Raw genomic sequence first — 57,671 nt, 5'->3', positions numbered from 1 at the left:
TGAAGGGCGTCGGTGAATCGCTTCGACCACCACATCACGTCCTGCTCTTCCACGCCGTTCATGAGCGCTCGCCAGCGGCGGATCCTTTCCTCGCGCGGCATCCTGATGGCGCGGCCCAAGGCGTCCGATATCTCTTCGGCGCTATGCGGATTGACCAGCAGAGCCTCGGGCATCTGCTCGGCGGCACCGGCAAAGCGTGACAGGATCAGCACGCCCGGATCATCGGGGTCCTGCGCGGCGACATATTCCTTGGCGACAAGGTTCATGCCATCGCGCAAGGGCGTGACGAGGCCCACCTTGCTGGCGCGATAGACCCCGGCGAGCATGTCGCGTGTGTAGCCCTGATTGACGTAACGGATCGGCACCCAGTCAAGCCCGGCATGCGCCCCATTGATGCGCCCGGCCAGCCCTTCAAGATTGCTGCGGATGCGCTGGTAGCTGTCGACCGTCCCGCGCGATGGCGGTGCGATCTGCAGGAGGGTCACCTCCTTGCGCTCCTCCGGGTGCTCGGTAAGGAACCGCTCATAGCCGAGGAAGCGCTCCTCGAGGCCCTTGGAATAATCGAGCCGGTCCACACCGACGATCAGCGTGCGGCCAACGGCGCTGACGCGGACACGTTCGTAAGTTTCCCTCGCCTTCTCGCTCGCGGCAAGGGCGGCGAATTCCTTCGCATCGATGCCGACCGGGCAGGCGATAAGGCGCAGGCGACGCTCGCCCACTGTCAGCCAGCCATCGTCATCGATCGTGCCGCCCAGCTCATGTGACACGTAATCGCCGAAAGATTGCAGCCATTCATCGGTGTGGAAGCCGATGAGGTTGTATGCCAGCAGGCTTTCGGTCAGCGCACGCGCCTCGGGCAATGTCGCCAGCAGACGACGAGGCGGCCAGGGAATGTGCAGGAAGAAGCCGATGCGGTTCTCAACGCCACGCGCCCGCAGTTCCCTGCCCAGTGGAAACATGTGGTAATCCTGCACCCAGACCAGATCGTTCGGCTCGATCAGCGGCAGCGCCGTCTCGGCAAAGCGTTCGTTGGCGCGCCGGTAGCCATCGGCAAAGCTGCGTTCGTATTCGGCCAAGTCTATCCGGTAGTGGAACAGCGGCCACAGCGTGCGGTTGGCGTAGCCGTCGTAGTACTCCTCGATGTCCTGCTCTTCGAGATCGATCGTGGCCGTGGTGACGCCGTCAATGCGCTCCATGTTGATATGGCCGGTGAACTCGCTGGTCTCGTTGCCTGACCAGCCGAACCAGATGCCGCCATGTTCGCGCAAAGCTGCCGAGAGCGCCACGGCGAGCCCGCCCTGCGCACCGCCACCGGCGCTGACACGGTTCGAAATGACTATCAGCCTGCTCATCGTACGGTGTTCCAGGGTTTGCTCAGCAGGACGGCGCAATTGATGAGCCCGACCAGAGAGTAGGTTTGGGGGTAGTTGCCCCAGAGTTCGCCCGTTGCCGGATCGATATCCTCGGAAAGGAGGCCAGATTGGGTGCGGCGGCTCAGCATCTCTTCGTAAAGCGCCCGCGCCTCGGCGGTGCGTCCGGTCAGGTGCAGGGCCTCGATCAGCCAGAACGTGCAGACGTTGAAGGCTGTTTCCGGCAAACCGAAATCGTCCTCGGTGGCATAGCGCAGCATGTGCGATTCCCGTCGAAGGCCCTCTTCGATGGCCGCCAGTGTCGAGACAAAGCGCGGATCATCCGGCGCAAGGAACCGCAGATCGAGCAACTGGATCACGCTGGCATCGAGATCGTCGCCCGAGAACGTGGCCGACATCCGCTCGGTGTCGGGCCGCCATGCGGCGCGCTCTATCCGCTCGCGGATCGTGGCCGCGCGCTCGCTCCAGAAAGCGGCCCGGTCATCAAGGCCGATGGCCTGCGCCGCGTTGCCCAGCCTGTCGCAGGCTGCCCAGCACATCGCCGCTGAATAGGTGTGGACCGACTGGCGCGTGCGCAGTTCCCACAGACCTGCATCGGGCTTGTCGAACAGGTCCCATGCCCTCTCACCCACTTTCTCCAGCGCTTCGAAATCGGCAAGGCCCGACATGCGCAACAGGCGCTGGTCGAGGAACGCCTGCGTGTTCGACAGGACGATTTGACCATAGGCGTCGTGCTGGACCTGGGAATAGGCAGCGTTACCCACCCGTACCGGACCCATGCCGCGATATCCGGGGAGCTTTTCGGCCACCCCCTCGTCTATCCGCGCCTCGCCCAGCACGCCGTACAGCGGCTGGATATGGCCACCGCGGGCATTGTCGACGATGTTGCGCAAGTAGGCGAGATAACCTTCGAGCACGTCCAGCGCGCCAAGCCGGTTGAGCGCCTGCACGGTGTAATAGGCATCGCGGATCCAGCAGTAGCGATAGTCCCAGTTGCGTTGCGATCCCGCATGTTCGGGGACCGAAGTGGTCAGCGCGGCGACGATGGCGCCGGTCTCTTCGTGCTGGCACAGCTTGAGCGTAATGGCCGAGCGGATGACCACGTCCTGCCATTCGACCGGCGTGGCCAGCCCGCGTACCCAGTGGCGCCACTCGGTAACGGTCGCATCCAGCATCTGTTCGAGCGTTTCGGCGAGATTGCCGGAGAAGCTCTCGTCCGGTCCCAGAAAGAAGTACTGTGCCTGCTCGACCCGGAAGACACGTTCCTCCGCCACAAGGCCGACCGGTGCAGAAGTGGTCAAGCGCATCGTCATGGCTTGCGAAAGGAAGCGGATGTGGTTCGATCCGCCGATGGTCACGGCGCAGGCGTTACCCCAGTTACAGGTCGGCCGAAGGTGCATGCGGATGCGCGGGCTGCCGGCCACCGGACGCACGATCCGCGCATAGGCGACCGGACGATAGGTGCGGCCATTGCGCCGGAAATAGGGGCAGAAGTCGATGACCTCTATCTCGCCGCCATTCGCATCGCGGTGGCGCGTGACGAGCACCGGCGTATTGCGCAGATAGCGCTGGGTGATTTCCACACGATCTTCAAGATCGATGGACCACAGGCCTGTTTCCGGCTCTGCCCCACCCACCAGCGCAGAAAAGAACGGATCGCCATCGACTCGCGGAATGCAACCCCAGACAAATGCGCCGGAGGTATCGATCAGCGCCGAGACCTGGCAGTTTCCGATTGGCCAGAGATCGAGCGATGCCGTCATGCCAGCGCCTCCCACAGCCATTCGCGCAAGTCGCCCGGAGACCGCAGGCCATAGGTTGCAGCAGTAGGTCGCGGCTCGCCCACAAGGATGGCGTGTCCGCCAAGGTCTCGAACCGCTGCAAAGCCCGGTTCGTCAGTCAGGTCGTCGCCTGCGAAAACCGGCGTCGTGCCTGCGAGGTCAGGATGCGCCATCATCACCCGGATGGCACTGCCCTTGTCCGAACCTGCATCGCGCAGTTCCGCCATCATCTTCCCTTGCTGAAGAAACAGACCGTGGCTTTCGGCCAGTTCATGAGCGAGGGCGACAGCGTCCGCCTCGGCCTGCGGCATCATGCGATAATGCAGGGCAACGCCAAGGCTCTTCTCCTCGACAAGCACGCCGGGGTGTTCGTCTGCGAATGCACAGAACCGCGCTGCCACGTCATCCAGCTGGCCGGGCCGTGGAGGACTTATCGTCACGCCACCCCAGCGATGCTCGCCACCGTGGCTGCCTGAAATCCAGATGTCCCGGCTGACTGCACCCAGCATCCCGTCGATCTGTGCCAGGGAGCGCCCACTCACCACCGCAAGCCTGCCGTCCAATCGGTCGAGCAGTGTATCAAGCAGAAGCCGGGTCTGCGCGTCGGCACAAACAGCTCCGGGACAGTCATCAAGCTCGAACAGCGTTCCGTCGAGATCCAGGAAAAGCGTGCTGTCTTCAAAAGCCAAGCCGGCCGGAGGCGATAGGGGCATTGCCGCAAGCTTGATTGGGTCTCTCCTGAAAAAGTCCCGGCCGCAAAGGGCTGCGCCCGCCTCTTCCGAACCCGGGCACAGCAGGTTTTGTTCCTGCGATCAGCCAATTAGAACGGGAAGTAGTGGGGTATCGCCATAACCGCCACGGCCCATGTCAGCAGATTGAGCGGCAGGCCCACCTTCACGAAATCCATGTAGCGGTAACCACCCATCTGGTAGACGAGGACGTTGGTCTGGTAGCCGAAGGGCGTGGCGAATGCGGCGCTTGCCGCCATCATGATCGTAACCAGAAACGGGCGCGGGCTGACCGAAAGGCTCTCGGCCAGTGCCACGGCCACCGGCGTCAGCAGGACCGCAACAGTCGCATTCGACAGAAGTTCGGTAAGCAGCAGCGTCGCGCCATACAGCAGGATCAACGCCGTCAGCGGTCCGACCCCGTTGACCGAGCCGATCATCCACTGCGTGACTTCGGCGGCGAGGCCGGTCTGTTCCATGGCAATGCCGATGACCACCATCCCTGCGATCAGCAGCAGGATCTCCGGCCGCAATCCGGCATAGGCCTGATCGGGCGAAATCACGCGCAGCACTATGAGCAGGACCGCGCCGGCAAAGGCCGCTGCGGCAATCGGCACGAGGTTGATCGCCGCCACGGCAATCACCCCGATGAACACCGCCACGGAAATGAGCGCCATCCTCGGCTGGAACTCGTGGGCCTCGGCATAGACCCTCGTGTCTTCGAGCGAGTCTCCCGTGAGATCCACATGGCTGACGGAATGGCGCTCGAAATCGGCCCGGGACGATGTCCCTTCAGGCTCCTCGATGGGTGCCGGCGCGCCTTTGACGAGCTTGCCGGTAAACAGCACGAGATAAAGGCCTCCCACTGCCGCCATGGCCAGCCCGACCGGGGTGATCTCGAATATGCCGAACGGCGCTTGTCCGGACGACCGTGCCATGTCGTCGACCAGCAGGTTGGTGGATGTGCCGATCAGCGTGCAACTGCCCCCCAACACCGCGACATAGGACAGGGGCATCAGGAAGCGTCGCGGATCGAGCCCGATGGATTTCGCCACATCCCTGATGACAGGCGCCGCAACCACCACGATCGGCGTGTTGTTGAGGAAGGCCGACCCGAAGCCGGACATGCCGATAAGCCCCCACAAACCCGCCGCGCCGGTCCTGCGGCAAAGCACGACGGCTTTCTCGATGGCCTTGTCGAGCAGCCCCGAAAGCTCCATCGCATAGGCAATCACGAACAGCGATGCGAGCGTGAGAATGGCGGGGCTGGCAAAAGCTCCCTGGACTTCGCTGGGGCGCACGGCGCCTGTCACCAGCAGGATGGCAGCGCCGCTCAGGGCAATGACATCGGCCCGCATTCGATCGGCAACCAGCGCGACGACCACGCTGACAAGGACCACAAGGGTCAGAATTTGCTCGATCGTCATGATTATCGAACTCTTACAGACACATGACCTTTCCGACAATCGGTGCTAGGTCTTGGCGATGATAAGGGCATGTCGCAGTACGGAATGGTCGGCCAGTCGATCAGCCAACTGGTCGTTGGGCCGAATGTTGGTGCTGACAGCCTTGTTCGCCACCACCCTCTTCGCCCTCGCCGGTTGCCAGCAATCCGATCCGGAACCGCAGGCATCCTCTGCCCCAAAGGTCGCCATCGAGGCTTTGCCGACCACGACGCCCAAGGCGCTCTCGGCATTGGGCCGTGCCGATATCCTGGCCGCGGTTGCCGCGGCAGCAGACGAGGTCGCCGCTGGCAACCCCCTGCCGCAATCGAACCTCGAACTCGCGAACAGAAGCTTCGAACTGACCATGCCGATCGCCTGCGCGGACGGCGTGACCGGCGCCTGGGGTTCCTGGCGCCTGGATCCTTCATCGCGTGTCCTGCGGGTTAGCTTCAGTCGGCAAAACTGGGCCGCCGAGCCGCTATTTGCGGACCTTGCAAACGGCCAGCCGTTCGAGGCGGCCGAGGGCTTCTGGGTCGAACGCCCCTGGACACGCTCGGAACAGTGCCCGCGGCCGGTTGTCAGTGCGGCCGCGCCGGGAATTCCTGAGAAGGCGCCGCCGAAGATCGCTGAAGCTGCGCCACGGGACCAAGCCGCGCCGGACAACAGGCTCGCGCTCGTGCAGTATTTCTCGTCCGACGCGCCGCGTACGCTACTTCGGGGCAAACGGCCTTATGCCTATACGGCGAAGGTGCAAAAAGATGCAGAGCCAACGGTGCGTGCTTTCGGGGTCAGGATCGAAGGACGGATCTCCGCCTTTGGCGATGGCCAGCCGGTGCATTGCGTGAATCGGCAGACAAGCAAACCGCCAGTTTGCGCGGTGGCGGTCGAATTCGGCAAGATAACCCTTGAGGATGCCGCGACCGGCGAGACATTGGCAGACTGGGACAGCTAGGCCCTCGCACCAGGCGGGGTGTATCTGTAGGCAATCGGGCGTTGCATCACCATCGCGGGTCGCCCGGCGCTCAGGATTGGGGAATATCACGGCATCGGCATTGCCGGCATGGGGCATCGAGACAATCATGCGCTTGATCGGCCTCTAGAGCGATGCATGGCAGCACCAATCGGCCTTACCCCGGCAATGTACGAAGCAGCGATCCCATCCTCATCGAACGGCACCAGCGTCTACGGCGCAATGACCTCGACGGACATGCCCTTTCTCCTCAATGCTTCAAACGCTCGTGATTAACATAGGGACTGCACATCCACTGCGTTGAAATCGGAACCGCCTTTGTCATCGTCGCTGGCCGTGTGCCGAACGTAGTTGACGAAAGTCACGCTCAAGTTCCATCGACCGACGTTTCGACGAAGAATCGAAGCGTTGGGCAGTTCAGTGGAAACTTTCAGGCTAATGGCTGGCGGAGAGGGTGGGATTCGAATATGGCTCGTAGAACCCTGTACATACTCGCATACCCAGACCAAATTTGCCAAGTGTGCCCCCTGCTCTGCCCCCAAAAAGATTGGACGCATCCGCATCGTCTCGGACGAGGCGCCTCAATCCGAGGCTGTACCATCAACCATGCGCAAAATCGCGATCTGTCTCTTAATCAGCGGGTCCTTGGTTCGAGCCCAAGTGCGTCCACCATCCTGTCCTTACGAAGCCTCGTGGGGACGCATAGCTCAGTTGGTAGAGCAGCTGACTCTTAATCAGCAGGTCCTAGGTTCGAGCCCTAGTGCGTCCACCACTTTCTCCTTATTATTCAATATCTTACTAGCGGCTACAAAGGCGGCTCTTCAGTCGATTTGGACGCTAGGTAGCTCTCTAGGTAGCACCCATCGCTGCGATATTTGTGAGCAGGTTTTTTGAGTGCGACGCGTCACGGCATCCGGTTGATCACTGCGACACTGCTCGGCGAACCCGAACTGGGTACGAAAGGGCTCTTCTTGAGCCAAACTTCATCCGGGAAGCGATTTGAACACTTCCCGAGCGTTGATCCGCAGGGTCAGCTAGGTCCACCCATCGGCGAAAGGGCCTCGATGATGCGGCAATCGGCAATCGTGGGACCCTTGCAGCTGTCGAGCTGGCGGACCAGTTCGCCGCGCAGGGCAGCGAGATCGGCGAGCTTGCGGTCGATCTCGGCCACATGCCGGGCGGCAATGACATCGACCCCTGCGCAGGAGTTGCCAGGATCGTCAGCAAGCCGCAGCAGTTCGCGGACCTGATCGAGCGTGAAGCCCAGATCGCGCGAGCGTTTGATAAACGATAGCCGTTCGAGGTGCGCCAGCTCGTAGACGCGGTAGTTGGCAGCGTTGCGCGCCGGGGCGGGCAGCAGGCCTTCAGCCTCGTAGAAGCGGATAGTCTCCACCTTGGTGCCGGTCGCACGTCCAAGATCGCCGATCTTCATCCTTGACCCTATAGTGACTTCAGGGTGCATAGGTCGAGTCCGGTCAACAAGACAGGGCGGACACAATGGCTGACGACTGCTGCGCAAATAAGAGCGAAACCATCGCCGTGCTGGCACGCAAGTCGGACCAGCGGCGCGTGCTCGTCATTGTCATGGTCATCAATTTTGCGATGTTCTTCGCCGAGTTTGGCGGCGGTCTTGCGGCGCGATCCACTGCGCTCATGGCGGATTCGGTCGACATGTTCGGAGACGGGGTCGTCTATGCGCTCAGCCTCTATGCGCTGAATCGCGGACCGCGCTGGGAAGCCGGTGCAGCCCTCGCCAAGGGCGGCATCATTCTGGTCTTCGGCATCGCAGTGATCGTCGAGATCGCCGACAAGCTCGTCAACGGCGTGCCGCCGTCCTCCTCGCTGATGCTGGCTTTCGGCACCGTGGCGCTCGCGGCCAACCTCACATGCCTCGCGCTGCTGTGGCGCTTCCGCAGCGAGAACATCAACATGGCCAGCACATTCGAATGTTCGCGCAATGATGTCGTCTCCAACCTTGGCGTACTGATCGCCGCGGGCTTGGTGGGAATGACCGAGCAGGCATGGCCGGATATCGCTGTGGGCGCGATCATTGCCGTCATCTTCATCCGTTCGGCCTGGCGGGTGCTGTGGTCTGGTGGAACAGCCTGGCGCGATGCCCACCTCGGCAGGCCATGAGCATCCATACCTGACCCACGCATTTCTTCCGCAATATCCCAATCCGCGCGGCCTTGGCCGCGATAGTCGTATTTCATTTCCCGGAGCCCGAGTTCATGCGTCTTATTTCCCGCCTTGCCCTACTCTCGGCGGCATCACTGACACCTTTGCAGGCCTATGCGCAGCAGACACCAACAGGCTCGCCGCAACCGACTGAAAGTGCCGGCGAGGAATCGGGCGACGAGATTATCGTCCAGGCCACGCGCTCGGGCCGCCGAGTGCAGGACGAGCCGGTCCGCGTCGAAGTGATCGACAGGGAGGAGATCGAGGAAAAGCTCATGATGCGGCCCGGCAATGTCGCCATGATCCTGAGCGAAACCGGCGGCCTCAGGGTTCAGGTCACCTCGCCCGCCCTCGGCGCGGCCAATATCCGGGTCCAAGGTATGGATGGGCGCTACACCCTCCTGCTGGCCGATGGCCTCCCGCTCTACGGCGGACAGGCCTCGTCGCTCGGTCTGTTGCAGATCCCGCCGACCGACCTTGGCCAGATCGAAGTGATCAAGGGCGCGGCGTCGGCGCTCTATGGTCCTTCCGCGCTCGGCGGCATGATCAACCTGGTCTCGCGGCGGCCCGGTGATGTCCCGGAGGCCGAAGTGCTGCTCAACGCATCGACCCGAGGCGGGCAGGATGCGACCGCCTACACCGCTGCTCCCATTGCACAGGGCTTGGGCGCCTCGCTCACCGGTGGCTATCATCGCCAGACCAGCCAAGACATCGATGGGGATGGCTGGATCGACATGCCCTCCTATGAACGCTGGAGCGTGCGCCCACGCCTGTTTTGGGAAGGGGCGAGCGGTGCCAGCGCCTTCCTCACCGCCGGGGCGATGACCGAGCAGCGCCTGGGCGGCACCCTGCCGGGCCGGACCACGCCTGATGGCAGTGCGTTCCCACAGGCCCAGGACACCGACCGCCTCGATGGCGGCCTGGTCGCGCAATTACCGATGGGCGAGAGCGTATCGCTGCACATTCGCGGGTCGGCCATGACGCAGCAGCACCGCCATGTCTTCGGCGACGTGGAAGAGAACGACCGCCATACCACCCTCTTCGCCGAGGCTTCGCTGTCCGGGAAAAGCGGCGGGACATCGTGGGTCGGCGGAGCTGCATACCAGCGCGACAGTTTCGGTTCGCAGACCTTCCCGGCGTTCAACTACGCTTTCGAGGTGCCGGGTGTTTTCGGACAGGTGGAACAGGAAATTACGGGTCGCCTCACGCTGGCCGGCAGCGCCCGGCTCGACTTTCATGACACCTACGGCACGCGTTTCAGCCCGCGACTGTCACTGCTCTACCGGCCCGCCCCCTGGACGATCCGGGTCTCGGGAGGGCGGGGTTTCTATGCCCCAACCCCGTTCGTCGAGGAAATCGAGGCGGCTGGCCTGTCGCGACTGGAGCCGCTGGGCAAGCTCAAGGCGGAAACCGCAACCACCGGGTCGCTCGACATCGGCTATGCCAGCGGCCCGATCGAGGCCAACGTGACCCTGTTCGCGTCGGACATGAACGATACGACACGGCTCGAACCGATCGGTCCGGCTGCGCTCGCCAATCGTGTGCGGCTGATCAATATCCCTGGGCAGACGCGGATACGCGGCTCGGAGTTGCTGCTGCGCTACCGCCGGGACGCCTATACGGTCACCGGAAGCTACGTTTACGTCGATGCTTCAGAGTCCGATCCCGATGGCTTCGGGCGCCGCGCCGTCCCGCTCACGCCCAGGCATACTGCAGGCCTGGTGGCGATGTGGGAAGAGCATGACAAGGGCAGGCTAGGGCTGGAGATCTACTACACCGGCAGGCAGCCGCTAGAGGACAATCCCTACCGTACCAGCGGGCGCCCCTATTTCGAGATCGGCCTGCTCGGCGAGATCGTCGTCGGCAAACTTCGCGTGTTCCTCAACGCGGAAAACCTGCTCGGCATCCGGCAGACCAGATACGAAAGCTTGCTTCGTCCCCTGCGTGCTCCTGATGGTCGCTGGACTGTCGATGCATGGGCACCACTCGAAGGGTTCACGCTAAATGGAGGCATTCGCGTTAAGTTGGGTGGCGAGCACTGAGCCCAGCCTGACCGACAACATAGAGGAAGCCTCCTTTACCGCTATAGACGAGCCGAATTTCTTGCGGTGGGACGCGTGTTTCAGCACAGTCGGCTGCTAAAACGAGCCAATCTAGGCCTCAGGCAGGCACGGAAAGGGAACTCGGGCTTCTCGTCGCGTTAGGGTCCTCAGGCAAACGCATCTTCGCCCGTCATTAGGGCCAAATCATTATTTGGTTCTGTGATGCGCTTGCGCTAGACGTGCTGACCGTGAAACGCTTCTTCGCCTCGCTACTTCTGGTCGGAGCATTGTTGGGTCTCTTCGGAGGCCAAATGGCGGCTGCGCGGAGCATTCCCACGGCGATGAGCGCGCCCAAGGCGATCGCCATGGATGCGGATTGCATGGCGATGATGGCCAAGCAGCAGCCCGCTCCCGAGAAAAAGCCGTGCAAGGGTCTCACGCTCGACTGCATTGCCGCCATGGGATGTGTCGCCCCACTGGTCGCCGCCGATCTTGCTACCGGCATGTTGACGTCGCGCATCTATGGCGCGCCCGGCTTCTGGCCGACTAGCACCGTCCTCACCGGCAAGTCCTTCGCTCCCGATCCGGATCCTCCCACACACCTTGGCTGATTGAACCGTTGTGTCCGGCGCGCACTCGCGTTCGCGCGGCGCCGTGACCTCTTTCAATTCAGACAAGGATATTCGTGATGAAGATGAAGATGATTCTGGCTGCTATGACGGCAGCCCTGAGCGTTACCGCGCCTGCTTGGGCGGATGCCTCGCATAGCTCAGCGCAAGGCCATTATGAATGGCGATCGGTGCCGCAATACGGCCCGCGCGCGACCGGCCCGGTACGGCAGCGTGTTTGGGTCGCGGATCATGCCCAGATGGCCAACTGCGACTGTGACATGATGAAGATGAGCGCCGATGAAAGCATGGGCACCATGCATCGCGGCCGCGACAAGCCTTCGGCCGGCTAAGCTCGGGTTCCCGGCCGTAAGATCAAAGCAGCAGGGCCAGGCGCACGGCGCCGGCGCGGGACATCGAGTCCCCGTCGGCGCCGTGTCAGCCGCCTGTCGATCGCGCGCCGGGGACTCCCGCACAGGAGATGTTCATGCGCACCCTATTCCTTGCCGTGCCGCTGCTGGCGCTACCAACCACAGCTCTCGCCGGACCACTCCGTTTCGAGGAAGCGCTCGCCAGAGCGGAAGCACAGGCTCCCTCGCTCCGCGCCAAGGCACTGGCGGCCGATGCGCGCCGTTCGACGCTGCCCGCAGCGGGGCAGATTCCCGATCCCAAGCTCGGGCTCGGTATCGACAATTTCCCGATATCGGGTCCGCCAGCGGGCAGCTTCGTCGAAGACAGCATGACAATGGCGCGGGTCGGGATCTCACAGGAGGTGCCCAACGCCGCCAAGCGTCATGCTCGCGCTAGCCGGGCGCGAACCGATGTCGAAGCCGCCGAGGCAACGCTGTTGTCGGAGACCCGCCGGGTCAAGGTGGCGACTGCGCTGGCCTGGATCGATCTCGCCTATGCGGAGCGTCGTCTTGCAGCCCTCGATGGCATTCATTCCCGGCTTTCGCCCCTCCCTGCTGCGGCGAAGAGCGGTGTCGCCTCGGGCGCCGCACGCCCTGCGCAGACGCTGCAGGTTCGGCAATCGCTCGCGGTGCTGGAAGATCGCCGGAGCGAGCTCGCCGCCGAAGTGGGGCGCCAACGCGCAATCCTCTCGCGCTGGACGGGCGAGCCGGCGCCTGAGGTGATCGGCGATATCCCCTCACTCACTATCGACGCGGCAGCCCTGCGCGCTGCCATAACGACCCACCCCGATCTCGGCGCCGCTCATGCACGGGTCGCCCAAGCCGAGGCTGACGTTTCCATCGCCCGAGCCGACAAGCGTCCCGACTGGGGCTTCGACATCGCCTATCAACGCCGGGCAGAGCGCTATGGCGACATGGTCTCGGCCGGCGTCACCGTCAGCCTGCCCCTCTTTGCCAAACGGCGGCAGGATCCGATGATCGCCGCGAGCACGGCAAACGCGGCCGCGGCGCTTGCCGAGCAGGAAGACATGCGCCGGTCACTCATCTCCGATCTTGAGGCGGGCCTTGCCGACCATGCCATGCACCATGAACAATGGATGCGCGCACGCGACACGCTGCTCCCGCTCGCGCGCAACCGGGCCGAACTCGAGACAGCCAGCTACACCGCTGGGCGCGCCGGGCTGCTCGACGTGATCGAGGCCCAGACCACGCTTGCCGACAACGAGTTCCAACTGCTCGACAGGGAGGCCGAGGTCGCACGCGATGCCGTGCGGCTTGTGCTCACCTTTGGGGGAACAGCCAATGAAATTCGACACGACCTCGAGCACGCAGCTGGGCATGGCCGCGGCAGCGCTGGCGCTCGTGGCCAGCGGCCTCGGCTATGGCCTTGCGAGTTGGCGCCACGAGGATTCACCGGCGGCGACGGCCCAGGGCGGGCGCAAGATCCTCTACTGGTATGATCCGATGGTTCCGAGCCAGCATTTCGACAAGCCGGGCAAGTCGCCATTCATGGATATGGAACTCGTCCCCAAACATGCCGACGAGGCCGCGAGCGGTGAGACCGGCGTGACGATCGATCCCGCGCGCGCGCAATCGCTCGGCTTGCGCATCGCGGAGGCGCGGATCGGCACGCTGGGCTCGAACCTCACGGTGACCGGTACGATCGAGTTCAACGAGCGCGACGTTGCCATCGTCCAGGCGCGCACCGGCGGCTTCGTCCAGCGTGTCTATGCGCGCGCGCCAGGCGATATGATCGGCAAGGGCGCGCCGCTCGCCGATCTTCTGGTGCCGGAATGGGCGGGCGCGCAGGTGGAATATCTGGCGGTACGGCGGATCGGCGATGCGGGTCTCGCTCGCGCGGCCCGTCAGCGCCTTCTCCTGCTTGGTATGCCCACGGGCACCGTCGCTGCTGTCGAGCGGAGCGGGCGACCGCATAATGTGGTGACAATCTCGACGCCGACCGGCGGCACCATCAAGACGCTGGGCGTCCGAGCCGGGATGACGGTTGCGAGCGGTCAGACGCTCGCCGAGGTCAATGGCCTCGGCACGGTGTGGCTGAATGCCGCGGTGCCGGAGGCGATGGCGGGCAGGCTACGCCCGGGCCAGAGCGCGACCGCCACGCTCGCCGCCTATCCGGGAGAGCGGTTCACCGGCCGTATTGCCGCCATCCTCCCGAGCGTCGCCGCCGAAAGCCGGACCCTCACCGTACGCATCGAACTGCCCAACCGCGCCGGGCGCCTGCGCCCCGGCATGTTCGCTTCGGTCGATCTCGGAGGCGCTGCACGCTCGGCATTGCTCATCCCCTCGGAGGCCGTCATTCGCACCGGCAAGCGCGCACTCGTCATGCTGACCTTGCCGCAAGGGCGCTATCGGCCCGCCGAGGTGCAGACCGGCACCGAGGCTGGTGGTCAGACCGAAATCCTCGCCGGGCTTGCCGAAGGGGAGAAGGTCGTCGCGTCAGGCCAGTTCCTGATCGACTCCGAGGCCAGCCTCTCGGGCATCGAGGCTCGACCGATCATCGGCGCAGCCCCTGCGCAGGCAGCAGCACCCTCGAAGGGCGCCTATCGCGCGACCGGCCGGATCGAGAGCATCGCGGGCGATCGGATCACCCTCAGCCACGCGCCTGTCCCTGCGCTCAAATGGCCCGCCATGACGATGACCTTCAGGCTCGCTGCTCCCGCCCTTGCCCGCGGTTTCAAGGAAGGCGACCGCGTCGTTTTCGGGTTCGACCAGGCAGCGGACGGCCCCGTTGTTCGCACGCTCAGCCGTGAGGCCGCGCGATGATCGGCCGGCTTATTGGCTGGTCGGCCAACAATCGTCTTTTCGTGGTGCTGGGAGCGTTGGCGCTGGCCCTCGGCGGCTTGCTCGCGCTGCGCAGCACGCCGATCGACGCCCTGCCCGACCTTTCCGACACACAGGTCATCATCCGCACGAGTTATCCGGGCCAGGCCCCGCAGATCGTCGAGAACCAGATCACCTACCCGCTCGCGACGACCATGCTTTCGGTCCCGGGTGCCAAGACCGTACGCGGCTATTCCTTTTTCGGGGACAGCTTCGTCTATGTGATCTTCGCAGATGGCACTGACCTCTATTGGGCGCGCTCGCGCGTCCTTGAATATCTCAACCAGGTGCAGGGCCGCCTGCCCGACACCGCGCGCAGCGCCATCGGCCCCGATGCGACCGGCGTGGGCTGGGTCTATCAATATGCGCTGGTCGATCGCACCGGCGGACACGACCTCGCCCAGCTGCGCTCGCTGCAGGACTGGTTCCTCCGCTATGAGCTCAAGAGCCTGCCAGGAGTTGCCGAGGTCGCCAGCATCGGCGGCATGGTCAAGCAATATCAGGTCGTCCTCGACCCGGTGAAGCTTGCCGGTTACGGCATCACCCATGCCCAGGCCGTGGCGGCGATTGGGCAAGCCAATCAGGAAACCGGAGGCTCTGTCCTCGAGCTCGGCGAGGCGGAATATATGGTGCGCGCTTCGGGCTATCTGCAGACGCTCGACGACTTCCGCGCCATACCGCTGCGCACGGCGGCGGGCGGCGTGCCGGTGACGCTCGGCGACGTAGCGACCATCCAGCTCGGACCCGAAATGCGCCGCGGCATCGCCGAGCTTGATGGCGACGGCGAAGTGGCGGGCGGGGTCGTCATTCTGCGCTCCGGCGCGGATGCACGCGCCACCATCCAGGCGGTGCGCGACAAGCTCGAGATCCTCAAGAAGAGCCTGCCCCGCGGGGTCGCGATCGTGCCGACCTATGACCGCTCGCAGCTCATCGATGCCGCGATCGAGAATCTCACGCACAAGCTCGTCGAGGAGTTCGTCGTCGTTGCGATCGTCTGCGCGCTGTTCCTTTGGCATGTGCGCTCGGCGCTGGTCGCCATCGTTACGCTGCCGCTGGGCGTTCTGGCGGCCTTCATCGTCATGCATTTCCAGGGCGTCAACGCCAACATCATGTCGCTCGGCGGAATTGCGATTGCGATCGGCGCGATGGTCGATGCGGCAATTGTCATGATCGAGAACGCGCACAAGCGGATCGAGCAACGGGAGCATGATCACCCCGGTGAGGAGCTGGAAGGGCCGGCGCGCTGGACCGTGGTCACCGATGCGGCGCGCGAGGTCGGGCCGGCGCTCTTCTTCTCGCTCCTCATCATCACCTTGTCTTTCGTCCCGGTCTTCACGCTCGAAGCGCAGGAGGGGCGTCTTTTCGCGCCGCTGGCCTTCACCAAGACCTACACCATGGCAGCGGCCGCGATCGTCTCGGTGACGCTCGTACCGGTGCTGATGGGCTGGCTTATCCGGGGCAAGATTCCCTCCGAACAGGCCAACCCCGTCAATCGGGTGCTGACGCGGGCCTATCGCCCCGCCATCGACTGGGTGCTGAAACGGCCCAAGGCGACCCTGATCATCGCAGGGCTCGTCTTCCTGACGACCGCCTGGCCCCTGTCGCGGCTCGGCGGCGAGTTCCTGCCCGCCATGAACGAAGGCGATCTCCTCTACATGCCCTCCGCCCTGCCCGGCCTGTCGACCGCCAAGGCGTCGGAACTCCTCCAGCAGACCGATCGCATGATCAAGTCGGTGCCCGAGGTACAGAGCGTGTTCGGAAAGGCAGGCCGTGCCGAAAGCGCGACCGACCCGGCCCCGCTCGAGATGTTCGAGACTACGATCCGCTTCAAGCCGCGCGATCAATGGCGGCCCGGCATGACCCCCGACAAACTGGTCGAGGAGCTTGACCGCACCGTGAACGTGCCGGGCCTGGCAAATATCTGGGTGCCTCCCATCCGCAACCGGATCGACATGCTGGCAACCGGCATCAAGAGCCCGATCGGCGTCAAGGTCTCGGGGTCAGATCTCGCCGCCATCGATCACATTGCGCGCGAGGTCGAACAGGTCGCCAAGACCGTGCCTGGAGTGAGCTCGGCCCTAGCCGAACGGCTCACCGGCGGGCGTTATGTCGATGTCCGGATCGATCGGATGGCCGCCGCGCGCTATGGTCTCAATATTGGCGATGTCCAAGCGATAGTCTCCGGTGCGATCGGCGGCGAAAATGTTGGCCAAACCGTCGAAGGGCTGGCGCGCTATCCCATCAATGTCCGCTACCCGCGCGAACTGCGCGACAGCCCGGATGCGCTTCGCGCCCTCCCACTGCTTACGCCCTCCGGCCAGCAGATTACCTTGGGCAGCGTCGCCCAGATCGCGATCAGCGAGGGACCGCCCATGCTGAAGACCGAAAATGGACGGCCATCGACCTGGGTCTATGTCGACGTCCGGGGACGCGATCTCGCATCGGTCGTCAAGGATCTGCAGACGGCGGTGGCGCGCGAGGTCAGGCTCTCGCCCGGCGTCAGCCTCGCCTATTCGGGTCAGTTCGAATATCTCGCGCGCGCGATCGACCGGCTGAAGATCGTCGTGCCGGCCACGCTCGCGATCATCTTCCTGCTGCTCTACCTGATCTTCCGGCGGCTCGACGAGGCGATGCTCATCATGGGCACGCTGCCCTTCGCGCTCACTGGCGGGTTCTGGATCCTCTACTTGCTCGGCTACCACCAGTCGGTCGCGACCGGCGTCGGCTTCATCGCCCTTGCCGGCGTCGCCGCCGAGTTCGGCGTGGTGATGCTGATCTATCTCAAGGACGCGCTCCAGGCGCGCGGCGCGAAGCCTTCGCGGGAAGAAATTGCAGAGGCGGTGCGCGAGGGCGCACTGCTCAGGGTCCGTCCCAAGGCGATGACGGTCGCCGTCATCATCGCCGGCCTCCTGCCGATCCTCGTCGGATCCGGCGCGGGCTCGGAAGTCATGAGCCGCATCGCCGCGCCCATGGTCGGCGGGATGCTGACCGCGCCGCTTCTCTCCATGTTCGTCATCCCCGCCGCCTATCTGCTTCTGAGGCAGCGATCCTCTCAACCCCAAACCCATCTGAAGCACCACGAAAGGATCCTATAATGAAATTGCATGCACTGACCGTCTTCTGCCTCGCAGCGACCCTCGCCGCCTGTGGCTCCGAAACCGAAACCAACGAGGCTGCGGTCACGAACGTGGCATCGCCCGCTGCTACCGAAAGCAACGCGATGGTGGGCGACATGGGCAACATGGCGATGTCGCCTACGGCCAAGATGGCGAAGGGCATCGGCAAGGTAACGGCCGCCGACAAGGTCGCAGGGACAATCACGCTCGATCATGGCCCGATTGCCGAAGCCAACTGGCCGGCGATGACTATGGCATTCAAGGCGGCACCGGCGCTCATCGACAGCGTGAAAGTGGGCGATGAGGTAAATTTTGAGCTTAAGCTCGACGGCAATGCCGGCGAGATCACCGCCATCAGCAAGAGGTAATGCGATGGTGGGGCGCGGGCGGCAGGTCCGCGCTCCTGCTCACCCGGCAGCCTGCGACGCGAGCGCTCCGACGATCCGGCAATCGTTCCATGGCTGCACTGCTCGATCAGATGGGACAGCTTACGCTTCAACGCGAGGAGGTCGGCGGATCCGTAAACTCGCTCAAAAGTCCACCCCAATATTGCTAATAAATCGCATTAACTGTAGGAGGGCGCACGATAATCAACGCCTTCAGGGGGAAGTCCATGAAATCCAAATTATTTTTGTCCGCGGCCTTGTTTGCAATTCCGACCGCCGCGATGGCGGCCGAAGCAGAAACCGATGATGGCCGCACGATCATCGTGACCGGCAAGTCCGAGGGCTATGTCGCGATCAATTCGGCCACCGCGACAAAGACCGATACACCGCTCATCGACGTGCCGCAGAGCATCAATGTAGTGACGCGTGAACAGCTCGACGACCAGGCACAGCACAGCATCGCCGACGTGCTGCGTTACGTCCCTGGCACCACCGTCGGTCAGGGCGAAGGCAATCGCGATCAGATCACGCTGCGCGGCCAGAACACGACCGCCGACTTCTTCCTCGATGGCGTGCGCGACGACGTGCAGTATTATCGCAGCCTCTACAACATCGAGCGCGTGGAAATCCTCAAGGGCCCCTTCGCGCTGATCTTCGGGCGCGGCGGCAGCGGCGGCATCATCAACCGTGTGCAGAAGACGCCTTCGGCGGATGCGCTGGCGATCGGCGGCTCGGCCAGCGTCAACACTTTCGGCGCGTGGGACGTGTCGGCGGACATCAATACCCCGATCAGCGGCAATGCCGCTTTCCGCCTCAACGCCAACTATGAAAGCCTCGACAATCACCGCGATTTCTTCGGCGGCGAACGCTACGCGATCAATCCCTATCTCGCGGTCGATCTGGGGCAGTGGAAGCTCGGCCTCTCGTATGAATATGTGAATGACGACCGAGTCACCGATCGCGGCGTACCGTCGATCGCCACCGCGGCGGGCCAGCCGAACCGCCCGATTACGGGCTATCGCGACACCTTCTTCGGCGTACCGGGTGTCAATCGCGCAGGACTTGAAGCGCATATCATCAAGGCGCGGCTCGATGGCGAACTGGCCGAAAACCTGAACTGGTCGACCACGCTGCTCTACGGCGACTACGACAAATACTACACCAATGTCTTCGCCAACGGCGCGGCCACCGGGCAGACCGGCACCGTCGCGCTGTCGAGCTATACCGACCCGACGAAGCGGCAGAATTTCATCGCTCAGAGCAATCTGGTCTGGGACGTCAACCTTGGCTCGATCGGTAACAAGATTCTGCTCGGTCTCGAATATGGCGATCAGGACTCCACCAACCAGCGCCGCAACGGTACGCTTTCGAGCAGCACGTTGAACCTGGCCAATATCGTCTATCCGACCGTCACCTTCGGCGCGCTCGCTCGGAACACCGAGTCCAACGTGCAGTTCTTCTCTGCCTATGCACAGGATCAGATCAGCTTCGGCGAGCATGTCGATCTCGTAGTCGGCCTGCGCTATGACCGGTTCGAGATCAAGGGCACCGACCTGATCGGAACGCCGCGCCCCTTCGCACGCACCGACGAGAAGGTCAGCCCCCGCGTCGGCCTGATCCTGAAGCCGCAGGAGAATATTTCGGTCTACGGCAGCTACAGCCAGTCCTTCCTGCCGCGCTCGGGCGACCAGTTCCTGACGATGACGGCGACCCAGCAGAACCTCGCGCCCGAAAAGTTCACCAACTATGAGATCGGCGCGAAGTGGGACATCCGGCCCGACCTCAATGTCACGCTCGCGCTGTTCCAGCTTGACCGGACCAATGCGACAACGCCCGATCCGAACAATGTCACCGCCACGATCAATATCGGTGAAACGCGGACCAAGGGCGTCGAACTGGCGCTGACCGGTCGGATCACGCCCAACTGGCAGATGAGCGGCGGTTACACCTACCAGGATGCCAAGCTGCGCGGAAACAGCTTCGTTCGCCTGGGGCAGGTGCCCAAGCACCAGTTCGCACTGTGGAACCGTTATGATTTCAACGAGGCGGTCGGCGCCGGCGTCGGCGTGATCCACCAGTCGAGCCAGTTCGCCGCAATCCGGACGTCCGCTACGACGACCCGCCTGCCCGCCTTTACCCGCGTGGACGCGGCGTTGTTCTTCAATGCTTCGGAGAATGTCCAGCTTCAGCTGAACGTGGAAAACCTGCTCGACGAGGAATATTTCTCCGACGCGCACAATAACAACAACATCACGCCGGGTGCGCCGATCAACAGCCGGTTCACCGTGCGTGTGAAGTTCTGACGGTAAGCCAAGAGGACGAGAGTGTCGTACACTCTCGTCCTCAAAACACCGTGGCCAATCACGGTGCCCGGCCAAAAAACCTATCCACGCGCAGCGACATGAAACCGATGGTGATACGGTTCAGCAGCCTGACGCTTGGTGCCCGCCACCGCCACCGCCACCGCCACCGCCACCGCCACGGCAGAAAACGACCATTGCAGACATTTGCAAGGGCTGCCACACTATTGCCCTGTCGCCTGGGACCAAGGTCGTTAACGTGACGCTGCTTGCTCGGGCTAAATCATGGGCTAGGTCAATCAAGCGCGACGTCGTTGCGCTCTGGCTTGCCGCCCGCGACCCGCGCGTTCCTTGGTATGCCAAGGCCGTCGCAGCCGCCGTAGCTGGCTACGCCCTGTCCCCGATCGACCTCATCCCCGACTTCATTCCGGTCCTCGGTTACGTCGACGACCTGCTTATCCTGCCGGTCGGCATCCTCCTGGCCATAAAGCTGATCCCGACCCCAATCATCGACGAACTGCGCGTGAAAGCGTTGGGCCAGCAGAAGCCAAAGTCAATCGCTGGCCTCATCGCGATCGTAATCATTTGGGTCATTGTCATCACCGTGACGGAGTGGCTCATCTGGCCCAGCGCCGCCGATTACTTCGCCCAGCATTGATGTCGGCAATCCACCCGCGGGGGGCATTGGTCACGTAATGGAATCAGGTACCAGGCGTCTGATTTATACCGCTAGGACGCTGACCATGCGATCGGCGACCGGGGGTCCGGCGAGGCTGCTGCGGCAGCCTCGCCGTTGCTTCATTTGCCTTCGCCGAAAAAGCTATAACGCAACGTCAGCATAGCCGCTCGCGGAGCGCCCGGTAGGTTGAGATTAGCGCTCGTGCCGTGGCCCGACACGATATAGTGCTTGTCGAAGATGTTGGTCACGTTCAGCTGCGCCGTCACCGGCCCCAGCCGATACCAGGCCATGGCATCCATGGTGAAATAGCTGGGAAGTGTGACGGTGTTCGCCGGATCGGCACGGCGGTTGCCGATATAGTTGGCGCCTGCGCCCAGGCCGAACCGGCCCGCAAAATCCTTGGTCACCCAAATGTTGGCGGCATTGCGGGGCGTGATTGTCGCCCGTTTGCCGACCAGCGCAGGAGTGGCCGACTCGACAACCTTGGCATCGAGATAAGCGTAGCCCGCGATGGCCCGCCAGCCATTCTCCAGATTGAGCGTACCGGTCAGTTCCACGCCGCGCGTGCGCTGCACACCGATCGGGATCAGCACGGTGGGAGCCGCCGGATTGGCTGCCTTTATCCCAGAGCGGCGAAGATTGAATAGTGAGACGGTCGCGCCAAGTTTGCCGTCAAAAAAATTGACCTTTGCGCCGATTTCGGTGTTGGTCGTCTTCTCCGGCTCGATATCGGCATTGTTCGCCGCGATCGCGAAGGCTTCGCCCGATGGTTGGAACGACTTGCTCCAGGAAACATAGTAGGACTGGCTTTCCGTCGGCTGCCAGACCAGACCCGCACGCGGGCTCCAGTTCTTGTCTGTCCGGGCAAGATCCACACTGTTGGGCAGGTGATTGTCGGTCTCCTGCTTGAACCGGTCGAAGCGGATGCCGACCAGTGCCTTCAGATGCTCGCCGATCGACACCAGATCCTGTGCATAGAGCCCGAGCGTATTGAAAATTCCACGATTGTCGCTGGCAAGCGTGCCATTGGTGGTGATGACCGGCAGCACCGGGTTGAACAAGTCGACGGTGGCGATGCCGCTTCTTGAGAAGGTTACGACATCCTTCACCTGCCGACCGACCTCGACACCGAAAAGCAACTGATGGTCCATGCCGGCAAGGCTGGCCTTGCGGGTGAGTTCAAGCTGGTTGAACCAGCCATGCTCATTGCGATCCACGCTTGAGCGATTGAGTGAGACCGTCCGTGCCGTCTCGTTCACCGAGCCGGGCAGTGTGTTCTGCCGATCGAGCTGGTAATCATAATAGCGGAAGGCATTACGAATGCTGGTGTCTTCATCGAACCGATGGGTCAGCGTCGCCGTGCCGGAATAGACACGCGACTGGCTGTAATCGTCCTTTCTTGCGTTGGCCGAACCATAATAGGTCGAACGCGGCACATCGACGGGGCGCCCCTGGTAAGCGGGAATGCCGAAATCGGTGACCCGGCGGTCGCGCAGATAATCGCCTTGGACGAGTAGCTGCGTCCTTTCGCCAAGCTGGAGCGACGCGGAAGGCGCAATCGCTTCACGCTCGAGAAACTGCTGATCGCGGAAGCTGTCCGCGCGCTCGATCGCGCCAGTCAGGCGAAAAGCCGCAATGCCTGCTTCCGGCGCAAGACCAAGATCGACTTCGGCGCGACGGTCATCCCAGCTGCCGTAGCTGAGCCCAATCTCGCCCACGTTCACCCCGGGCTTTTTGGTGACACGATTGATCAGCCCACCCGAGGAGCCGCGACCGAACAGGACGGAAGCCGGGCCCTTGATCACTTCGACTCGCTCGATGTTGGAAAGGTCGCGGAAATAGAGCGCATCGTCGCGCAAGCCGTCGACGAACTGATCGGCGATTGCCGAAAAGCCGCGGATCGACACCTGATCGCGCTGGCCGTCACCGTGCGAGAATCCGACGCCGGGGACGTTCTTCAAAACATCCTGCAACGACAATGCACGCTGATCCCGGATCACTGCTTCGGGAATAACGTCAATCGTCTGGGGGATGTCCTTCAGCGGCGCATCGATCTTGATCGCGCTGACCTGCTCGACCGAATAGTCCTTTGCCTGAGCGGTAACGACGATGTCCGCTTTAGTATCGGCCTCTGAGGCAATTGCCTGAAAAGGCGCCGCTATCGAGACAAGGGAAACTGTGGCGCAGAGTGCGCGCGAGACAGCCGAGATGGACATAAACCCCCTATTGGAAAACTTAATTGCTAATGCAAATCGGTCGCATAAATGCGACTTCCCCAGCTGTCAACCACACAACACCAATGGGCATGCAGTAATGCAGATGGCCGTCACTCCACCAACGCGGGCCGTTCATCTCCCTCGGGAAATCCCGTAATCGTCACACCTCTATTGCTATTGATTCTTAATAGCTGCAGTCTTGGAGGACTGATTCCATCGAGGAAGTGATTGATCCATGCGGAAAAAATCTGGGCCACAAGCAGCATATGGGCTGGCGCCCCCTGCAGTGCACGCCGGCTGTCGCCTCCCCCAAAGCTAGACCAACCCGCCACATCGACCGAAAATCCGTTGCCTGTGACACCCTATTCCGGGGCGCTCGTCATCCGCCCCTGCCCAAAGACATCATTGCTCCAGCGGGTGTCGTCCCCTCGTCGAAGAATTTCCAACACTTCCCTTGGTTCCAATTTCTCGGAGTTATCTTAATGGCCAATCTCGTAATCGTGGCGCATGTGCCCACCGATGCCGTGAATGATGGTTTTCTGCCCGCCGCTCGCCGGATCGGCCTGTCAGTGACCCTGCTCACCGACCACGCCGACGCGCACGAGCGTCACTTTGCGCGACCCGATTTACCGGCCTATCCCGATCAAATCATCGCCTGCGACGTGTTCAACCCCCTCGCTGTCGTCGAAGCGCTCGACGGTCGGCAGCCGGCAGCGATCTTCTCAAACAGCGACCATCTTCAGACCAGCACGGCTGCGGCGGCCGCTCACCTTGGCTTGCCCGGAAAGGACCAGCGTGTCGTCTATCGCGCCAAGAACAAGGCGGCGATGCGGGCCTATATGACCCAGAAGGGCATCGACATGTTGTGGCATCGGGTCGTCACGAGCGAGACCGATCTGGTGACTGTGACGGAGGCTCCCTTTCCGTGCGTCGTCAAGCCGCGCGAAGGGGTCGGTAGCCAGCTTGTCCGGCTAGTCCATAACCTCGACGAACTCAGGCGGTATTGCCGGGCGGTCTGGACTGACCGCCCGGGATGTGTCCTGCTTGTCGAGGACTACATATCGGGCGATCTCTATACATTGGAGACGCTGGGCGACGGCCGGAGCATTCGTGCGCTCGGCGGATTTCGCGTCACCTTGAGCGATCCCCCGCATTTCGTCGAACTCGCCGCTGAATGGGGCAACTGGCTCACCGCCGATCAGCAGGCGGCGATCATGAACCAGATCGAGGCCTTCGGCGTCGGCTTCGGTTCATGCCACACGGAATTCGTTCTCACCCCCAACGGGCCAAGGCTGATCGAGATCAATTACCGCACGGTCGGCGACCGCCGTGAATTCCTGCTTGAGGAAACACTCGATTTCCCCCTGTTCGAGACCATCCTCCGGCTGCATCTGGGCGAGCAACTGCCGGATCTGGAGCCAGGCGGGCGGACAGCGGCAATGCGCTACTTCCCGGCCGGGAAGGCCGGGGAACTGATTAAGGCCCCGGATGCATTCAATGAATGCGGCGATGGGATCTGGCTGAATTACCGCCCCCTGCGCCGCGAGGGCGATACGGTTGCCCTCACCAATTCAAACAAGGACTATCTTGGCGTGCTGTGCGCCAGCGCCCCTGATACGGCCGCGCTTGCTCAAGCGATGCAGGCAGCGGGCGCCGGACTTTCCTGGGACATCCGCTAATGAGCGGGCTAGTCATGCGCGAAGCGCTCTGCGTTCCCGGTTACTTTACTCAGCGAGTCATCGACGCCTACCTGCGCGAAGACGTGCGAGAGTGCGTGAGCCGCGGCACGATTGTTGATGGTGATACCCATCCGGTGCTCGATCGGCTTTCTCCAATCCTCCGGGCGGGCAGCTGGTTGTGCATCGATCATTTCGACGAGCAGCTCTGGCTGGCCGTCGAACCCGACCATTTCATGCAGGACTGGCGGCTTCGAGCTCTGCCGGCGCTGTCGTGCAACGGGACCAACGCCAAACCGCTGTACGAGCTCGCCGAGATACTGGCCAGCTTCCGTGCGGGTCTGGATCCGCAGACTGAGGCACTGCACGTCGCTTTTGACCGTGAATGCGCCATTGCCGATGAGCATCGCGCCCTGTGCGAAGCCGAGCGGACGCGATGGTTCGCTAAGCCCGCCGAGGAGCCGCCCCATTGGCCCAAATGGGCAAGAAGCCTCGCGCACAACGACCGTCTGGCTGCGCTGCACGATCATCCCTTCTATCCCACGGCCCGAGCCAAACTGGGTTTTGAAGCCGAACATCTGCATGCCTATGCGCCCGAATTCCAGCCGGTGTTCGCGTTGCGCTGGCTTGCGGTACCAAGGACGTCCTATGAGGGCGCGGCGCTGCCGCAAAACCTGTACCCGAGCTTCTCCGACATCGGCCTCGACGAGACATTGAGCGCGAACCACGAGCTGATGCCGGTCCATCCGGCGCTCTGGGATACGGGGCTCGACGATTTTCTTGCTCAGGCCGACTTGACGAAAGCCGTCGTTCGCGCGCCGAAATCCTATCTCTCGGTCATCCCGACCCTGTCGGTTCGCACGGTTGTGCCGCTTTCCTGCCCTGGGCTTCATCTCAAGCTACCGCTGACAATCCGCACGCTGGGGGCAAGCAATCTGCGAACGATCAAGCCCAGTACCATCATCGATGGCGATATCGTGCAAACGATCCTGCGTGACGTGACGGCCGATCTGCCGGCGATTTCCGTCCGTCTCCTGCTCACTGATGAGGCGATGGGGGCCACCGCCTTTGGCCAGCCGTTTCTGGGTTTCATCCTGCGCCGATATCCAGACCTAAACGAGGAAACGATCACACCCGTCGCAGCGCTGGCCGCCCCGGCACCGGGCGGGCAGTTGACGATCGAGACCTTGGCCGACCGGTTTTACGGGGGCGATGTAGCGGCCCTTTTCCGAGATTACGTTGACCTACTGCTGCGCCTTCACCTGACCCTCTGGCTAAAATTCGGCATCGCGCTCGAGGCCAATCAACAGAACTCGGTGCTGGTATTTTCGGGCAACGGGCTCCGACTGCTGCTCAAGGACAATGACGCCGCGCGCATCCACGGTCCGGTGCTGGCTGAGCGCCGGCCGGATGTGGCTCACCGGATCGGCGCGATCCGGGACCGGCGCATCATCGTGGATGACGATCTGCCGCTCGCGCAGATGTTCATTACCATCACGTTGCAGCTCAACATTGCGGTGATCGTCGAAGCGCTGCACCAGACTGGCCGCGCCGACCGGAGCGAGCTTTACCGGCACGTACACGCGACAATCGCTGGGATCCTCGAAGAACTGGCGATGGACGGCACCGATATAGCCGCTGCCAGGCAGCACCTGCTCGAGGCCGAGCGGCTGCCACTCAAATATCTGCTGCGGGCGGCGAGCCTTGAAAGCAAGGTCCAGACCGGCGCCGCCGACGTCAACAAATTTTATGGGCTGACCGCGCCCAATTTCCTGAGGCAATCATGAACAAACGCTCGTGGACGATAGCCGCGGTTGTCGCGGGGCATTTCACCGCAGCCTTTTCGGCGCTGGGCATGCCGCCCTTTTTCCCTTTGATCTTCAAACAATCTCTGCACAGCAATGCCGAGTTTCTCATCGGCTGGGCCTATGTCCTGCCGGCAGCCATGACCGCCTTGAGCGGTCCTTGGTGGGGACGGCTGTCGGATCGTTTCGGCAGGAAGGCCTTGCTATTGCGTGCACAGATCGGGCTCGCGGGGAGCTTCCTGCTTGCGGGCTTCGCGGAGACGGTTCCCGTCTTCCTCTTGGCGCTCACGCTTCAAGGTCTGTTCGGCGGCACGTTGGCGGCATCCAGTGCCTATCTCGCGACCCTATTCGAAGGTCAGGGGCTAACGAGGATATTGACGCTGTTGCAGGGATCGGCGCGCGCCGCCCTAATCGCTGCACCGGTTGGCCTTGGCTTTGCTCTGCTGAAGACCTCACCGATCGAAACCTACCGCTATCTGGCACTGCTACCCCTCATGGCCGCAGTGATGATTGCGTTTCTGCCAAACCCCGAGCCTGCACAGACCGCCAAAAAGGGTGCGATGAAAGGCGCTTCAGATGGTCCTGGTCTGCGCCTGCTGATCCTTGTTCAATTCGCCTTCGCTTTCGGCACTGTGGTGACCTTTCCCTATTTCGTGCCATTCACGCAGGTGCGGGTAGAAGGGGGCAGCCCGGCACTGGCCGGCTTGCTGTTCGGCCTCCCGCACTTCGTTTACCTGGTGGCGGCCGCGCCGCTCAGCCTCTGGCTCGGGCGGAAACATCTACTGCTGACGTTGTCGGCAGCCTTTTTGCTGCTTGCCATGAGCCTGGGCGGCCAGATTCTCGCGAACAGCGTGCTGACACTCGGGTTGTGGCGCCTGGTCATGGGTCTTGCCATGACCGCAAGCTTCATCGCCCTCCACGCCCTGATCGCAGAGGCAAGCGAAGCGGGGAGTGCCGGGCGCATGTTCGGATTGCTCGACAGCGCTTCAAAATGGGGCGGCGTGGCCGCGGGCGTGATCGCGGGCCTCGTTGCTCAGGCGTTCGGGACTGACGCACCGTTGCTACTCGGCTTGCTGGTCCTTGGCGTCAGTGCGGCGGCGATTGCCGGCCAAGCCTCCGCGCCTCTTCTGCGAACCCGATAAATCGGAGATTTCTCATGCTTATGAACACTGTTCGCGCCGCAGCCCAGGCGGATGACGCCGGCACTGATGCCGGCTGGCACAGCCTCGAAACGCTGCTCAACTGCTACTACAGGGAAGTGGCCGCACCGGAAGGCCAGGTCCTGTTCGGCTCGCCCTTTGGCCAGAATGACTGGCCGATGGCGCTCCGGTCGGCGAATGGTGGGAGCGGGATATTTCAACTTCACCTGCCGCATTCGCATGTGCGTCTGGTAGCTCAGGCGGATCCGCCGCTGCCGGTGGGCCGGTTGCGGCTGCGCTCGCCGCTCTATGGTCGCTTACCCGAAAAACCATGGGCACTGCTCGATTGGCGCGACGTCGCCGCTTTGCTGATACGCGAACTGTCCCTGCGGGAAGGCGTGGCATTCAATGACGAGCTGCTGTCGCAGATCTGCGACAGCGTGGAAAATGTCACAACGTTTCTGAGCGCAGGCCATCAGCGTCCCGGTACCGATCAACCCCTGGTCCGTTATATCGAATCCGAGCAAGCGCTGGTGTTCGGTCACGCCTTCCATCCCGCGCCGAAAAGCCGGCTCGGCTTCGACGTGGGTGACCGCGTCCGCTATTCGCCCGAGCTACGCGCACGCTTTCCCTTGCATTGGTTCGCCGTCCCCCATGAATTGCTGCGTCAACACTCGCTGCTGGCGCAAACGACCGATGCACTCATAGGCGAACATGCAGAGGTATCGGCTACGCCTGACCGGGCACTTGTCCCGGTGCATCCTTGGCAGGCGCGGCATATCCTCGGCCTTCCCGCTGTAGGTCAGGCAATGGCTGAAGGGAGGATTGTGGACCTCGGACTGTCGGGCAGCGATTATATTCCAACCTCTTCTGTTCGCACGCTGTTCCGTCCCTCTGCACCCTTCTTCCTCAAGCTGTCGCTACATGTTCGCTTAACCAACTGCCTGCGCAAGAACGCGCATTACGAGCTTGAAGGGGCTGTCGAGGTCACGCGGCTGATGCGCGAGGTCATGCCCCGGCTGGCGATGTTCCCCAACCTGCATGTCCTGGAAGAGCCCGCCTATCTCACCGTCGATCTTCCGGATGCCGAGCCCACCGCGCGGACGGACGTGCAGGAAGCGTTCGGGCTGATCCTGCGCGAGGGCGTGCAGAGCATCACCGGAGAGGGCATCACGCCGATCCTCGCAGCCGCCCTGTTCACGGACGATGCCGGAGGAATACCGCGCGCCCGCGACCTGTGCCGCGATATAGCCAGGCGAGAGCGTCTTTCCTATCCGGCGGTGGCCGAGACCTGGTTCGATGCCTATGCCGAAGGTCTCATGGCACCCGTTCTCCATGCGCTTTTCGCCGAGGGCATTGTTTTCGAACCGCACCTCCAGAACACGCTTGTCGGGTTGCGCGATGACTGGCCAGAACGGATCGTGCTGCGTGATTTCGAAGGGGTAAAGCTCGTCACCGGCCGCTTTGACGCGAGCCGCGTTGCGCATCTCAGCCCGGCTGCCGGGCAGGCACTCTGGTACGACGAAGAACGGGGCTGGAACCGCATCGCCTACTGCCTGTTCGTTAATCAGCTTGGAGAGGCAGTAGATCATCTGGCAGCGGGAGACGCAGACCTTTCGGCAAGGCTTTGGCGCATCGTGCGTCGAAGGATCGAGCAGTATCAGACGTCGTACGGATCGCGGAAGTCCGCCGGAAAGCTGGATTCACTGCTTTCCGGAGCGCCGTTGCCCGCCAAGACCAACCTTCTGGTCCGCTTCACGCGGCAGGCAGATCGCCATGCGACCTATGCGCCCCTCGACAATCCACTGGTGGAGGCCGGCCGATGAGCCCTGAATGGGAAGGGATCGCCGCCGCCGCGCGCCGCGCGCAGGCGGCGGCAAACGAGCCGTGGTGTGGCTATATCTATGACCTTGAGATACTGAGGCAGCACGCAAGCGCGCTGGTCGCGACATTGCCCGCCAACTGCGACCTCTTCTACGCGATCAAGGCCAATTCCGATTACCCGATCCTGGATACACTGGCACCGCTCGTCGCCGGTTTCGAAATCGCTTCGGGAGGAGAGTTAGCTTGGGTGCGCGCACGCTTTCCGCATCTGCCGGTCGTCTTCGGCGGGCCCGGCAAGACCGACGCGGAGCTGGTCCAGGCGCTTGAGGCAAACCTCGAATATATCCATGTCGAGAGCATGGGGGAGCTAACGCGGCTCGGACTGCTGGCACGCCAGCATGAGGTCAGCCAGGCGATCCTGTTGCGCATCAACCTGCCGCTCGGGCAAGCGCATGACGTGCCGCTCGCCATGGGCGGCCGGGCAACGCCTTTCGGCATCGATGCGGCACTTTTGCCGGAATGCCTGCAACGGCTTGAAAGCTTCCCCGAACTGCGGCTGGAAGGCGTGCATTTCCATCTCATGTCGGGCCAGCTCGATGCGGCCGTCCATCTGCGCCTTCTCGAACATTATTTCAGGACCCTCGAAGGCTGGGAGCGCGCGCACGGCCTGTCCGTGCGCCATGTCAACGTCGGCGGCGGTATCGGCGTCAATTACCGCGATCCCGGGCGGCCGTTCGACTGGCCGGGCTTTGCCCGCGGCCTGCACGAGCTGATCGGTCGCATGGATCTGTCGAGGTGGCGCATCCGCTTCGAAATTGGCCGATATCTCACCGCCAGCTGCGGCGCCTATGCGATGGAGGTGCTCGATATCAAGCGCTGCTTCGGGCGCACATTCGTGGTCGGCCGGGGCGGGACGCATCATTTTCGCACGCCCTACGCGCAAGGCCACAACCATCCCTTCTTCGTACTGCCGATCGATCGCTGGTCACGTCCCTATCCGCGACTTGCGGCGACCGATGAACCCGTAACCATCGTCGGACAGCTCTGCACGCCCAAGGACGTGCTCGCGGCCGACATTTCCGTCGACCAGGTCCGCGTCGGCGACCTGCTGATCTTCACTCTTGCCGGGGCCTATGCATGGCACATCTCGCACCATGATTTCCTGCGACATCCCCACCCCGAGCAGATTTTCCTTAGCGAACAGGAGAGCTTGAGTGTTGCGGCCGAATAAGCTGAAACGCGCGCTGGAGGCCGGCACGCCGGTATTCGGTCTCATCAATTCCGTTCCGGCGCCTCTTCTTGTCGAAATGATCGGCTATGCCGGATATGACTTCGTCATCCTCGACCTTGAACACACATGCATGAATCTCGAAACGGTCGAACATGCGTTACGCGCCGCCGAATGCGCCGGCATGACGGCGCTGGTTCGAGTACCCGGGCCCAATGCACAGGTCATCTTGCGTGTTCTCGACGCCGGCGCCCAAGGCGTTGTCATCCCGCATGTGAGCAGCGCCGAGGAGGCAAGGCTCGCGGTCTCGGCCAGCCGGTATCATCCGCTGGGCAGCCGCGGCATTTCGGGTGGCCGCACGACGGGGTTCGGCACGCTTGGTCTCAAGGACTATTTCGCCTTGGCCAACAAGGAAATCCTCGTCGCCGTGATGATCGAGGACCGCGCCGGTGTCGACGCCATTGATTCCATCCTGGCAGTTCCCGGAATCGACCTCGTGATCGAGGGGGCCGTCGACCTATCCCAGTCCTTCGGCGTGCCAGGGGAGCCATTGCATCACGATGTCCTGGCAGCCCTCGGACATATTGCCAGCTGCAGCCGCGCGGCCGGCGTGCCGTTATGCGCAGTCCCGCGGGACGATCACCAGATTGCGGAATGGCGTCAACAGGGCGTGAACGCATTCCTTATAGGCGATGACCGCGGCATCGCCTTCCGTGCGCTGAAGTCCCATCTCGGCGACTGGCGAAACAAATCCGCACCGCTCTCGACGCCGGGTAATTGATGTTGTCGGAGGAAAAGGCGTCGCCTTATGCGAACTGAAACGAAGAGCACCCACCCAGCACGCATCCTACCAGACTTATTGATCATTTTCGGCCCGTTATGATATGATGCACCCTCTCCAACAGGGGAGGACGCTATGAAGGGCGAAGCCAAGGTAGTCCAATATTTGAACGATGTGCTCAAGAATGAGTTTACCTCGATCAATCAATATTTTCTCCACTATCGAATGCTCGACCACTGGGGTGTCAAGCGTCTCGCCAAATTCGAATATGAAGAATCGATCGATGAGATGAAGCATGCCGACAGGCTTGCCGAACGGATACTGTTCTTGGAGAGCTTGCCCAATTTTCAAGCCCTCGGCCGACTTAGAATCGGCGAGTCGGTTGAAGAAGTCCTGCGGGCGGATCTTGAACTGGAGAACGAAGCGGTGCCCCTCCTAAAGAAGGCAATCGCGCATTGCGAGAAAGCGCACGATTATGTCAGTCGCGACCTATTCTCTTCCATTCTTGATAGCGAGGAGGAACATATCGACACGCTCGAACGCCAGTTCGACATGATCGAACGAATGGGGGTGGAGAATTATATTCAGCTCCATTCACGTAACTGCTCAGGAGGTTGGCAGAAAATGGTTGCGCGGTGACTCGGAGTTTGATTCACCCTGCTGATGGCCCCACCCCCGCTTCATGTGCTGAGCGAAGCTGAGAAGAACGAGCTTCTTCTGGCCCAGCACGAGATGATCGAACGGATGGCGGCGCGGATTACGGAACTTGAGGGTCTGTTCGGCAAGCCGCGCAAGACATCCTCGAACTCGCACATCCCGCCCTCGAAGGACGATTTCGGCAAGAAGGGTGGCAAGGGGCGCAAGCCGAAGGCAGGCAAGCGACCTGCGCGCGAGGGCAAACACCGCCCACTGGCCGAGACACCCGACACGACCGAACGTGTCATGGCCAGCGAGTGCGGCCATTGCGGCACGGATGTGACCAGCCAGGTACAGCAGTGCCGGCAGCGCTACGATCATGTCGACTTGCCACCGATCCGTCCCGTCGTCACCCGGGTGGAGTTGTGGGGCGGGCGCTGCCGGTCCTGTGGCCGACGCTACAAGGCGCAGGCGCCTGCGGGCATGGCTCCCGGTTCGCCCTTCGGCCCCGGCATCCGTGCGCTGATGGCCTATCTGCATCATAGCCACCACGTGGGTTTCGAGCGCCTTTCCCGGATTGCTGGCGAACTGTTCGGGCTGACAATCTCCGAAGGTGCCATCGCCAACATGTTCCGCCGCCTGCGCACCAGCATGGATGCGGCCACGACTGCGATCCGCGCCAAATTGCTCAAGGCGCGCATCATTGCTTCGGACGAGACGACAACCCGGACCAACGGCGTGATGCAGTGGCAGTGGGTGTTCCTGTCCAGCGACGCTGTCTTGCACAAGATTGCCTCGCGCCGGGCCCGCAGCGTTGCTGAAGACGTACTGGGACAGCATCGGCCCGATGTCTGGGTCTCCGACCGCTATTCGGGTCAGCAGGAGTTGGGACGCGAGCATCAGGTTTGCCTTGCCCATGTCCTGCGCGATGTTCAGTACGCCATCGACAGCGGCGACACTGCCTTTGCGCCAAGCATCCGCGACCATCTGCGCTGGGCGATCAAGGTCGGGCGACGACGAGACCAGCTCAAGGACAGCACCTTGGCCGCCTATGCTGCCAAAGCCGACAATATCCTCGATCGTCTGGTTGCCAGACCTGTCGCTCATCCCGCCGGGCGCGTTCTGCTCAAGCAAATCAAGGCATGGCGGGGGAAGTTCTTCGTCTTCCTCAAAAACCGTGACGTGCCGGCCACGAACAACATCTCCGAGCGCGAAATCCGCCCCTCGGTCGTCTTCCGTAAGGTCACCAACGGCTTCAGGTCAGACTGGGGCGCTCAGATCCATGCCGGATACCGTTCCGTCACCGGCACCGCACGCCTCTCTGGCCAGTCCGCACTCAGCGCAATCCGCGATCTCGTCGACGGACGCTTCGCCGTCGCTTGATCGGCCTCAGTGCCAACCTCCTGAGCAGTTACCCATTCACAGCCTGCAGAAGAATAGTGAAAATAATCGCTTTTGCTTGCTCCGATATTTTGTAAACTTGCCCGTCGATCATAGGAACTCAATGACCTGCTCTGCACTAGCTTGAGCGCGGCGAGGAAGGCCGTTGGAAGGCCATCGCGACACCTTCTCTGACGTGCAGGGGATCAACCGCGCAAGCCTTAACGTGCATATCGCCAGGCGTCGGGGTTTCCTGTCTGAAAGGCATTTCCTTTCCTGCTGTTGGGGCTGTCTGCCGCGCCGCGCTGCAGGCATGTAACGCCGTCACGCCCATGGCGGACAGAAATCGGCCATTGCACAGTTATCGATCCGGGCCCTCGCGAGTTTGGCGGAAACTGGTCCGCGCGCGGTTCGGAACAGCCATTTCTGCGCTCGATCAAATGATTTCCCTGAAGCCTCAAGTAGATGCTATTGCGAACCATTATTAATGGTGGTAGCGCCCGCCGCTCTGTGCAAGTTTAGGGGGATCAATGAGACTGAACGGTAAGGGTCGCCGTCCCGATCGCAAGGCGACGTTCCGTGTGGCTTCGCTGCTGGGGCTTGCCTTGATTGAAATGGCAGCCCCGGCGAAGGCGGCTGCAGACGCGCCAGATGCGGAAGTTGGCGAAGGCTCCCTTCCCGGCAGCGGTACAATGAATGACATCGTGGTCACCGCCGACCGGCGGGACAGCTTCGGTGCCGACTATGTGCAGGCGGGTACCTTTCGCGATACGAGGTTAAGGGATACGCCGCTCACGGTGTCAGTTATGACCCGCGAGTTGCTCGATGCGCAGCAGGCGCGCACCCTCCTCGATGCTGTACGCAACACGCCCGGCGTCACCCAGTCGCAGATCAACAGCGTCATCTACAGCAATCTCGCGATCCGTGGGGTGGCCGCGAACAATTTCTCTAACTATCGCTGGAACGGCATCCTGCCGGTCGTCAACCTCGTCGAACAGCCCATTGAGAGCAAGGACCGGATCGAGGTTCTGAAAGGCGCTGCCGGCCTCTATTACGGCTTCGCAACGCCGTCGGGCATTGTCAACCTGGTCACCGAACGGCCGACGCAGGATCCTCTGACCCGTTTCGAGATCCTAGGCAACAGCCACGGCTCGATCGGCACGGGTGTCGATATCAGTCGGCGCTTCGGCACGGTAGGCGTCCGCGTCAACGCTGGCACCTCGCTGCTGGAGAACGGCGTGAAGCGCGCGGATGGCGAGCGGCATTTCGCCACGGGAGCCTTCGACTGGAAGCCGGCGGACAATTTCGAAGTCCTGCTCGATGCCGAATATATCTACAAGACGATCACTGAGCCGACCGAGTTCGCGTTGCCCGCCGCCGTCAACGGCCTGATCGCCATTCCGCCGCTCCAGTCACCGTCCAAAAATCTCGGCGGGAAATGGATGCAGGCGAAAGGTTGGGAGACCAACCTGCTTGCCCGGATCAACTATGATTTCGCGCCCAGCTGGCGCATTTCCGCTGCGATCGGTGAATCCTACCTGACGCGCGACCGCAGCTATTCGTCATTCGGCGGCTATAATCTCATCACCGGCAACGGCACCGTCAACGTGGCGATGACCAGCGGCAATGATTATCGCAATGTCATCTACAGGGGGGATTTGTCGGGCACATTTCGCACCGGTCCGATCGAACATAATCTGCTAATCGGCGTCGCCTACAATGTCCGCGACAGCCATGTGCCCACGGCCGTGCGTCGTTCCTTTGCGCAGAATCTCTACACTCCGATCGCGATCCCGCAGCAGCCCACTCCGCCGCGGATCATTCCGAACCCCTCGCGCGTGGAAGATCTGGGCATTTATGTTTTCGATCGCGCCACAGTGGGCGACTGGCTCCAAGCGACGATCGGCTATCGCAAGACCGACTACAGCGATGTAAGCCTCACCTCCTCCTACAAGATCAAGCCGGACACCTGGTCCTATGGCGTCATGGTGAAGCCAGTGGCCTGGGCCAGCATTTACGGCAACTACATCGAAGGGCTGGAGCCTGGTGCGATCGCGCAGCAAATAGCCAACAATGCCGGCGAGATCCTTCCGGCCGCGATCAGCAAGCAGAAGGAGGCCGGCATCAAGATCGAGCCGCTACGAGGCCTTCTATTGACGGCGGCCTATTTCCACATCGGCCGTGCCTCCTCCTACCTCAACAGTGCAAACTTCTTCGTGCAGGACGGGCGTGCGGTCTATGAGGGCTTCGAATTCAGCGCGACGGGCGAGATCACGCCCAATCTCTCGGTCGCAGCAAGCGCCGTTTCCTTGGATGCTGTTCAGAAATCCGGGGCTGCGACGGTTGTCGGCAAGAAAATCGAGAACACAGCCAAATTCTCCGGTTCGCTGTTCGTCGAATATCGCGTTCCTCAGGTCGACGGCCTGCGGCTCTCGGCAGGCATGTTCCATGTCGGCCGCCGGGCGGTGAACGCGCTCAATCAGGGTTTCGTGCCTGGCTATACGACGTTCGATCTCGGAGCGAGCTATGCGTTCGATATGCTCGGCAACCGCACGACCGTCCGGATCTATGGCGAAAACATCACGGCCAAGCGGTACTGGGCCGCAACTGGATCGAGCCTCCTCCAGCAGGGCTTGCCCGCGTCGGTCAAATTCTCTCTCTCGACGCAGTTTTGAAGTAAGCGTGGCCTGGAGGCTCTACCTTGACCGAGATGCGGGATGCAACTGATGCGACTGGCCATCGCCGCCCTCATATTGGGAATTCCGCACGCCGCATCTGCCGCGGAGCCGCCGGCGCTCGACATCTCGGGCGACGTGCGGCTCCGGCTGGAGCAAGATTGGGACAGCCAGACCGAGACGGGCGTGAAGCGTGAGGAGCGGACCCGAGCTCGCTTCCGCGCACGCCTGAACGCCAAGGCCGACTTGGGCGACGGTTTCATTCTACGCGGTCGGGTGCGGACCACCGGCGAAAGCCCGCAAAGTGCAAACATCACGTTTGCCGACTTCGATGGCAATCCGGAAGACGACCTGAAGATCCTCGTGGATCGATATTCGCTGGCTTGGCAACATAGAGCGGTGGGGATCGAGGCGGGCCGGATGGCATTCCCCTTCTTCACGCCCAACGAGTATTTGTGGCACAACGATGTTGCGGTGCTCGGCTTGTCGGGCAACCTTGGCGTGCCGCTCACGGACGCCGCGAAGCTGAAGTTCAGCGCAGGCGCGTTCAAACTGCTCGTGGGACCTGCCCGCTATTCGGGCAAGCTGATCGCCGGTCAGGCGGTGCTGGAACGCGGACTGCCGTGCTCGCGGCCGGTCTTTTCCGTTTCGCTGCGGACCGCGGCGACAAGGACCGACTGCGGCTGCGCGACGGCAATGGCAGCCGCGACTACTCGATTCTTGCGCTCAATGCGCAGTACAAGCTGCGCGCCGCCGGCAAGCCGCTCATCGTTGGCGCGGATCTCTACCGCAACCTCGAAGGGTACAGGGACGCGCTCGACCCGATCAGCCGCGCCCATGCTGACCAGCGCACGGGCTATGTGCTCTCCGCAGCCTGGGGCGACACGAGCGAGCCCCGCCACCTCCAGTTGGGTTATCGCTGGTTTCGCATGGAAAAGCTCGCCGTCAACGGAAGCTACGCGCATGACGATCCGTTCCGCGCCGGCGCCGTCGCCGATTTGAAAGGGCACGACATCTACGCAAACTATGCGATCAGCAAAGCGTTCACCTTGAGCATCAGGGCCATGGCGGTCGAGCGCCTCACCACCAGGGAAGACGGCAAGCGAGCTCGCCTCGATCTCACCTACAGATTCTACTGATCCCGGGCCAAAGCACTGAAGGACGGGTAACAAGCCTGCACCCTCGGACAGGCTGTTACCCCCTGTCCGTCGCGATAAGAGCACTATGCCGGAAGCGCGGCCAGAGCCCGGTCTTTCCTGAGGATCCGCGCCGACCGCTTGCGCATCCAGATCAGCACGCCGGTCACCGACAGCATCGTTACCATGAGACCGATCAGGCTGACCGCGATGCGCCACGGCAGACCCCAAACCGCCCCCATGTGCAAGGAGGTGATCCATTCGGTGAGCGTGTTCGCGCCGTTCTGACCCTGCGGAAGGACCAGCTTCCGTAACGTGCCGGTATCGCTGTCGAAGATCGCCAGCGACCTACCGCCATGCGTCCGGATGTCTGCCGACGACGTGAAGATATAGACATAGACGCCCGCATCGGGGCGGTGGAACAACGCGGCCTCGCGCGACGGATCAATCGTCAGGCCACGGCGAGCGATCTCTTGCCGGGCCAGCCGTTGCCCAACGGCCACGGCAGCCTCGAAATCGAGGCGCGGGGCAAAACGCGGTGTGGGCGGCGGCACGATGCCATCCTGCAGCCGCTCATAGCCGAACAGCTTCATCACCGGGCTGTACACTTGGGTGAGGTTGAAGGACACACCCGACCAGGCGAAGACCATGAGGAGCGGCCATACCCAGAGCCCGCCGGCGCGGTGAAGGTCAAAGGTGAGCTTGTGCTGGCCTCCACGCCAGCGCACCAGCCATGCTGGCCTCCAGCGGGACCACCAGGACTGCGCCCGGCGGGGCGGCTGGATGTCCCGTCGCCTCTGCCTTCTCGGCACGGTGAGGTAGAAACCCACAAAGCAGTCGAGCGTCCAGATCAACGCGGCGATGCCGAAGGCCAGGACGCCATAGTCGCCCAGCGCCAAGCTGTAGTGCAGCCGGTAGAGGAAAGGCATCAGATTGATCATGCCTTGGCCGATGTCTCCCCATTGTCGGCGGCCCAATGTCTCCCCCGTGTAGGGATCGACGAAGACTTCGTCCCATTCCTCCGACCAGGGCCGCAGCGTCCCGCTGGCCGGATCAACCCGCTGGATCTCGAGCTTCAGGCTTTGGCCGGGCTCAAAATGGAGTGGTAGATAGTTGATCACGCCACCCGGATATGCGGCCCGCACTCTATTCCGGAGCGCCAACGGATCGAGCACCGCGGCGCCGCGCGTGGGCGGAGCGACATTATGGATTCCCGGCGCGGCGAGGGTATCGAGCTCATCATAAAAGGCGAGTAGAGACCCGGTTGCCCCCGCGATCGTCAGGAACAGCGCAATGGTCAGTCCCGCCCATCGGTGCGCGATTACCCAGATTTGGCGGGCCGGCATCATCGGTCAGAACCGCGTCGTGAGCGACACCCGCCAGGTGCGCGGCGCGCCTGGCCACACCTCGAACTGGCTGAAGGCGTGGGTGTAATAACGCTCGTCGGTCAGGTTCTCGACGCTTGCGCCCAGTTTGATATTGTCGGTCAGCGCATAGGCTGCCTGCATATCTGCGCGCCAATAGCCGGGCAACTCGAAGCTGTCCTCAAGATCCCCGGAACGGTCGCCGGTGTAGGTGGCCGAGGCGCCGAACGTCAGGCCCGCGAGTGCTCCGTTACGAATCTCATAGTCGCTCCGGAGCACCAGGCTGTGGCGCGGAATGTTGCGGATGCGCTTGCCGACCAGCGCGGTGTTGGTGTCCTCGGTGGTCTTCGCCCGGGTATAGGCATAGCCCGCATAGAGGCTGAGCCCCTCGATCGGCCGGGCGCTCGCCGACAGTTCGAAGCCCCTGGCTACCTGCGCGCCGATCGCGATCAGGGCGGAAGGGTCGTCGCGGTCGGAAACCGCGACATCGCCTCGCTTGAGGTGGAACAGGGCAGCATTGAGCGCCAGCCTGCCGCCGAGCAGTGATGCCTTCGCGCCCAGTTCATATTGGGTGCCGGTTTCGGGTTCGAGCGACGAGCCGTCAGCGGTGACGCCCTGGACCGGAAGGAAGGAGGTGGTGCGGTTGGCGAACAGCGCCACGTTCTCGACCGGCGTGTAGAGAAGGCCGAACTGGCTGGTCCATGCGGTCTGCGTCTGGCGATTGACGTTAAGCGAGCCGGTGCCCTGGATGCTTTCGGTCCGCTGGCGGTAATGCGACCAGCGCACGCCAGCGACGAACTTGATCTGCTCGGTCAGCGTGATGCGATCCTGCGCAAAGAGACCCGCCGTCCGCGTGGACTCGTCGGTTTCGCTCCCGAAATCCGGGAGCGGAAAAGTCGCGGGCCGAGCCGTCAGGTCATAGACAGGATCATAGACGTCGAGGCTGGCGGCAAGCCCGACGTCGCTCAGATTGTGCCGGTCGAACCAGGTGTAGTCACCGCCCAGCACCAGCGCATGCGCGATCGGCCCGGTTTCGAAGTCCAGGGCCAGATCGCTGTGCGCCGTCCAGGTGTCGCCGTTCGAAACGGATGTCAGGACCGCGCGCATCAGGTTGCGCTTGGCATCGTCCTCCCAGCCCAGCAGGCCAAACACACCCTCTTCATCTGTCTTTTCATGCGTCCACGAAAGTGCGGTACGCCAGCTCGCCCGATCGCTGAAGCGGTGCTCGACGCGCGCGGAGACGTCGGCGTTCTCACGAATCGAGGGCGCGAAAGTCGGATCGGCGAGACCGAGCGAGCGCGGCAGAGAGCCATTGGGATTGGCGAGCACGGTCCCTTCTGCCGGCAGGCCGTTGACGAACCCCTTGAGCTTGTTGCGGGTGTAGAGGCTCTCGATCGTCACCGTGGTCGCGTCGCCGAGATCGAATGCGACGGTTGGCGCGATGAAGAGATGCTTGCGGTGCCAGAAATCGACGAAGCTATCGGCATCGTCATAGGCGCCCGTCAGGCGGAAGCGGACGTCGCCGTCTGCGGCAAGCGGGCCAGTGAGGTCAATAGTCCCCCGCCAGTCCTGATAGCGGCCATAGCTGAGGCTCGCCGCGCCCGCCCAATCGCGCTGCGGCTGCTTCGTGACGACGTTGACCACGGCCCCCGGCTGAAGCTGACCATAGAGCACCGACGCCGGACCCTTGAGCACTTCAACCCGCTCGATGGCAATAGTGTCACGCGCCTGGCGCAGGGCATTGGCGTTGATGCCGTTGACAGTCTGGTTGGCCTGGAAGCCGCGGATCAGATAGGTATCGCCGAACGCATCGAGCACTGATCCATCGCGTGAGGCGCCCGGCACGAAGCGCAGCGCATCGCCAACGGTTTCGCTGCTGCTGGACTCGATGAGGCTTCTGTCGAGAACATCCACCGATTGGGGAATGGAGAGCGTCGTATCTCGCGCAATGCGGCCGTAGACTAGAATTTCCTCGGTAGCGGCATCGTCACCCTCTGCCGAGGACCGAGTTGTTGCGGTCTGGGCAAGCGCTGGCACTGCCAATAGGCCAGCTGCCGCGAGGGCCATAGCGGAGATCCGCAGCGCGAGTCTTGTTTGACGAGACCGGTTCGCAGGCCCCGACAGGATAGTAGCGGCCTGTCGCGGCGCGAGCGCCGCGACGGTAAGCAAGCGCAAATTCTTCACAATGCCCCCGTTTCAGATTCAGTGATTTTGGGGGCGCAGCTACCGCTATTGCGACGCCTTTGCAATATCCAGTGATTTTTTCACCCAAATTTCGCGACGGGATCGATGCTCAAAGTCATGCCAGGGTAGAACAAGCTGCCGACGCTCAACATGCTCGTGCGGCCGCAGAGCAGCCGAGGCCGCTAGGATCAAATGGCGGACTGAAACCGTCATTGGGGGTATGCCGGCCGAGATATCGGATGATGACGTCATCGGTGATGCCGAAGATCGTGGGAGTATCCCTTGCTCCAGAACCATTGGCCCAGTAGCGTCGACGGATGCGCTTGAACTCCTACTGAATTCTTGCGCGATGACCGTCGCTTGGCCCGGCGCGCAGAGTCACCGACTGAGACACGCGGCGTGAGGCGCCCCGGGATTGCCAGGGCCCCGACAGTTGAGCGGTAGGCTCTCCGATCGCTAGCAGTCCGTTCGTTTGATCGCCCGAACGCAAGATCGCTTGAAGGGTGAAGCGTTGAGCTCCGGGAGCGACAGGGCTAACCGGTATCGCTACCCGGTCGCAGCGCTTGCCTCAACAGCGATGCTTTCGATCGATCTCGTGCCCAATTACCGCGCCGCCGCCGGCGCCGAGGATGGTACCTGCGGCGCGGTCGCCATAGCGATCCAATCCGCGACCGACCAACGCGCCTATCGCACCGCCGATGATCGCGCCCGTCGTACCGCTAGTGCGGCAGTCGCCGCGGTAGTAGCGATTTTCGCGGTAGCGTCGATCGTAGCGGGGGCGAGCTTCGTAATAGTAGGTGCGGTCGTATCCGACTGGCTCATGATAATCGTATTCGTCCCGGTACCGACGATGTTCGCGCCTGCCGTCATCGTCGTCGTCGTCGCTGTCAGATTCGTAAGAATACGAATGATACTCGCGCACGACCCGCTCTTGCGCAAACGCCGCGGTCGGGACTGAGGCCAGCGCGCTCAGTCCCGCAATGCCCGCCAACAACACGTCCCTCATTCGCATCATGTTCGTTCCCTTTCCTCGTCGACCGTTGACGGGGGCAAGCTGACAGCAAGGCGATGGCCCGTACCTGAACATTCGCGACATGAGCAGTTCAGTTCATCCGGAAGGGAAAGCTTTTGGCCTCAAAATCACGGAATCATGGGATAAGTTCGCACACCCGTGCGGGCTGACGTGCCGGAACGGCAACTGCCTTGGCCGTTTAACCTTGAAATCCCAGATCAATATTTCGCAAATCTTGACGGCGAGCCCGCTTACCGCCGTGCGATGGTCTGCCAGCTCTACGCCGCGACCAGATCATTGAGATAATGCCATAGGAAGATCGCCGGTAGAACCATGCCCACAATCCAGCGGGCGATGCTGCTGATCCATCTTGTTCGGGGCGAGCACAATCGCAGGATCACTGACCAACCCGGTCAGAGTGAGTGAACCGATCGCAGGATTGCCGGCTCCGTTGAAGGCATCACCAAAGCCGCAAGGTTCGAGCGCAAATCCTATCGATCCGCGACGTCCATGCACATCGAATCCCCCGACAGGTGTGAGATCACATCGACGCAATCTCACGGATCCAATCGTCGATCTCCGCTTCGACCCACACGGCGCATTTCGGGCCAAGCGATCGCGATTTCGGAAACCTGCCTTCGCTTATGCGCTGATAAATGGCCGAGCGCTTCATTCCGACCCGAGCCATCACCTCGGGCAAGCGCAGAAGCCGGGCAGGCGAAGGCACCGCCTCGTCACAGGGAGCAGTGGAAACTTTGTTCTGGGGAGCGGCGGTCATTGGTCATTCCTGTTGTCATGAAAGCTCCGTCCCCTCCGAAGCGGGTTGGATCATCGTGGCAACGACATCGCAATGTCGCGGTTGGCAAAATCGTCGATGTGCTTCGCCAGCATGCGCGCGACGAGCTGCGAAGTTCCATTCGCCCAACGCGGTCTCAAATCCGCGATCCTGCGTCCCAGAGTGCGCTCAAGGTGTACCGGCAAGGCGCCAAAGAATTCCTCCAAGAACTCGCCCATCTCGCTGCGCATCCACTCGCACGCGAGGTCCTCCTGCCCGGTCAGGGCAAGGATCATGGTCGCCCGTGGGAAGGCGCCACAAACGACAAGAATGCACGCTGCTTCGTCGAGCCCGATCGGCCGTTCGCCGCGCATGACACGCAGCAGTGTCTCCCTGTGCATGCCGACCTCGCGCGCGATCTGGTGCCTCGGCTTGTCGGCTGCTTCGACAGCGTGCGCCAGGATTCGGGCGAGGCTGTCGTTTGCCTGACCCTTGACGGATGGGGTTTGATGCATGGTTGATTCTCCTCATTCATAGCGGTGAGTCGCAGCCATATCCCGGCTGCTCTTATGTAGGAAAATGAAAAGAACATATACAGAACTTCTCGTTTATAGGCGAATCGCTCTCAGGCATCGAGTCGTCGGCGATCGTCGCCGGCACGGCTGGAAAACTCCGCCACGATCTGACAGATAATCCGCTGTTTTCTGCCAAACACGCCGACAGCATCAAATCGATCCGTCCGTATTCTTCCGCGAAGAGGCAGGTTGAGCTCGCCAGCCTTTCCTACAACGATTTCCTAGATGCATGTGGAACGCACAGCGAACGAAAGACGCTGTGTTCACCCCTCCAGACGGAGCTCCATATGCAGTCCCTCACCCTCCCCCGGCGCATCGGTGCCAATGGCCTCGGCCCCGCCAAGTTCTCTCGGGCCATCAATCTTGCCATTCCCGTCGCCCTGGCAGCGCTCGCCGCCAGCGCTGCCTATGCCGGCGCCGACACGACCTTCACCCCGGCGCTGACCAAGTTCACGGACTTTCTCGAAGGCTCGGGCGGCAAGATCATCACCGTCCTCAGCCTCGCGGGCGGCCTGATCGGCCTCGCTTCGGGGCGCTTCTCGCTCGGGCAGGTCGCGGTTCCGGTTGGTGTCGGCATCGGCGTCGGTACGGGTGTCCCGATCGTCACTTCGGTCGTGACCGCGGTCATCTGACGGTCGGGCACGGGAAGGCGCGTCGTGATGACGGACCCCTACATCATTCCCCGTCGGCTCGACGATCCAGAGCTCATCGGCTTCTGGACCATCGACGAGTTCGCCGGAATGATTGTCCCCTTCACCTGGGGAATCCTCAGCCAGCATATCTTCATCGGCATCGTTGTCGCCTTCGGCGCCTGGTTCGCGCTGCGAAAGGCAAAAGCAGGACGCGCCAGCTCCTGGGTAGCCCATGCCGCATATTGGTATCTGCCGGCCGGGTTTCTGGGCCTGAGGTCGACGCCGCCTTCCCACTGCCGCCTGCTTGCCGGTTGAGGGGAGAGACCCATGTTTGCCGACATTTCGCACGAGCGTCAGCAGTCCCTGCTGCGCCAACGCAACCTCCTGGCGCTGACCAGCACTGGCCTCGGCCTGGCACTTATCGTCGCGACAAGCCTTGCAGCGACCCGCGACCGCGAGGTCGTGCTGCTCCCGACGCTGCCCAAACAGTTGACCGTGACCAGCGCCGGCGTTCACGCCGATTATCTCGAACTCGTCACCCGCGACACCGCGCTCGTTCTCCTGAACCGGAGCCCCGAGGGTCTCGATTACTGGATGAACGAGATCCTGAAGCTCGCCGATCCCGGCAGCTAGGCGTATCATCGAATTATCGACCACGAGATCGTTCGTTAATCGGTGATGTAACCGAGCTCGTCGAGGATTGCCCGCCACTCGTCGAGGGCGTCGCCGAAGGCGATGTAGCCCGGCTCGGCATCGGTGCTGGGCCCTTGGCGCAACGCAATGTCCCAGCGTGCCGGGTTCAACGGGATCGTCTGCGATCAGATTTGGCCGGCAGGACAGCCCCGCCCCGGCAGATTCAGGCGCCGGCTCAGGCTCAACATCGAATATCTGCTGACCGCAGCGTTCGTGGGCTACGGCTTCATCGCCCTGCTCCTCGGGCTCGCCGGACACTTCCGCTGATGCTCAGCGAGTGGGAACTCTGGGCTTGTGCCAATCAGGTGCTGACGACGCATGGCGACAAGGCCCCGCTCCATGTTGCCGAACAGATTGGCGCCCTGGCGCTGGCCGGCGACGAGGCAGGCATCCAAACCTGGCAGGCTATCGCCCGACGGATTGCGCAGTTGACCGGAAAAGATGGCGATACACCGCTGCAATGAGCGGAGCGTCGCCCAACATCCGGGTTACCCGATCGGCGCCAGGTCGCCCGGAAACAGGCAGGACTGAATCCCGCCGCTGGCATAGCTATCACCCTCGATAACGAAGCCACGCATCCTCTCGACCAGATGCCGCGCAAGATCGACACGGGCGCTGCGCTGCGCGCGCGGATCATCGGCATTCAGACCAGCGAGCGTCGGCTCGGGCGCCGCGGCGAGCGCAACTTCAAGATGGGTCAGCAGGACATCGTCAGCGATTCGGGGCATGATCGCCATGAGAACAAATATAGAACTTTTAGTCAATCAGCCGCATGCGGATGGATGCGGAAAGGCCGGTCAGATTCCGATCTCGAAAGGCTTGGTGAGCGAGCGGTCCAGTTCCGGCGGTTCGCGCGCAGGTGCCGGTGCCGGCGCCCGGTCCTTCGCCTGGCCTCGCGCGGCGGCGTCGCGCAGGAGATCGACGGTCTCCAGAGCCGAGCGCTTCATTCCCGGATTGCGTTCGACTGCGGCCTCGAGCTTGCCGGCGTTATCGACGAACAGCGTCAATCCATCGCGCAAGCGGGTGACCGTCACCAGGAAGGTTTGCTGGTTCGCCAGATTACGCTCGCGGCTGTCCATGACCGCGATCCCCCGATCGGAAGTCAGGCCCTGCGCCATGTGGGCATTGAGTGCATAGGCGAGATCGAGCCGTTCGAGCATCGGATCATCGCGCCCAAGCGTGTGCTCGGCCCCGAGCGAAGTCTTCACCGTGACGGATTTGCCGTCGATAGCGGTGATGCGCGCCTGATCGGCATTGAGGAGGCCACGCTTGTGATCAGTCTCGGTCCAGCGGATCCGGTCACCCGCATGGATGTCGAGGGTGCGAACTTCGAACAGGCGCAGCGGATCCTGCTCGCCTTGCGGCCGCAACTGGCCGGGCCGGAATTCGAAGCAGCGGCCACGCTCGTTCTCGAGGCTGACCCGCTCCCGCGCTATGTCGGTTTCGACCACCCGATAGCGCCCGGGCCGCAGACCCTGGGCTCGCTGGCGCCGGTCGACCTCGACCACCGTGCCGGCTGCGTAGCTGCGTGCATAGCGCAGTTCCTCGCGCGTCACGTTGATGCGCGAGAGGGTTCCGAGCCGCATCGACCCTGGCCCCAGTTCGCCATTGGCCTTCAAGCCGGTCTGGACGGCCTCGTTGACTTCACCGCGTAGCGCCCGGCCCGAAGCATAAATCGACGTCGTCTCGCGCTCCGCCGGCGACAGCGAGAGCCAAGCCGCAGCCGCTTCGACGGCAGCCCCATTTCCGGCTTCCACGACATGGGTTCCCAGATGCCGCAGGGCCTCGTCGATATGACCGCCCTGGGCCGCATATTGGGCGTCGCGCAGTGCCTTTTCTCTAGCGCGGAGGTTGACGCTCATGATTGCGGTTTCGACGCCCGCCTGCTGCATGATGTCGAAGGGTTTCCCGGCATCGACCGCGCCAAGCTGCTTCCTGTCGCCGATGCTGGCGAAGCGGTCCAGTTCCAGCAGATTAGCCAGACGAACGAGCTTCTCCTTGTCGGCATTGCCGACCATTGAGGCTTCGTCGAGCAGCACGACGGTGCCGCGCATCGCGGCCTTTGCCTCGGCAACCCGCGATGGGCCGGCCCCTTCGAGCAGGTCTCGATGCTGGCGCAGGAAGCGCGACACCGTCATCGAGGGAATGCCGGTTTCACGCTCGAGCATCTGGACCAGCGTGTTCTGCACCGCGAGAACCGGCGTACCATCGCGCGAGAGCACCAAAACCATGCCCGCTTCGGCTTTCAGTTCCGGCGCGATGACGGGCGGGCGGGCACGAATGTCCTGGCATTCGCGCTCGATGGCCTCGATAGCCGCTTCGGCCGCAGCCACGGCTTCCTCGGCGCTATCCTCGTCTTCGAGGATCGCCGCATGCTCGTCGTAGGAGGCATCGAGATCATCGAGCCTCGCGACTTCCGCTTCAGTAAGCGGGGCAGGTTCGGCGGGAAGCCTGACCAGCCCTTCGACCAGGTCGTGGCTGGCATAGGGATCGAGCGTCGGCTTGACCCAGGCAAGACCCTGCTCGGCGGCGAGGGCTTTGGCCTGCTCTTCCATCTTTGCCGCGGCAAGGCCTTCGAGCAGCGCAACATCGACCCAGGATTCGCTTTCGTCGTCATCGAACAGTTCGCGCTCGATCCGGCCGCCGGCAGCGACGTAGGCATCGCGGCCGATAAGGCGTGCTCGCGGATCGCTGCCTCGGACAGTCCCGGAGAGGACCATGCGCCTAACGCTGTCGGGATTGGGCGCGTAGTAGGCCGAGGAGACCTGCTCAAAAACGCGGGCCTGGATTTCCTGGTCGGAAGTCGCACCAAAGGCCTTGGCGATGTCGAGCGTGATTTGGCCGGAGGCCAGTGCCTCGAATACGACGGGCGCAAGCGTCGAGAGGCGCAGACGCCCCTCGACAAAGCGGACCGTCAGGCCGAAGCGGCGGGCCACATCTTCGACAGTTGCCCCTCCTGCCACGAGCGCCGCAAACGCCTGGGCCTCATCGGCCGGGTTCATGGCAAGGCGGTGGAAGTTCTCCGCGAGGCTGGTCTCGACCGCAGCTTCGGCGCTGTCCTCGAGCACGAGGCACGTGACTTCGTGATCGCGGGCGAGGATTTTTTCGTCTGCCAGCGCCAGCATCGCTCGGCGGCGGCGCTCGCCGGCTTCTACCTCGAACTTCCCCTTCGCAGCGGGTCGTACGATGAGATTCTGCAAGAGGCCGCAGGCTGCGATGCTCGCTCTAAGTTCCGCATCGGCTGATGGATCACTGTGGCGGCGGACGTTGCGGGGAGACCGGACGAGCTTGTTGAGCGGTATCGACTTGATCATGACACACTCCTGATTGTAAGCCCAGTGCATCGACCATCGATGCCCAAATGGCTCAATCAGGGCAAAGCGCCCTTTTCTCTGATGCGTGAGCAGCAGATCACACTGTTAGCACTGTCCGGATCACCGGGACTGTATGCTGCCAAATTGCAAAGCGGAAGACACGTCGGGCGGATCAGGAGCTGAAATGCGCCATGCACTGGTAATAATAAGCAATACGCGCTAGTATTTGGCGCCGCATTCATAAAAATTGGGCCAGGAGTCCCATACACATGTCTGAAGATTACATCGCCACGCGCGAAATGCTCATAACCCTAACATCTGATATTGTCGCAGCCCACGTTAGCAATAACAGCGTGGCGGTGGGTGATCTCCCAACGCTGATAGCGAACGTCCACCTGGCACTATCAGGAGTTAATCAGCCGGTGAAGGTCGAGGAAGTTCGCCCAGAGCCGGCCGTGTCCATTCGAGCTTCTATCAAGCCGGACTACATCGTGTGCCTAGAAGATGGCAAGAAGCTCAAGATGCTCAAGCGGCATCTGATGTCGCAATACAACATGACTCCCGCCGAATACCGCGCGCGCTGGGATCTTCCAGCGGATTATCCAATGGTTGCGCCGTCCTATGCCGAAACGCGCCGCAACCTTGCCAAGAAGATCGGCCTCGGCCGCAAGCCAGGTCAGACCAAGGCTACCAAGCAGGTTCCGGCAAAGCGAGCGCGGAAGGCACCGGCAGCTCCTCCACCGCATGCTAAAGACGACTGAATAGTCCTCGTCGGGAGTTGCACGCAGCGGCTCCCGCAAACGGACGTCAGCATGTGAAATGGTCTGCGCGGCCAGTTCGTAGGGACTGTGCCGCATAAGCTGCTTTCGGATCAATTGGCTGGTCGGACCGCCACAAACTGACCACAACTTCAGATCTTTATCGCAAGGGGTAAGGAGCTTTAGCAACGCCCGCCATTGGGACATTGCTGCCGGTTCAAGGCCAATCAACGATCGGCAGGGTCAGCCAAGAGCGGACGACCGTTCGTAAGGCGTTGATTGGCCAAGATGTTGGGCAATCTGGTGACTTCCCTTTCAAACGCAATTATCAGGATGGCCGACCGTTGCCACCGCTGATCCTGCGCAAGCTCCCCTACCGTAAACTGGCGACAAACTATTTCAGCCGGGTGGGAATCCCGGCAGTCACAAACCACACCTCATCGGCCGCGCGCGCCATGGCCTGATTGAGCCAGCCCGCCTCGTCCCGGAACTGCCGGGCCAAAGCGTTGTCCGGGACAATTCCCTGGCCTACTTCGTTGGACACCAGCAGCAATGTGCCCTGAACCGACGGAAACAGCCCGGCCAGCCAAGCGCGCGCCGCCGCAATATCCTGGCCGCCAAGCATCAGATTGCTTAGCCACAGGGTCACGCAGTCGACCAGAATGACGCCATCTTCCCTATCGTTTTCCAGTATCGCTTCGCACAGTTCCAGCGGACATTCGACCGTCTGCCAGTGGCCGGCCCGGTCGGCGCGATGACGGGCGATCCGCTGGGCCATTTCATCATCGAATGCCTGCGCGGTAGCGATGTAGATATGCGGGCCTGGCAGGGCATCGCCCAGTTCTTCGGCATAGCCGCTCTTGCCCGACCGCGCTCCACCAAGAACCAGAATCGTCTTGCCGTTCACTGCTCCCACTTGCCTTTCATGCTGTTCTGCGACAAAGGCGCGAGCGTTACAGGTTCCCAGCGATGGGATGAATAGGGAATCCGGGAATGGCTTCGTGCCATGGTCCGGAGCTGCCCCCGCAACTGTGATCGGCGAGTCGCCGCTTCGTTATGCCACTGGCCTTCGGGCCGGGAAGGTGAAGCGGCCGACACTGACCCGAGAGCCAGGAGACCTGCCCGTAACGGTCGTTCTTTTGTCCGGACGGGGTGTGCCGGATGATGATCGAGGTTCCCTCGCGTGACGACTTAGCCAGAGTCGCATGCGGTGGCTTCGTCCCACACGCGTGATCGCTGTCGTGCGACTCTTTTGACGTTGTTCAAAAGGGGGAAACCCATGCGTGTTCTGAAGACTGCACTGCTGCTTTCCGCAGCCACCCTGCCTGCCGTCGCACATGCCGAGGACGCCGAGACCATCATCGTCTCCGCCAATCGGACCCAGCAATCCACTTCCGAAGTCGCCCAGTCGGTCACCGTCATCACGCTCGATGACATCGCTACCCGGCAATCGGCCGGAGTTGCCGATCTGCTGCGCTCGGTGCCTGGGATCACCGTCACCAGCAATGGCGGACTTGGCACTACCACCTCGGTCAACATTCGCGGGGCGGAGAGCGACCAGACTGTTGCGCTGTTCGACGGGGTGAAGCTCAACGATCCTTCCACCCCCGGCGGCGGCTTCAATTTCGGCAATTTACTGACCGGCAATATCGAGCGGATCGAGGTTGTCCGCGGATCGCAGTCCGTACTGTGGGGCAGTCAGGCCATCGGCGGCGTGGTGAACATCGTCACTCGTGCGCCCACGGAGAAGCTCGCCCTCAACCTCGCCAGCGAATATGGCTGGCGCGATACGGCGCGTGTGGTCGGCAATATTTCGGGCAAGTTCGGCCCAGTCTCGGCAAATGTCGGCGCGGGCTATCTGCGCACTGACGGCTTTTCGACCTTCAACGAGACGCGCGGCGGCACGGAACGAGACGGCTATCGCAACATCGGCGCAAACGCGAAGTTCAACATCGCGCTGTCGGATGCGGTCTCGGTCGACCTGCGCGGCTGGTATTCGGACGGCAAGGTCGGCATCGACGGCTTCCCGCCGCCGACTTACAGCTTCGGCGACACGCCAGAGTTCGCCAGGACCAAGGAACTGATCGGCTATGCCGGCCTGAACGCGGCGCTGTTCGACGGACGCTTCCGCAACCGTATCGCCTATACGCTGACTGATACCCGCCGCCGAAACGTCGATCTGACGGGAGGCATCGAATTCGAGACCTTCAACGCCAAGGGGCGCAACGAGCGGTTCGAATATCAGGGCAACTTCGACATCACCGATGCGGCGAGCGCCACTTTCGGTGCCGAAACCGAAAAGGCCAGCTTCCGCACGTCAAGCTATGGCGGCCCCTTCGCCATCGCTAGTGCGCGGATCAACAGCTTCTACGGCCAGCTTAGCGCCAAGCCGGTCGCCGGTCTGACCCTGAGCGCGGGTCTGCGTCATGACGATCACGACACGTTCGGCGGCAAGACGACCTTTTCCACCAGTGCTCTGTTCACGCCGAATGAAGGCAACACCGTGCTGCGCGCCAGCTACGGCGAGGGCTTCAAGACGCCGTCGCTGTACCAGCTGTTCAGCGACTACGGTAACAAGCTGCTCAGGCCCGAGAGTTCCCGCAGCTGGGATGCTGGCATAACCCAGAAGCTGCTGGACGGCAGGATCGAGGTCGGCGCCACCTGGTTCCACCGCGACACGCGCAATCTGATCAACTTCATCAGTTGCAGGCTTCCCCTGACCGGCATCTGCTCGGGCCGCCCCAACGGCACATACGACAATGTCGCCAAGGCACGGGCACAAGGACTTGAGTTCACGCTCGCTTTGAAGCCGGTCGATGCGCTGCGGGTGCAGGCCAACTACGGCTATGTCGATGCGATCAATGCCATGACCGGCCTAGATCTGGCGCGGCGGCCCCGGCACAGCGTCAACGTGTCCGCCGATTACGACTGGGCGTTCGGGCTGAAGACCGGAGCGACGATCACCCATGTGGGCGCAAGCTTCGACAATGCCGCCAACACCCGCAAGCTGGATGGCTATGCCCTGGTCGATCTGCGCGCCGCCTTCCCAGTGACGCACAATATCGAACTCTATGGCCGGATCGAGAACCTGTTCAACGAACAATACGAGACCAGCTTGCGCTACGGCACACCGCGCCGCGCCGCCTATGCAGGCGTGCGGCTGGCTTTCTGAGCAGGAGGACAGCACCCGTGGACGCGCATGCCGCATTGATGTGGCACGGCGGACAGACGGCGGCGGCGGCGCGGCTTTATCCGGCCGCGCCGCGCCCCTGGCTGGACCTCTCCACCGGCATCAGCCCATGGGCCTGGCCGGTGCCGGCGATAGAGCCGCACCTGTGGTCAGCCCTGCCATCCCCAGCTGCGCTGGAGCAGCTGGAATTTGCGGCTGCGCGCGTATTCGGCATGAACAGCACCGAACAGATTGCCGCAGTGCCGGGCAGCGACATCGCCATCCGCCTGCTCGCCAAGCTGCTGCCGGCACAGCGCGTCGCCATCATCGGGCACAGCTACGCCGGTTACCGCGCCGCCTGGCCGGAAGCTCGGGTGCTGCCATTCGACAAGGCGCGCGGCGCCGATCTGATGGTCTGCGCCAATCCCAACAATCCTGACGGGGCGGTGATCGAGGCGCGAAAGCTCCAGCGACTGCGGAACATCCGTATCGTCGATGAGGCCTTTGCCGATGCCATGCCAGAAGTCAGCATGCTGCCGCACCGCAATGGCGCGATCGTGCTGCGCTCGTTCGGCAAGTTTTTCGGCCTTGCCGGTGTCCGGCTGGGTTTCGTCATCGCCAACAAGCCGGTGATCCGCGAACTGCGCGATCTTCTTGGCGACTGGCCGATTTCCGGGGCGGCGATTGCCATCGGCACCGCCGCCTATTGCGACAGGGCGTGGCAGGGCCTGCAGCGCCACCGACTGACGCAAGGCAGCGCGCGGCTTGCCGCGTTGCTGTCAGAACATGGGCTCGACGATCTCGGCGGCACCGCCAATTTCAGATTGTGTCAGGCCGCCGACGCGCCCGGCCTGTTCACCCATCTTTGCCGGGCCGGCATTCTAGTCCGGCCCTTTGCCAACAGGCCCGATCAACTGCGGTTCGGGCTTCCCGGCACGGAGACCGATTGGGGAAGGCTCGACACGGCATTGCAAAACTGGAGGTCAGCGAAATGACGGACGAAAGCGTTGCGGAAGACGACAGCCACACCCGCCACAACGAACGCATGAAAAAGCTGAAGGTCGCGCGCGACAAGATCCAGGCGCGCAAGACGATCGAGCGAGGGCTGCTGATCGTTCACACCGGTAACGGCAAGGGCAAGTCGTCCTCCGCTTTCGGCATGGCAATCCGCTCGGTCGGCTGGGGGATGAAGGTCGGCATCCTGCAATATGTGAAGGGTAGCTGGGACACCGGCGAGAAGGCTTTCTTCGCCGCCAATCCCGATCTGCTGACCTTCGACGTGATGGGCAACGGGTTCACCTGGGACACGCAGGACCGCGCGCGTGACATCGCCGCGGCCCGCGCGGCGTGGGAGCGATCGAAGGCGCTGATCCTCGATCCCACCTATGACTTCGTCATCCTCGACGAACTCAACATCGTGCTGCGCGACGATACCCTGCCGATTGCTGAGATCGTCGAATTTCTCAAAGCGCGTCCGCTGGAAAAGCACGTCTGCATCACCGGGCGCAATGCCAAGCCGGAACTGATCGAGATTGCCGATCTGGTGACCGAGTTCCAGGAAGTGAAGCATCCCTTCAAGGCCGGGTTCAAGGCGCAGAAGGGCGTCGAATTTTGAGAGCTGCGGCGCTTCTCGCCGCCCTGTCGCTTGGCCTCGCCCTCGCGGGATGCGGCAGCGCTGCCCGCGTGCCGGTGACGGGCGGCGCAGGCGCACCGCAGCGCATCGTCTCGATGAACCCCTGCGTCGATGCTGTGCTGAAAGAGGTGGCAGCGCCGGGACAGATCGCGGCGATCAGCCAGTACTCACACGATCCCCGCGCCACTTCGGTGCCGCTGGATTGGGCCTCCCGCTATCCGGCCAACAACGGCAGTGCCGAGGATGTGATCGCCGCCCGGCCCGATCTGGTCATCGCCGGACCTCATGTGGCGGTGCAAACCATCACCGCGCTCAAACGGCTTGGTATCCCGCTGATGCAGGTGACGGTTCCCGAGACAGTCGTGGAAAACAAGGCTCAGATCGCACTGATCGCTGAGCGTGTCGGCCGGCAGGACGCCGGGCGCGAACTCACCGTGCGGATCGATGAAGCGATGGCGCATAGCCATTGGCCGGGCAAAGCCGCGCCCGCGCTAATCTGGCAGGGCAGCGGGCTGGTGCCGGGCAAAGGCACACTGGCCGACGAACTGCTAACCCATGCCGGTTTCCGCAATGTCAGTCCGGCATTCGGTCTAAAAAAATGGGACATCCTGCCGCTTGAGGGGATGTTCCTCAACCCGCCCAAGGTACTGCTCGCCGGACGGGCCGACATGGGCGCGGGCGACGGCGATGCCAACCGGATGCTGTCGCACCCTGCCTTGCGCAAGGCCGGGCGCCATTTTCGGATCGCGGACTATCCATCCAATCTTCTTCACTGCGGCGGCCCAGTGATCCTGCGCTCGCTGGCGCGGCTGACAGAGGTCAGGCGAGAACTGGGAGATACGCCATGAAGCTCAACCACACGCTCCTCGCCTCCCTCCTCACGGCGCTGTTGCTGTCGCTTATGGCGGGACGGCACTGGATCGCCCTCGATCACTGGCTGGGCGGGGATCTTCAATCGCTGATCGTCATGGAACTGCGTCTGCCCCGCGCCTGTGCCGGCGCGCTGGTGGGGATGTGCCTGGGCATGGCAGGCGCGGCGATGCAGGGCTATCTCCGCAATCCGATGGCCGATCCGGGGCTGTTCGGCGTTTCCTCAAGCGCGGCGCTGGGCGCGGTGATCTCTCTGTTCTTCGGCTATGCGGTGCAGGCCTGGCTGCTGCCGGTCTTCGCGCTGGCTGGCGCAGCGATTGGCATGGCGGCGCTGGCCACGCTGGCGGGCCGTTCGGGCAGCCTGATCCTGTTCACGCTGGCAGGCGTCATTCTGGCCAGCCTCACCGGATCGCTGACGAGCCTGCTGATCAGCCTTGCGCCCACGCCCTTTGCCAGTTCCGAAATCGTCACCTGGCTGATGGGCGCGCTGGTCGATCGTAGCTGGGACGATGTGCGCCTCGCCTTGGTCCCGGCGGTGCTGGGCATGGCCGCGCTGCTGCGCGCCGCACCCGCGCTCGATGCGCTGACGCTGGGAGAAGCCGCAGCCCGCTCGCTTGGCGTCGATATGGCCCGGCTGCAATGGCTGATCGTGCTGGGCGTGGGGCTGACGGTGGGCGGGTCAGTCGCGATTGCCGGGATCATCGGCTTCGTCGGCCTGATGGTCCCGCACATGATGCGCCCGCTGGTCGATGACCGGCCATCGGCGCTGCTCATCCCCTCAGCACTGGCGGGAGCCATCCTGGTGGTACTCGCCGACAGTCTGGTGCGCCTGCTGCCGTCTGCTTCCGAGATGCGGTTGGGCATCGCCATGTCGAGTCTGGGCGCGCCGTTCTTCCTTGCCCTGTTGTTTCGCGTGCGGCGGGAGGTGGCGTGATGGACTTGTCCTTCCACGAAATTTCGCTCACCCTGCGTGACCGCCCGGTACTGCGCGCGGTCAGCGGCGCGCTGACCGCGGGTGAGATCACCGTGATCCTGGGCGCGAACGGCGCGGGGAAGTCCACACTGCTGTCTTGCCTCGCGGGCCTGCGAAAGCCCGATGCGGGACACGTCCTGCTGAACGGGCAGCCCCTTCACGCCCTTGAACCTCAAGACCGCGCACGCGTGATCGGCCTGCTGCCGCAGCAGGCGGACATCCACTGGAACGTCAACGTCCGCACGCTCGTCGCGCTCGGCCGCTTGCCGCATCGCGGGCGATGGGGTCTGGGCGCAAAGGATGACTTCGCGATCGTCGCGGCGATGACCGCCGCCGACTGCGCGCATCTGGCCACCCGTAAGGCGCAGCGGCTATCGGGCGGCGAGCAGGCCCGCGTGCTGCTGGCGCGCGTGCTGGCGGGCGAACCGCGCTGGATCCTTGCGGATGAGCCCTTCGCCAGCCTTGATCCCGCGCACCAGCTCGATGCCGCTGCCTGCCTGCGCGCCGCCGCCGCACAGGGCGCGGGCGTCGCCGTGGTGCTGCATGACCTGACCCAGGCCGCGCGTCTGGCCGACCGGGTGATCGTGATGAAGGAGGGCAGCGTCATCGCCGCCGGGCCGGTGAGCGAAGTGATGTCGGCGCCCGTGCTGGAAGCCGCCTATGGCGTGCGCGTCCATGCCGGGCAGGATGCCGACGGCGCTCCACTGATCGTGCCGGTGGCGCGGCTGACGTGACGCTGGACCGGCCCGAACAGCTGCTGGCGGCCCTGATGGTAGAGGCCGCGCTGGGCTATCCAGCGTGGCTGCTGCGCTGCATAGGCCATCCGGTGACATGGACGGGCCGCCTGATCGCAGCGATGGACCAGCACTGGAACCGAGGGATAGGCCAACGGGCGAGCGGATTAGCGGCCATGCTGGTGCTGCTTACGGTGGGCGGTGGGATCGGCTGGGCAATCGAGCGGCAGGCGGCCGGCTGGGTGGGAACGCTGGGCGTGATTCTGCTGGCCACAACCGGCCTCGCGCAGCGCAGCCTGTGGCAACACGTTTCCGCCGTGGCGGCACCCCTTGAACAGGGCGATCTGGACAATGCCCGTGCGGCCCTGTCGCACACCGTGGGGCGCGATACGGCGGGGCTGGATGAACCGGGCATCGCCGCCGCCGCGATCGAAACGCTGGCTGAAAGTTTCTGCGACGGGATCGTCGCCCCCGCCTTCTGGTTTCTGACCCTTGGCCTGCCCGGCCTGCTCGCCTTCAAATGTATCAGCACGGCAGACAGCATGATCGGCCACCGGGATGCCCGTTACGAATTGTTCGGCAAGGCCAGCGCGCGGATGGACGATGCACTGAACTGGGTTCCGGCGCGGCTTTCGGCGGTGCTGATATGCCTTGCTGGCGGCGGGGGCTGGCGGATCATATGGCGCGATGCGCGGCGTCACCTTTCCCCCAACGCCGGCTGGCCGGAAAGCGCGATGGCTGGCGCACTGGGCGTGACGCTGGGCGGCGGGGCGTTCTATGACGGGGAGTGGATTGCGCGCCAGACACTGGGTGATGGGCCGCGCCCTGTCCCGGCCGATCTGCCCCGCGCCCAGCGGGTCTTCCTGCGTGCGTGTCTGTTGCTTTGGCTTTGGGTGGGGGTAACAGCATGGCTGCACTGATGTTGCAGGGGACCGGGTCGGATGTCGGCAAATCGGTGCTGGTCGCCGGGCTGTGCCGCCTTCTCGCCAATCGCGGGCTGAAAGTGCTGCCATTCAAGCCGCAGAATATGTCGAACAACGCCGCCGTCACCGCCGATGGCGGCGAGATCGGCCGGGCGCAGGCCTTGCAGGCATTGGCTTGCCGCGCGCCGCTGTCGGTCGACATGAACCCGGTTCTGCTCAAGCCGCAGTCGGATCGTTCAGCGCAGGTGGTCGTGCATGGCAAGGTGCAGGGCACGCTGGGCGCAGAATACTATCGCAGCCGCAAGGGCGAACTGCTGGAGACGGTGCTGGCGTCCTATCATCGTCTGCGCGCAGAGGCAGATATTGTTGTGGTAGAAGGCGCTGGCAGTCCGGCAGAGATCAACCTGCGGGCAGGGGACATCGCCAACATGGGCTTTGCCAGAGCCGCACAGGTTCCGGTCGTGCTGGTCGGCGATATTGATCGCGGCGGGGTGATTGCCTCCGTCGTCGGCACCAAGGCGGTGATTGAACCTGAAGATGCTGCGATGATCCGGGGCTTCCTGATCAACAAGTTTCGCGGAGATGTAGCCCTGTTCAATGATGGCTATGCCGCGATCGCACAGCGGACCGGCTGGGAAGGCCTTGGCGTTATCCCCTGGATCGCCGCTGCCCGGGAGCTTCCGGCCGAGGATGCCGTCACCTTGCAGGCGCC

The 57,671-nt window shown here is 62.8% G+C and carries 50 protein-coding genes, 1 tRNA gene, 1 pseudogene and 1 riboswitch (2 of these 53 running past the window's edge); of the genes and pseudogenes, 38 read left to right on the top strand and 14 right to left on the bottom strand.

What is annotated here, in order from left to right; genetic code table 11:
- From IM701_RS04675 to IM701_RS04660, 4 genes are all read right to left on the bottom strand, one after another.
- On the bottom strand, positions 1-1,352 hold the 5' portion of the coding sequence (locus IM701_RS04675; RefSeq protein WP_193827938.1) for a trehalose-6-phosphate synthase. The gene continues 43 nt to the left of window position 1, outside the view; only the first 1,352 of its 1,395 coding nucleotides appear in the window; the start codon lies at positions 1,350-1,352; the stop codon falls past the left edge of the window.
- Positions 1,349-3,133: a glycoside hydrolase family 15 protein gene (locus IM701_RS04670; protein ID WP_193827937.1), complete on the bottom strand. Its 1,785-nt coding sequence runs from the start codon at positions 3,131-3,133 to the stop codon at positions 1,349-1,351. The genes IM701_RS04675 and IM701_RS04670 overlap by 4 nt, the downstream gene beginning before the upstream one ends.
- Positions 3,130-3,864, bottom strand: a complete 735-nt coding sequence (otsB, locus tag IM701_RS04665) for a trehalose-phosphatase (protein ID WP_193827936.1) — start codon at positions 3,862-3,864, stop codon at positions 3,130-3,132. Before otsB ends, IM701_RS04670 begins: the two co-directional genes overlap by 4 nt.
- 107 nt (positions 3,865-3,971) lie before the next feature.
- On the bottom strand, positions 3,972-5,306 hold the full coding sequence (locus IM701_RS04660; RefSeq protein WP_193827935.1) for an SLC13 family permease: 1,335 nt from the start codon (positions 5,304-5,306) through the stop codon (positions 3,972-3,974).
- Between the two features lie 127 nt (positions 5,307-5,433).
- Between IM701_RS04660 and IM701_RS04655 the strand changes: the two genes are divergently transcribed.
- From IM701_RS04655 to IM701_RS04645, 3 genes are all read left to right on the top strand, one after another.
- Positions 5,434-6,276: a hypothetical protein gene (locus tag IM701_RS04655; protein ID WP_193827934.1), complete on the top strand. Its 843-nt coding sequence runs from the start codon at positions 5,434-5,436 to the stop codon at positions 6,274-6,276.
- A 156-nt stretch (positions 6,277-6,432) separates the two neighbouring features.
- A complete protein-coding gene (locus IM701_RS04650; protein ID WP_193827933.1) occupies positions 6,433-6,570 on the top strand; it encodes a hypothetical protein in 138 nt (45 codons plus the stop codon).
- A 420-nt stretch (positions 6,571-6,990) separates the two neighbouring features.
- Positions 6,991-7,066, top strand: a tRNA-Lys gene (locus IM701_RS04645).
- A gap of 258 nt (positions 7,067-7,324) precedes the next feature.
- Here the strand turns inward: IM701_RS04645 and IM701_RS04640 are convergent.
- On the bottom strand, positions 7,325-7,726 hold the full coding sequence (locus IM701_RS04640; protein WP_193827932.1) for a helix-turn-helix domain-containing protein: 402 nt from the start codon (positions 7,724-7,726) through the stop codon (positions 7,325-7,327).
- Between the two features lie 65 nt (positions 7,727-7,791).
- On the opposite strand from IM701_RS04640, the gene IM701_RS04635 reads away from it, so the two are divergent.
- The 10 genes from IM701_RS04635 (at position 7,792) to IM701_RS04590 (ending at position 20,833) form a co-directional block, all read left to right on the top strand.
- Positions 7,792-8,430: a cation transporter gene (locus IM701_RS04635; protein WP_193827931.1), complete on the top strand. Its 639-nt coding sequence runs from the start codon at positions 7,792-7,794 to the stop codon at positions 8,428-8,430.
- 95 nt (positions 8,431-8,525) lie between these two features.
- Positions 8,526-10,514: a TonB-dependent siderophore receptor gene (locus IM701_RS04630; protein WP_193827930.1), complete on the top strand. Its 1,989-nt coding sequence runs from the start codon at positions 8,526-8,528 to the stop codon at positions 10,512-10,514.
- A gap of 311 nt (positions 10,515-10,825) precedes the next feature.
- Positions 10,826-11,125: a hypothetical protein gene (locus IM701_RS04625; RefSeq protein ID WP_230487801.1), complete on the top strand. Its 300-nt coding sequence runs from the start codon at positions 10,826-10,828 to the stop codon at positions 11,123-11,125.
- A gap of 77 nt (positions 11,126-11,202) precedes the next feature.
- The gene (locus IM701_RS04620; RefSeq protein WP_193827928.1) at positions 11,203-11,475 is read left to right on the top strand and encodes a hypothetical protein; all 273 of its coding nucleotides are present in this window, start codon (positions 11,203-11,205) and stop codon (positions 11,473-11,475) included.
- A gap of 134 nt (positions 11,476-11,609) precedes the next feature.
- On the top strand, positions 11,610-12,992 hold the full coding sequence (locus IM701_RS04615; protein ID WP_230487800.1) for a TolC family protein: 1,383 nt from the start codon (positions 11,610-11,612) through the stop codon (positions 12,990-12,992).
- Entirely contained in the window at positions 12,895-14,316 is a 1,422-nt protein-coding gene (locus tag IM701_RS04610; protein ID WP_230487842.1) for an efflux RND transporter periplasmic adaptor subunit, read from the top strand. Before IM701_RS04615 ends, IM701_RS04610 begins: the two co-directional genes overlap by 98 nt.
- The gene (locus IM701_RS04605; protein ID WP_193827926.1) at positions 14,313-17,468 is read left to right on the top strand and encodes an efflux RND transporter permease subunit; all 3,156 of its coding nucleotides are present in this window, start codon (positions 14,313-14,315) and stop codon (positions 17,466-17,468) included. Before IM701_RS04610 ends, IM701_RS04605 begins: the two co-directional genes overlap by 4 nt.
- Complete coding sequence (locus IM701_RS04600) at positions 17,468-17,857, top strand: copper-binding protein (RefSeq protein WP_193827925.1); 390 nt, start codon at positions 17,468-17,470, stop codon at positions 17,855-17,857. Before IM701_RS04605 ends, IM701_RS04600 begins: the two co-directional genes overlap by 1 nt.
- A 245-nt stretch (positions 17,858-18,102) precedes the next feature.
- Positions 18,103-20,178: a TonB-dependent siderophore receptor gene (locus tag IM701_RS04595; protein WP_193827924.1), complete on the top strand. Its 2,076-nt coding sequence runs from the start codon at positions 18,103-18,105 to the stop codon at positions 20,176-20,178.
- 262 nt (positions 20,179-20,440) lie between these two features.
- Positions 20,441-20,833 (top strand): YkvA family protein, encoded by a 393-nt coding sequence (locus IM701_RS04590; RefSeq protein ID WP_230487841.1) that lies wholly within the window; start codon positions 20,441-20,443, stop codon positions 20,831-20,833.
- A 140-nt stretch (positions 20,834-20,973) separates the two neighbouring features.
- Here IM701_RS04590 and IM701_RS04585 read toward each other — a convergent pair whose 3' ends face one another.
- Positions 20,974-23,070: a TonB-dependent siderophore receptor gene (locus IM701_RS04585; protein WP_193827922.1), complete on the bottom strand. Its 2,097-nt coding sequence runs from the start codon at positions 23,068-23,070 to the stop codon at positions 20,974-20,976.
- 266 nt (positions 23,071-23,336) lie between these two features.
- Between IM701_RS04585 and IM701_RS04580 the strand changes: the two genes are divergently transcribed.
- From IM701_RS04580 to IM701_RS21820, 11 genes and pseudogenes are all read left to right on the top strand, one after another.
- Entirely contained in the window at positions 23,337-24,749 is a 1,413-nt protein-coding gene (locus tag IM701_RS04580) for an acetyl-CoA carboxylase biotin carboxylase subunit family protein (RefSeq protein ID WP_230487799.1), read from the top strand.
- A 14-nt stretch (positions 24,750-24,763) separates the two neighbouring features.
- A complete protein-coding gene (locus IM701_RS04575) occupies positions 24,764-26,533 on the top strand; it encodes an IucA/IucC family protein (protein WP_193827921.1) in 1,770 nt (589 codons plus the stop codon).
- Complete coding sequence (locus IM701_RS04570) at positions 26,530-27,693, top strand: MFS transporter (RefSeq protein WP_193827920.1); 1,164 nt, start codon at positions 26,530-26,532, stop codon at positions 27,691-27,693. Before IM701_RS04575 ends, IM701_RS04570 begins: the two co-directional genes overlap by 4 nt.
- A 14-nt stretch (positions 27,694-27,707) precedes the next feature.
- Complete coding sequence (locus tag IM701_RS04565; protein ID WP_193827919.1) at positions 27,708-29,516, top strand: IucA/IucC family siderophore biosynthesis protein; 1,809 nt, start codon at positions 27,708-27,710, stop codon at positions 29,514-29,516.
- On the top strand, positions 29,513-30,745 hold the full coding sequence (locus tag IM701_RS04560) for a type III PLP-dependent enzyme (RefSeq protein WP_193827918.1): 1,233 nt from the start codon (positions 29,513-29,515) through the stop codon (positions 30,743-30,745). The genes IM701_RS04565 and IM701_RS04560 overlap by 4 nt, the downstream gene beginning before the upstream one ends.
- The gene (locus IM701_RS04555) at positions 30,729-31,523 is read left to right on the top strand and encodes an HpcH/HpaI aldolase/citrate lyase family protein (RefSeq protein WP_193827917.1); all 795 of its coding nucleotides are present in this window, start codon (positions 30,729-30,731) and stop codon (positions 31,521-31,523) included. The genes IM701_RS04560 and IM701_RS04555 overlap by 17 nt, the downstream gene beginning before the upstream one ends.
- A gap of 135 nt (positions 31,524-31,658) precedes the next feature.
- Entirely contained in the window at positions 31,659-32,162 is a 504-nt protein-coding gene (gene bfr / locus IM701_RS04550; RefSeq protein WP_193827916.1) for a bacterioferritin, read from the top strand.
- A 24-nt stretch (positions 32,163-32,186) separates the two neighbouring features.
- Positions 32,187-33,542 carry an IS66 family transposase gene (locus IM701_RS04545; RefSeq protein ID WP_193827915.1) on the top strand — a complete coding sequence of 452 codons (1,356 nt, stop codon included), beginning with the start codon at positions 32,187-32,189 and terminating at the stop codon, positions 33,540-33,542.
- Between the two features lie 527 nt (positions 33,543-34,069).
- Positions 34,070-36,214, top strand: a complete 2,145-nt coding sequence (locus tag IM701_RS04540; protein ID WP_193827914.1) for a TonB-dependent siderophore receptor — start codon at positions 34,070-34,072, stop codon at positions 36,212-36,214.
- Positions 36,215-36,256: 42 nt separating this feature from the next.
- Positions 36,257-36,709: pseudogene (locus IM701_RS22235) on the top strand (putative porin); the annotation flags it as partial.
- Between the two features lie 128 nt (positions 36,710-36,837).
- Entirely contained in the window at positions 36,838-37,353 is a 516-nt protein-coding gene (locus IM701_RS21820) for a hypothetical protein (RefSeq protein WP_230487798.1), read from the top strand.
- An 83-nt stretch (positions 37,354-37,436) separates the two neighbouring features.
- Here IM701_RS21820 and IM701_RS04530 read toward each other — a convergent pair whose 3' ends face one another.
- The 5 genes from IM701_RS04530 to IM701_RS04510 all read right to left on the bottom strand — a co-directional run bounded on the left by IM701_RS04530 (position 37,437) and on the right by IM701_RS04510 (position 43,200).
- Complete coding sequence (locus tag IM701_RS04530) at positions 37,437-38,699, bottom strand: PepSY domain-containing protein (protein ID WP_193827912.1); 1,263 nt, start codon at positions 38,697-38,699, stop codon at positions 37,437-37,439.
- 3 nt (positions 38,700-38,702) lie between these two features.
- Positions 38,703-40,781, bottom strand: a complete 2,079-nt coding sequence (locus IM701_RS04525; RefSeq protein WP_193827911.1) for a TonB-dependent siderophore receptor — start codon at positions 40,779-40,781, stop codon at positions 38,703-38,705.
- A gap of 685 nt (positions 40,782-41,466) precedes the next feature.
- On the bottom strand, positions 41,467-41,913 hold the full coding sequence (locus tag IM701_RS04520; protein WP_230487797.1) for a glycine zipper 2TM domain-containing protein: 447 nt from the start codon (positions 41,911-41,913) through the stop codon (positions 41,467-41,469).
- A 538-nt stretch (positions 41,914-42,451) separates the two neighbouring features.
- Positions 42,452-42,688 (bottom strand): AlpA family transcriptional regulator, encoded by a 237-nt coding sequence (locus tag IM701_RS04515; protein ID WP_193827910.1) that lies wholly within the window; start codon positions 42,686-42,688, stop codon positions 42,452-42,454.
- 50 nt (positions 42,689-42,738) lie between these two features.
- Complete coding sequence (locus IM701_RS04510; RefSeq protein ID WP_193827909.1) at positions 42,739-43,200, bottom strand: transcriptional regulator; 462 nt, start codon at positions 43,198-43,200, stop codon at positions 42,739-42,741.
- A 347-nt stretch (positions 43,201-43,547) separates the two neighbouring features.
- On the opposite strand from IM701_RS04510, the gene IM701_RS04505 reads away from it, so the two are divergent.
- The 5 genes from IM701_RS04505 (at position 43,548) to IM701_RS04485 (ending at position 45,049) form a co-directional block, all read left to right on the top strand.
- The gene (locus IM701_RS04505; protein ID WP_193827908.1) at positions 43,548-43,892 is read left to right on the top strand and encodes a hypothetical protein; all 345 of its coding nucleotides are present in this window, start codon (positions 43,548-43,550) and stop codon (positions 43,890-43,892) included.
- Positions 43,893-43,919: 27 nt separating this feature from the next.
- Positions 43,920-44,207 carry a type IV conjugative transfer system protein TraL gene (gene traL, locus IM701_RS04500; RefSeq protein WP_107968420.1) on the top strand — a complete coding sequence of 96 codons (288 nt, stop codon included), beginning with the start codon at positions 43,920-43,922 and terminating at the stop codon, positions 44,205-44,207.
- A gap of 12 nt (positions 44,208-44,219) precedes the next feature.
- On the top strand, positions 44,220-44,525 hold the full coding sequence (locus tag IM701_RS04495) for a type IV conjugative transfer system protein TraE (protein ID WP_230487796.1): 306 nt from the start codon (positions 44,220-44,222) through the stop codon (positions 44,523-44,525).
- 147 nt (positions 44,526-44,672) lie between these two features.
- Positions 44,673-44,852 (top strand): hypothetical protein, encoded by a 180-nt coding sequence (locus IM701_RS04490; RefSeq protein WP_193827907.1) that lies wholly within the window; start codon positions 44,673-44,675, stop codon positions 44,850-44,852.
- A complete protein-coding gene (locus IM701_RS04485) occupies positions 44,852-45,049 on the top strand; it encodes a hypothetical protein (protein WP_107968392.1) in 198 nt (65 codons plus the stop codon). The genes IM701_RS04490 and IM701_RS04485 overlap by 1 nt, the downstream gene beginning before the upstream one ends.
- Before the next feature lie 24 nt (positions 45,050-45,073).
- Here the strand turns inward: IM701_RS04485 and IM701_RS04480 are convergent, their stop codons facing one another.
- Together IM701_RS04480 and IM701_RS21815 are read right to left on the bottom strand one after the other, a co-directional pair.
- Complete coding sequence (locus IM701_RS04480) at positions 45,074-45,313, bottom strand: hypothetical protein (RefSeq protein WP_193827906.1); 240 nt, start codon at positions 45,311-45,313, stop codon at positions 45,074-45,076.
- 69 nt (positions 45,314-45,382) lie between these two features.
- Positions 45,383-47,899 (bottom strand): ParB/RepB/Spo0J family partition protein, encoded by a 2,517-nt coding sequence (locus IM701_RS21815; protein WP_230487795.1) that lies wholly within the window; start codon positions 47,897-47,899, stop codon positions 45,383-45,385.
- A gap of 269 nt (positions 47,900-48,168) precedes the next feature.
- Between IM701_RS21815 and IM701_RS04465 the strand changes: the two genes are divergently transcribed.
- Positions 48,169-48,660, top strand: coding sequence for a MucR family transcriptional regulator (locus IM701_RS04465; RefSeq protein ID WP_193827905.1), 492 nt, complete (start codon positions 48,169-48,171; stop codon positions 48,658-48,660).
- Positions 48,661-49,051: 391 nt separating this feature from the next.
- Here IM701_RS04465 and cobU read toward each other — a convergent pair whose 3' ends face one another.
- The gene (gene cobU / locus IM701_RS04460; RefSeq protein WP_193827904.1) at positions 49,052-49,564 is read right to left on the bottom strand and encodes a bifunctional adenosylcobinamide kinase/adenosylcobinamide-phosphate guanylyltransferase; all 513 of its coding nucleotides are present in this window, start codon (positions 49,562-49,564) and stop codon (positions 49,052-49,054) included.
- Between the two features lie 33 nt (positions 49,565-49,597).
- A riboswitch (cobalamin riboswitch) is annotated at positions 49,598-49,798 on the top strand.
- Between the two features lie 138 nt (positions 49,799-49,936).
- Between cobU and IM701_RS04455 the strand changes: the two genes are divergently transcribed.
- The 8 genes from IM701_RS04455 to IM701_RS04420 form a co-directional block, all read left to right on the top strand.
- Positions 49,937-51,829 (top strand): TonB-dependent siderophore receptor, encoded by a 1,893-nt coding sequence (locus IM701_RS04455; protein WP_193827903.1) that lies wholly within the window; start codon positions 49,937-49,939, stop codon positions 51,827-51,829.
- 17 nt (positions 51,830-51,846) lie between these two features.
- On the top strand, positions 51,847-52,821 hold the full coding sequence (locus tag IM701_RS04450; protein ID WP_230487794.1) for an aminotransferase class I/II-fold pyridoxal phosphate-dependent enzyme: 975 nt from the start codon (positions 51,847-51,849) through the stop codon (positions 52,819-52,821).
- Positions 52,818-53,441 carry a cob(I)yrinic acid a,c-diamide adenosyltransferase gene (gene cobO, locus IM701_RS04445; RefSeq protein WP_193827902.1) on the top strand — a complete coding sequence of 208 codons (624 nt, stop codon included), beginning with the start codon at positions 52,818-52,820 and terminating at the stop codon, positions 53,439-53,441. The genes IM701_RS04450 and cobO overlap by 4 nt, the downstream gene beginning before the upstream one ends.
- 68 nt (positions 53,442-53,509) lie before the next feature.
- A complete protein-coding gene (locus IM701_RS04440) occupies positions 53,510-54,307 on the top strand; it encodes an ABC transporter substrate-binding protein (protein ID WP_230487793.1) in 798 nt (265 codons plus the stop codon).
- Positions 54,304-55,263 (top strand): iron ABC transporter permease, encoded by a 960-nt coding sequence (locus IM701_RS04435; protein WP_193827901.1) that lies wholly within the window; start codon positions 54,304-54,306, stop codon positions 55,261-55,263. The genes IM701_RS04440 and IM701_RS04435 overlap by 4 nt, the downstream gene beginning before the upstream one ends.
- Positions 55,263-56,036, top strand: a complete 774-nt coding sequence (locus tag IM701_RS04430; RefSeq protein ID WP_193827900.1) for an ABC transporter ATP-binding protein — start codon at positions 55,263-55,265, stop codon at positions 56,034-56,036. The genes IM701_RS04435 and IM701_RS04430 overlap by 1 nt, the downstream gene beginning before the upstream one ends.
- Positions 56,033-56,956 (top strand): adenosylcobinamide-phosphate synthase CbiB, encoded by a 924-nt coding sequence (cbiB, locus tag IM701_RS04425; RefSeq protein WP_230487792.1) that lies wholly within the window; start codon positions 56,033-56,035, stop codon positions 56,954-56,956. Before IM701_RS04430 ends, cbiB begins: the two co-directional genes overlap by 4 nt.
- Positions 56,944-57,671, top strand: partial view of a cobyric acid synthase gene (locus IM701_RS04420; protein WP_193827899.1) — the beginning only. The gene runs 733 nt beyond the window's last position; 728 of the gene's 1,461 nt are visible here — the first part of the coding sequence; its start codon is at positions 56,944-56,946; its stop codon lies beyond the right edge, outside the window. Before cbiB ends, IM701_RS04420 begins: the two co-directional genes overlap by 13 nt.

It is taken from the genome of Novosphingobium sp. ES2-1, from assembly GCF_015169775.1.
Classification (GTDB): Bacteria; Pseudomonadota; Alphaproteobacteria; order Sphingomonadales; family Sphingomonadaceae; genus Novosphingobium; species Novosphingobium subterraneum.
This window is presented reverse-complemented; position numbering and strand designations above follow the sequence as displayed.

Bases quoted from the DNA above. Each gene is read 5' to 3' on its own strand.
- IM701_RS21815 (WP_230487795.1), bottom strand. From the start codon at position 47,899: ATGATCAAGTCGATACCGCTCAACAAGCTCGTCCGGTCTCCCCGCAAC.
- IM701_RS04625 (WP_230487801.1), top strand. From the start codon at position 10,826: ATGGCGGCTGCGCGGAGCATTCCCACGGCGATGAGCGCGCCCAAGGCG.
- IM701_RS04545 (WP_193827915.1), top strand. From the start codon at position 32,187: ATGGCCCCACCCCCGCTTCATGTGCTGAGCGAAGCTGAGAAGAACGAG.
- IM701_RS04530 (WP_193827912.1), bottom strand. From the start codon at position 38,699: ATGATGCCGGCCCGCCAAATCTGGGTAATCGCGCACCGATGGGCGGGA.
- IM701_RS04650 (WP_193827933.1), top strand. From the start codon at position 6,433: ATGGCAGCACCAATCGGCCTTACCCCGGCAATGTACGAAGCAGCGATC.
- IM701_RS04565 (WP_193827919.1), top strand. From the start codon at position 27,708: ATGCTTATGAACACTGTTCGCGCCGCAGCCCAGGCGGATGACGCCGGC.
- IM701_RS04615 (WP_230487800.1), top strand. From the start codon at position 11,610: ATGCGCACCCTATTCCTTGCCGTGCCGCTGCTGGCGCTACCAACCACA.
- IM701_RS04465 (WP_193827905.1), top strand. From the start codon at position 48,169: ATGTCTGAAGATTACATCGCCACGCGCGAAATGCTCATAACCCTAACA.
- IM701_RS04495 (WP_230487796.1), top strand. From the start codon at position 44,220: ATGTTTGCCGACATTTCGCACGAGCGTCAGCAGTCCCTGCTGCGCCAA.
- cobO (WP_193827902.1), top strand. From the start codon at position 52,818: ATGACGGACGAAAGCGTTGCGGAAGACGACAGCCACACCCGCCACAAC.
- IM701_RS04630 (WP_193827930.1), top strand. From the start codon at position 8,526: ATGCGTCTTATTTCCCGCCTTGCCCTACTCTCGGCGGCATCACTGACA.
- IM701_RS04510 (WP_193827909.1), bottom strand. From the start codon at position 43,200: ATGCATCAAACCCCATCCGTCAAGGGTCAGGCAAACGACAGCCTCGCC.
- IM701_RS04485 (WP_107968392.1), top strand. From the start codon at position 44,852: ATGCTCAGCGAGTGGGAACTCTGGGCTTGTGCCAATCAGGTGCTGACG.
- IM701_RS04520 (WP_230487797.1), bottom strand. From the start codon at position 41,913: ATGATGCGAATGAGGGACGTGTTGTTGGCGGGCATTGCGGGACTGAGC.
- bfr (WP_193827916.1), top strand. From the start codon at position 31,659: ATGAAGGGCGAAGCCAAGGTAGTCCAATATTTGAACGATGTGCTCAAG.
- IM701_RS04480 (WP_193827906.1), bottom strand. From the start codon at position 45,313: ATGCCCCGAATCGCTGACGATGTCCTGCTGACCCATCTTGAAGTTGCG.
- IM701_RS04670 (WP_193827937.1), bottom strand. From the start codon at position 3,133: ATGACGGCATCGCTCGATCTCTGGCCAATCGGAAACTGCCAGGTCTCG.
- IM701_RS04540 (WP_193827914.1), top strand. From the start codon at position 34,070: ATGAGACTGAACGGTAAGGGTCGCCGTCCCGATCGCAAGGCGACGTTC.
- IM701_RS04560 (WP_193827918.1), top strand. From the start codon at position 29,513: ATGAGCCCTGAATGGGAAGGGATCGCCGCCGCCGCGCGCCGCGCGCAG.
- traL (WP_107968420.1), top strand. From the start codon at position 43,920: ATGACGGACCCCTACATCATTCCCCGTCGGCTCGACGATCCAGAGCTC.
- IM701_RS04585 (WP_193827922.1), bottom strand. From the start codon at position 23,070: ATGTCCATCTCGGCTGTCTCGCGCGCACTCTGCGCCACAGTTTCCCTT.
- IM701_RS04435 (WP_193827901.1), top strand. From the start codon at position 54,304: ATGAAGCTCAACCACACGCTCCTCGCCTCCCTCCTCACGGCGCTGTTG.
- IM701_RS04605 (WP_193827926.1), top strand. From the start codon at position 14,313: ATGATCGGCCGGCTTATTGGCTGGTCGGCCAACAATCGTCTTTTCGTG.
- IM701_RS04620 (WP_193827928.1), top strand. From the start codon at position 11,203: ATGAAGATGAAGATGATTCTGGCTGCTATGACGGCAGCCCTGAGCGTT.
- IM701_RS04515 (WP_193827910.1), bottom strand. From the start codon at position 42,688: ATGACCGCCGCTCCCCAGAACAAAGTTTCCACTGCTCCCTGTGACGAG.
- IM701_RS04575 (WP_193827921.1), top strand. From the start codon at position 24,764: ATGCGCGAAGCGCTCTGCGTTCCCGGTTACTTTACTCAGCGAGTCATC.
- IM701_RS04660 (WP_193827935.1), bottom strand. From the start codon at position 5,306: ATGACGATCGAGCAAATTCTGACCCTTGTGGTCCTTGTCAGCGTGGTC.
- IM701_RS04580 (WP_230487799.1), top strand. From the start codon at position 23,337: ATGGGCTGGCGCCCCCTGCAGTGCACGCCGGCTGTCGCCTCCCCCAAA.
- IM701_RS04525 (WP_193827911.1), bottom strand. From the start codon at position 40,781: ATGGCCCTCGCGGCAGCTGGCCTATTGGCAGTGCCAGCGCTTGCCCAG.
- IM701_RS04640 (WP_193827932.1), bottom strand. From the start codon at position 7,726: ATGAAGATCGGCGATCTTGGACGTGCGACCGGCACCAAGGTGGAGACT.
- IM701_RS04455 (WP_193827903.1), top strand. From the start codon at position 49,937: ATGCGTGTTCTGAAGACTGCACTGCTGCTTTCCGCAGCCACCCTGCCT.
- IM701_RS04490 (WP_193827907.1), top strand. From the start codon at position 44,673: ATGTCCCAGCGTGCCGGGTTCAACGGGATCGTCTGCGATCAGATTTGG.
- IM701_RS04635 (WP_193827931.1), top strand. From the start codon at position 7,792: ATGGCTGACGACTGCTGCGCAAATAAGAGCGAAACCATCGCCGTGCTG.
- IM701_RS04570 (WP_193827920.1), top strand. From the start codon at position 26,530: ATGAACAAACGCTCGTGGACGATAGCCGCGGTTGTCGCGGGGCATTTC.
- IM701_RS04505 (WP_193827908.1), top strand. From the start codon at position 43,548: ATGCAGTCCCTCACCCTCCCCCGGCGCATCGGTGCCAATGGCCTCGGC.
- IM701_RS04600 (WP_193827925.1), top strand. From the start codon at position 17,468: ATGAAATTGCATGCACTGACCGTCTTCTGCCTCGCAGCGACCCTCGCC.
- IM701_RS04430 (WP_193827900.1), top strand. From the start codon at position 55,263: ATGGACTTGTCCTTCCACGAAATTTCGCTCACCCTGCGTGACCGCCCG.
- IM701_RS04595 (WP_193827924.1), top strand. From the start codon at position 18,103: ATGAAATCCAAATTATTTTTGTCCGCGGCCTTGTTTGCAATTCCGACC.
- otsB (WP_193827936.1), bottom strand. From the start codon at position 3,864: ATGCCCCTATCGCCTCCGGCCGGCTTGGCTTTTGAAGACAGCACGCTT.